This window comes from Vibrio sp. St2 (assembly GCF_947311885.1).
Lineage (GTDB): Bacteria > Pseudomonadota > Gammaproteobacteria > Enterobacterales > Vibrionaceae > Vibrio > Vibrio coralliilyticus.
On record NZ_CAMZNA010000009.1, the window covers coordinates 57,672 to 115,342 of the forward strand.

Annotated in this window: 55 protein-coding genes (2 of these 55 cut by a window edge); 30 read left to right on the plus strand and 25 right to left on the minus strand. The window is 43.3% G+C overall.

The annotated features are described in order from the left end of the window. A protein-coding gene (gene msrB, locus QMA41_RS20545; RefSeq protein WP_281630495.1) for a peptide-methionine (R)-S-oxide reductase MsrB crosses the window boundary here: on the minus strand, positions 1 to 1,120 show its 5' portion. Its footprint begins 17 nt before the window's first position; only the first 1,120 of its 1,137 coding nucleotides appear in the window; its start codon is at positions 1,118 to 1,120; the stop codon falls past the left edge of the window. Positions 1,121 to 1,266: 146 nt separating this feature from the next. Next, on the minus strand, positions 1,267 to 2,472 hold the full coding sequence (locus QMA41_RS20550; protein WP_281630496.1) for an aromatic amino acid transport family protein: 1,206 nt from the start codon (positions 2,470 to 2,472) through the stop codon (positions 1,267 to 1,269). Positions 2,473 to 2,826: 354 nt separating this feature from the next. On the opposite strand from QMA41_RS20550, the gene QMA41_RS20555 reads away from it, so the two are divergent. The 7 genes from QMA41_RS20555 (at position 2,827) to QMA41_RS20585 (ending at position 7,390) form a co-directional block, all read left to right on the plus strand. Further along, positions 2,827 to 2,949 carry a hypothetical protein gene (locus QMA41_RS20555; protein WP_006960927.1) on the plus strand — a complete coding sequence of 41 codons (123 nt, stop codon included), beginning with the start codon at positions 2,827 to 2,829 and terminating at the stop codon, positions 2,947 to 2,949. A 102-nt stretch (positions 2,950 to 3,051) separates the two neighbouring features. Beyond that, the gene (locus tag QMA41_RS20560; protein WP_039952091.1) at positions 3,052 to 3,627 is read left to right on the plus strand and encodes an ACP phosphodiesterase; all 576 of its coding nucleotides are present in this window, start codon (positions 3,052 to 3,054) and stop codon (positions 3,625 to 3,627) included. 36 nt (positions 3,628 to 3,663) lie between these two features. Then, positions 3,664 to 4,926, plus strand: a complete 1,263-nt coding sequence (locus tag QMA41_RS20565; protein ID WP_021458169.1) for a DEAD/DEAH box helicase — start codon at positions 3,664 to 3,666, stop codon at positions 4,924 to 4,926. An 87-nt stretch (positions 4,927 to 5,013) separates the two neighbouring features. Continuing rightward, positions 5,014 to 5,565 (plus strand): GNAT family N-acetyltransferase, encoded by a 552-nt coding sequence (locus QMA41_RS20570; RefSeq protein ID WP_281630497.1) that lies wholly within the window; start codon positions 5,014 to 5,016, stop codon positions 5,563 to 5,565. A 10-nt stretch (positions 5,566 to 5,575) separates the two neighbouring features. Next, complete coding sequence (locus QMA41_RS20575) at positions 5,576 to 5,971, plus strand: GFA family protein (protein ID WP_281630498.1); 396 nt, start codon at positions 5,576 to 5,578, stop codon at positions 5,969 to 5,971. Between the two features lie 19 nt (positions 5,972 to 5,990). Beyond that, positions 5,991 to 6,404, plus strand: coding sequence for a GFA family protein (locus QMA41_RS20580; RefSeq protein ID WP_281630499.1), 414 nt, complete (start codon positions 5,991 to 5,993; stop codon positions 6,402 to 6,404). A 212-nt stretch (positions 6,405 to 6,616) separates the two neighbouring features. Continuing rightward, positions 6,617 to 7,390 carry an ABC transporter substrate-binding protein gene (locus QMA41_RS20585; protein ID WP_006960933.1) on the plus strand — a complete coding sequence of 258 codons (774 nt, stop codon included), beginning with the start codon at positions 6,617 to 6,619 and terminating at the stop codon, positions 7,388 to 7,390. A gap of 604 nt (positions 7,391 to 7,994) precedes the next feature. Here QMA41_RS20585 and QMA41_RS20590 read toward each other — a convergent pair. Next, positions 7,995 to 9,122 carry a fatty acid desaturase gene (locus tag QMA41_RS20590; RefSeq protein ID WP_038163770.1) on the minus strand — a complete coding sequence of 376 codons (1,128 nt, stop codon included), beginning with the start codon at positions 9,120 to 9,122 and terminating at the stop codon, positions 7,995 to 7,997. A 266-nt stretch (positions 9,123 to 9,388) separates the two neighbouring features. Here QMA41_RS20590 and QMA41_RS20595 point away from each other — a divergent pair, with 266 nt between their 5' ends. The 5 genes from QMA41_RS20595 (at position 9,389) to QMA41_RS20615 (ending at position 15,018) form a co-directional block, all read left to right on the plus strand. Further along, positions 9,389 to 9,949: a GNAT family N-acetyltransferase gene (locus QMA41_RS20595; RefSeq protein ID WP_171748159.1), complete on the plus strand. Its 561-nt coding sequence runs from the start codon at positions 9,389 to 9,391 to the stop codon at positions 9,947 to 9,949. 102 nt (positions 9,950 to 10,051) lie between these two features. Continuing rightward, positions 10,052 to 11,170 carry an efflux RND transporter periplasmic adaptor subunit gene (locus tag QMA41_RS20600; RefSeq protein ID WP_281630500.1) on the plus strand — a complete coding sequence of 373 codons (1,119 nt, stop codon included), beginning with the start codon at positions 10,052 to 10,054 and terminating at the stop codon, positions 11,168 to 11,170. Positions 11,171 to 11,180: 10 nt separating this feature from the next. Continuing rightward, positions 11,181 to 14,333, plus strand: coding sequence for a multidrug efflux RND transporter permease subunit (locus QMA41_RS20605; protein WP_281630501.1), 3,153 nt, complete (start codon positions 11,181 to 11,183; stop codon positions 14,331 to 14,333). A 61-nt stretch (positions 14,334 to 14,394) separates the two neighbouring features. After that, positions 14,395 to 14,790, plus strand: a complete 396-nt coding sequence (locus QMA41_RS20610) for a VOC family protein (RefSeq protein ID WP_281630502.1) — start codon at positions 14,395 to 14,397, stop codon at positions 14,788 to 14,790. A 9-nt stretch (positions 14,791 to 14,799) separates the two neighbouring features. Then, the gene (locus QMA41_RS20615) at positions 14,800 to 15,018 is read left to right on the plus strand and encodes a hypothetical protein (protein ID WP_043010388.1); all 219 of its coding nucleotides are present in this window, start codon (positions 14,800 to 14,802) and stop codon (positions 15,016 to 15,018) included. Positions 15,019 to 15,052: 34 nt separating this feature from the next. On the opposite strand, the gene QMA41_RS20620 is transcribed toward QMA41_RS20615, so the two are convergent. Next, entirely contained in the window at positions 15,053 to 16,360 is a 1,308-nt protein-coding gene (locus tag QMA41_RS20620; RefSeq protein WP_281630503.1) for a D-serine ammonia-lyase, read from the minus strand. Between the two features lie 172 nt (positions 16,361 to 16,532). On the opposite strand from QMA41_RS20620, the gene dsdC reads away from it, so the two are divergent. Beyond that, positions 16,533 to 17,474, plus strand: coding sequence for a DNA-binding transcriptional regulator DsdC (gene dsdC, locus QMA41_RS20625; RefSeq protein WP_281630504.1), 942 nt, complete (start codon positions 16,533 to 16,535; stop codon positions 17,472 to 17,474). A gap of 43 nt (positions 17,475 to 17,517) precedes the next feature. Here dsdC and QMA41_RS20630 read toward each other — a convergent pair whose 3' ends face one another. Beyond that, entirely contained in the window at positions 17,518 to 19,281 is a 1,764-nt protein-coding gene (locus tag QMA41_RS20630; RefSeq protein WP_031342383.1) for a methyl-accepting chemotaxis protein, read from the minus strand. A gap of 139 nt (positions 19,282 to 19,420) precedes the next feature. Here QMA41_RS20630 and QMA41_RS20635 point away from each other — a divergent pair, with 139 nt between their 5' ends. Beyond that, on the plus strand, positions 19,421 to 20,026 hold the full coding sequence (locus tag QMA41_RS20635; RefSeq protein WP_006960944.1) for a beta-phosphoglucomutase family hydrolase: 606 nt from the start codon (positions 19,421 to 19,423) through the stop codon (positions 20,024 to 20,026). Between the two features lie 36 nt (positions 20,027 to 20,062). Here the strand turns inward: QMA41_RS20635 and QMA41_RS20640 are convergent, their stop codons facing one another. After that, positions 20,063 to 21,367, minus strand: a complete 1,305-nt coding sequence (locus tag QMA41_RS20640) for an inosine/guanosine kinase (protein ID WP_006960945.1) — start codon at positions 21,365 to 21,367, stop codon at positions 20,063 to 20,065. A 111-nt stretch (positions 21,368 to 21,478) separates the two neighbouring features. Further along, positions 21,479 to 21,949, minus strand: coding sequence for a CreA family protein (locus QMA41_RS20645; RefSeq protein WP_021455494.1), 471 nt, complete (start codon positions 21,947 to 21,949; stop codon positions 21,479 to 21,481). A 147-nt stretch (positions 21,950 to 22,096) separates the two neighbouring features. On the opposite strand from QMA41_RS20645, the gene QMA41_RS20650 reads away from it, so the two are divergent. Further along, positions 22,097 to 22,597 carry a flavodoxin gene (locus QMA41_RS20650; protein WP_171354075.1) on the plus strand — a complete coding sequence of 167 codons (501 nt, stop codon included), beginning with the start codon at positions 22,097 to 22,099 and terminating at the stop codon, positions 22,595 to 22,597. Positions 22,598 to 22,842: 245 nt separating this feature from the next. Beyond that, the gene (locus QMA41_RS20655) at positions 22,843 to 23,490 is read left to right on the plus strand and encodes an HAD-IA family hydrolase (RefSeq protein ID WP_040121599.1); all 648 of its coding nucleotides are present in this window, start codon (positions 22,843 to 22,845) and stop codon (positions 23,488 to 23,490) included. A gap of 3 nt (positions 23,491 to 23,493) precedes the next feature. Here the strand turns inward: QMA41_RS20655 and QMA41_RS20660 are convergent, their stop codons facing one another. From QMA41_RS20660 to QMA41_RS20675, 4 genes are all read right to left on the minus strand, one after another. Then, entirely contained in the window at positions 23,494 to 23,697 is a 204-nt protein-coding gene (locus QMA41_RS20660; RefSeq protein ID WP_045987229.1) for a hypothetical protein, read from the minus strand. 276 nt (positions 23,698 to 23,973) lie between these two features. Beyond that, positions 23,974 to 24,600, minus strand: coding sequence for a bifunctional 4-hydroxy-2-oxoglutarate aldolase/2-dehydro-3-deoxy-phosphogluconate aldolase (locus QMA41_RS20665; protein WP_006960950.1), 627 nt, complete (start codon positions 24,598 to 24,600; stop codon positions 23,974 to 23,976). Positions 24,601 to 24,612: 12 nt separating this feature from the next. After that, positions 24,613 to 25,563, minus strand: coding sequence for a sugar kinase (locus tag QMA41_RS20670; RefSeq protein WP_171354074.1), 951 nt, complete (start codon positions 25,561 to 25,563; stop codon positions 24,613 to 24,615). Positions 25,564 to 25,635: 72 nt separating this feature from the next. Continuing rightward, a complete protein-coding gene (locus tag QMA41_RS20675; RefSeq protein WP_095561951.1) occupies positions 25,636 to 27,075 on the minus strand; it encodes a PTS transporter subunit EIIC in 1,440 nt (479 codons plus the stop codon). Positions 27,076 to 27,339: 264 nt separating this feature from the next. On the opposite strand from QMA41_RS20675, the gene QMA41_RS20680 reads away from it, so the two are divergent. Then, a complete protein-coding gene (locus QMA41_RS20680) occupies positions 27,340 to 28,539 on the plus strand; it encodes an enolase C-terminal domain-like protein (protein ID WP_281630505.1) in 1,200 nt (399 codons plus the stop codon). Between the two features lie 12 nt (positions 28,540 to 28,551). Here the strand turns inward: QMA41_RS20680 and QMA41_RS20685 are convergent, their stop codons facing one another. The 3 genes from QMA41_RS20685 to torT all read right to left on the minus strand — a co-directional run bounded on the left by QMA41_RS20685 (position 28,552) and on the right by torT (position 30,821). After that, the gene (locus QMA41_RS20685; protein ID WP_006960954.1) at positions 28,552 to 29,265 is read right to left on the minus strand and encodes a GntR family transcriptional regulator; all 714 of its coding nucleotides are present in this window, start codon (positions 29,263 to 29,265) and stop codon (positions 28,552 to 28,554) included. Between the two features lie 112 nt (positions 29,266 to 29,377). Next, entirely contained in the window at positions 29,378 to 29,833 is a 456-nt protein-coding gene (locus QMA41_RS20690; RefSeq protein ID WP_006960955.1) for a methylglyoxal synthase, read from the minus strand. 22 nt (positions 29,834 to 29,855) lie between these two features. Beyond that, complete coding sequence (torT, locus tag QMA41_RS20695; RefSeq protein WP_281630536.1) at positions 29,856 to 30,821, minus strand: TMAO reductase system periplasmic protein TorT; 966 nt, start codon at positions 30,819 to 30,821, stop codon at positions 29,856 to 29,858. Positions 30,822 to 30,937: 116 nt separating this feature from the next. On the opposite strand from torT, the gene torS reads away from it, so the two are divergent. Beyond that, positions 30,938 to 33,814, plus strand: a complete 2,877-nt coding sequence (gene torS, locus QMA41_RS20700) for a TMAO reductase system sensor histidine kinase/response regulator TorS (protein ID WP_281630506.1) — start codon at positions 30,938 to 30,940, stop codon at positions 33,812 to 33,814. 8 nt (positions 33,815 to 33,822) lie between these two features. Further along, entirely contained in the window at positions 33,823 to 34,347 is a 525-nt protein-coding gene (locus tag QMA41_RS20705; protein ID WP_043010377.1) for a GNAT family N-acetyltransferase, read from the plus strand. 3 nt (positions 34,348 to 34,350) lie between these two features. Here the strand turns inward: QMA41_RS20705 and QMA41_RS20710 are convergent, their stop codons facing one another. Both QMA41_RS20710 and QMA41_RS20715 read right to left on the minus strand, forming a co-directional pair. Continuing rightward, positions 34,351 to 34,980: a lysoplasmalogenase gene (locus QMA41_RS20710; protein ID WP_281630507.1), complete on the minus strand. Its 630-nt coding sequence runs from the start codon at positions 34,978 to 34,980 to the stop codon at positions 34,351 to 34,353. Positions 34,981 to 35,047: 67 nt separating this feature from the next. Beyond that, positions 35,048 to 36,196, minus strand: a complete 1,149-nt coding sequence (locus QMA41_RS20715) for an iron-containing alcohol dehydrogenase (protein ID WP_281630508.1) — start codon at positions 36,194 to 36,196, stop codon at positions 35,048 to 35,050. Positions 36,197 to 36,382: 186 nt separating this feature from the next. Between QMA41_RS20715 and QMA41_RS20720 the strand changes: the two genes are divergently transcribed. Continuing rightward, positions 36,383 to 37,270 carry an AraC family transcriptional regulator gene (locus tag QMA41_RS20720; RefSeq protein WP_281630509.1) on the plus strand — a complete coding sequence of 296 codons (888 nt, stop codon included), beginning with the start codon at positions 36,383 to 36,385 and terminating at the stop codon, positions 37,268 to 37,270. Between the two features lie 174 nt (positions 37,271 to 37,444). On the opposite strand, the gene glgC is transcribed toward QMA41_RS20720, so the two are convergent. From glgC to fruB, 5 genes are all read right to left on the minus strand, one after another. Next, the gene (glgC, locus tag QMA41_RS20725) at positions 37,445 to 38,674 is read right to left on the minus strand and encodes a glucose-1-phosphate adenylyltransferase (protein WP_281630510.1); all 1,230 of its coding nucleotides are present in this window, start codon (positions 38,672 to 38,674) and stop codon (positions 37,445 to 37,447) included. A gap of 155 nt (positions 38,675 to 38,829) precedes the next feature. After that, a complete protein-coding gene (locus QMA41_RS20730; RefSeq protein WP_281630511.1) occupies positions 38,830 to 40,731 on the minus strand; it encodes a diguanylate cyclase in 1,902 nt (633 codons plus the stop codon). 225 nt (positions 40,732 to 40,956) lie between these two features. Further along, entirely contained in the window at positions 40,957 to 42,693 is a 1,737-nt protein-coding gene (fruA, locus tag QMA41_RS20735) for a PTS fructose transporter subunit IIBC (protein WP_281630512.1), read from the minus strand. A 17-nt stretch (positions 42,694 to 42,710) separates the two neighbouring features. Further along, the gene (pfkB, locus tag QMA41_RS20740; protein WP_065741836.1) at positions 42,711 to 43,661 is read right to left on the minus strand and encodes a 1-phosphofructokinase; all 951 of its coding nucleotides are present in this window, start codon (positions 43,659 to 43,661) and stop codon (positions 42,711 to 42,713) included. A gap of 9 nt (positions 43,662 to 43,670) precedes the next feature. Beyond that, the gene (fruB, locus tag QMA41_RS20745; protein ID WP_281630513.1) at positions 43,671 to 44,807 is read right to left on the minus strand and encodes a fused PTS fructose transporter subunit IIA/HPr protein; all 1,137 of its coding nucleotides are present in this window, start codon (positions 44,805 to 44,807) and stop codon (positions 43,671 to 43,673) included. 264 nt (positions 44,808 to 45,071) lie between these two features. Between fruB and cra the strand changes: the two genes are divergently transcribed. Then, positions 45,072 to 46,052, plus strand: coding sequence for a catabolite repressor/activator (cra, locus tag QMA41_RS20750; protein WP_040121611.1), 981 nt, complete (start codon positions 45,072 to 45,074; stop codon positions 46,050 to 46,052). A 44-nt stretch (positions 46,053 to 46,096) separates the two neighbouring features. Here cra and QMA41_RS20755 read toward each other — a convergent pair whose 3' ends face one another. Then, positions 46,097 to 46,615: a hypothetical protein gene (locus tag QMA41_RS20755; RefSeq protein WP_006960975.1), complete on the minus strand. Its 519-nt coding sequence runs from the start codon at positions 46,613 to 46,615 to the stop codon at positions 46,097 to 46,099. A 97-nt stretch (positions 46,616 to 46,712) separates the two neighbouring features. Further along, on the minus strand, positions 46,713 to 47,081 hold the full coding sequence (locus QMA41_RS20760; protein WP_006960977.1) for a NirD/YgiW/YdeI family stress tolerance protein: 369 nt from the start codon (positions 47,079 to 47,081) through the stop codon (positions 46,713 to 46,715). A gap of 170 nt (positions 47,082 to 47,251) precedes the next feature. Between QMA41_RS20760 and QMA41_RS20765 the strand changes: the two genes are divergently transcribed. Genes QMA41_RS20765 through modC form a run of 4 tightly spaced genes read left to right on the plus strand, consistent with a single transcriptional unit; the run spans position 47,252 to position 51,274 of the window. Further along, positions 47,252 to 48,715 carry a cobyric acid synthase gene (locus QMA41_RS20765; protein WP_281630514.1) on the plus strand — a complete coding sequence of 488 codons (1,464 nt, stop codon included), beginning with the start codon at positions 47,252 to 47,254 and terminating at the stop codon, positions 48,713 to 48,715. 5 nt (positions 48,716 to 48,720) lie between these two features. Continuing rightward, positions 48,721 to 49,467 carry a molybdate ABC transporter substrate-binding protein gene (modA, locus tag QMA41_RS20770; protein WP_281630515.1) on the plus strand — a complete coding sequence of 249 codons (747 nt, stop codon included), beginning with the start codon at positions 48,721 to 48,723 and terminating at the stop codon, positions 49,465 to 49,467. Positions 49,468 to 49,478: 11 nt separating this feature from the next. Continuing rightward, the gene (gene modB / locus QMA41_RS20775) at positions 49,479 to 50,171 is read left to right on the plus strand and encodes a molybdate ABC transporter permease subunit (RefSeq protein WP_021455476.1); all 693 of its coding nucleotides are present in this window, start codon (positions 49,479 to 49,481) and stop codon (positions 50,169 to 50,171) included. Continuing rightward, entirely contained in the window at positions 50,168 to 51,274 is a 1,107-nt protein-coding gene (gene modC / locus QMA41_RS20780; protein WP_281630516.1) for a molybdenum ABC transporter ATP-binding protein ModC, read from the plus strand. The genes modB and modC overlap by 4 nt, the downstream gene beginning before the upstream one ends. 39 nt (positions 51,275 to 51,313) lie before the next feature. On the opposite strand, the gene QMA41_RS20785 is transcribed toward modC, so the two are convergent. After that, positions 51,314 to 51,751, minus strand: coding sequence for a DUF3069 domain-containing protein (locus QMA41_RS20785; protein ID WP_281630517.1), 438 nt, complete (start codon positions 51,749 to 51,751; stop codon positions 51,314 to 51,316). Positions 51,752 to 51,926: 175 nt separating this feature from the next. Between QMA41_RS20785 and QMA41_RS20790 the strand changes: the two genes are divergently transcribed. Further along, positions 51,927 to 52,859: a diguanylate cyclase gene (locus tag QMA41_RS20790; protein ID WP_006960988.1), complete on the plus strand. Its 933-nt coding sequence runs from the start codon at positions 51,927 to 51,929 to the stop codon at positions 52,857 to 52,859. 66 nt (positions 52,860 to 52,925) lie between these two features. On the opposite strand, the gene QMA41_RS20795 is transcribed toward QMA41_RS20790, so the two are convergent. Next, positions 52,926 to 54,161 carry a GGDEF domain-containing protein gene (locus QMA41_RS20795; protein WP_038164617.1) on the minus strand — a complete coding sequence of 412 codons (1,236 nt, stop codon included), beginning with the start codon at positions 54,159 to 54,161 and terminating at the stop codon, positions 52,926 to 52,928. A 221-nt stretch (positions 54,162 to 54,382) separates the two neighbouring features. On the opposite strand from QMA41_RS20795, the gene QMA41_RS20800 reads away from it, so the two are divergent. From QMA41_RS20800 to pntB, 4 genes are all read left to right on the plus strand, one after another. Further along, positions 54,383 to 54,754 carry a late competence development ComFB family protein gene (locus QMA41_RS20800; RefSeq protein WP_281630518.1) on the plus strand — a complete coding sequence of 124 codons (372 nt, stop codon included), beginning with the start codon at positions 54,383 to 54,385 and terminating at the stop codon, positions 54,752 to 54,754. A gap of 11 nt (positions 54,755 to 54,765) precedes the next feature. Then, positions 54,766 to 55,047, plus strand: a complete 282-nt coding sequence (locus tag QMA41_RS20805; protein WP_006960992.1) for an HlyU family transcriptional regulator — start codon at positions 54,766 to 54,768, stop codon at positions 55,045 to 55,047. A gap of 295 nt (positions 55,048 to 55,342) precedes the next feature. Continuing rightward, positions 55,343 to 56,878 (plus strand): Re/Si-specific NAD(P)(+) transhydrogenase subunit alpha, encoded by a 1,536-nt coding sequence (gene pntA / locus QMA41_RS20810; protein WP_281630519.1) that lies wholly within the window; start codon positions 55,343 to 55,345, stop codon positions 56,876 to 56,878. A gap of 12 nt (positions 56,879 to 56,890) precedes the next feature. Next, on the plus strand, positions 56,891 to 57,671 hold the 5' portion of the coding sequence (gene pntB, locus QMA41_RS20815) for a Re/Si-specific NAD(P)(+) transhydrogenase subunit beta (protein WP_281630520.1). It continues 596 nt past the right edge of the window; the window shows 781 of its 1,377 coding nt (coding positions 1-781); it begins with the start codon at positions 56,891 to 56,893; its stop codon lies off the right edge, out of view.

Here is a 57,671-nt window from a genome sequence, read left to right on the forward strand (position 1 = left end):
AGATGTACTCACCGTAGCCTTGTTCTTCCAGTTCCTCGACCGGAATAAACTTCATGGCAGCTGAATTCATGCAATAGCGCAGGCCCGTTGGTGCGGGACCATCTTTAAAAACGTGGCCCAAGTGAGAGTCAGCAAATCGACTTCTAACTTCTGTTCTTGGGTAGACCAAATGGAAATCCGTTTTAGTAACGATGTACGCCTCATTAATAGGTTTGGTAAAACTAGGCCATCCTGTCCCCGACTTGTACTTATCAGTAGAAGAAAACAGAGGCTCACCCGACACGATGTCTACGTAAATGCCGTGTTGTTTGTTATCCCAATACTCGTTGCTGAAAGCTCGCTCGGTTCCTTCTTCCTGAGTAACGTAATACTGGAGATCCGTTAACTTAGCTTTAATCTGTTTTTCAGAAGGCTTGCTGTAAGGTTTTACGTTTGAAACGGCCTTGTGATCATCAATCAGCTGGCGCAGTGTCTTAGGTTTTTTTTCTCGATCATCACCAAAAATGTCATCCAGATACTGATCGCGGCCTGATGCGTAACGATAGTAGTTGTAACGGATCTTATTACGTTTGTAGTAATCCTGATGATAGTTCTCTGCTGGCCAGAACTTAGTAAACTGAATCAGCTCTGTTTTAAGCGGCTTTTTGAAAATACCAAGCGCTTCGATCTCAGCCATAAAGTTTTCTGCGATCTGCTTTTGCTCATCGTTATGGTAGAAAATTGCAGGGCGGTACTGAGGACCACGGTCAACAAAGGATCCTTTGTTGTCTGTTGGGTCTATATGACGGAAGAATTGGTCAAGGACTTGTTCGTAACTCACGGCTTCTGGGTCATATTTTACTTCGATCACTTCAATATGACCGGACTTACCAGATGAGACCTGCTTGTAGGTCGGGTTTTCTAGCTCGCCACCGGCATAACCAGAAACGACATCGATAACACCATGTAGTTTTTCCAAATCGGATTCTGTACACCAGAAGCAGCCACCCGCTAATGTAGCGACCTGGTAGTCGCCGTAAGCCGAGCTTCTTGTTACGTCGCTATTTGCTGTGCCAAAAAACGACGCTAGTACAGCTGTTAGGGCAATAGCGGAAAACACTATCTTCGACTTCACTTTCATATCAACCTCTTCGATTGCTTTGTCTTTGATTAATAAGAAAGGCAAGTCGTAGGAAAAATTGCATTAGATCTCATTTTTCTAGAGATTTTTGGTTTAGAAAGTAAAAAGGGCAGCTTTCAAGCTGCCCTTTAAGTGAAGAAGTGAAATTAGCCTAGTGACGGCAAAACGCCCATAGTGATGAGCAGCTGGGCCGCGATGATTACAAAGCCAACTGTACCGCTGATCATCAAGCCTGCTGTACCACCAAACACTTGATAGCCACCTTGAGTATCCTCAGAAACACGCGCTTTCTTCACCATCATAATAGGCAGGAATATGGCTAGAATCGCTAGTGCAATCGCTGCGTATCCAAGAGCCATAATAAAGCCTTGTGGGTAGAACAGTGCGAAACCCATTGGCGGGACAAAGGTAATAGCACCAACGACGATGCGGCTGGAAGCGGCTTTCTTCTTGTTGAAGCTATCGCCTAGGAATTCAAACAACCCCAAACTCACGCCTAAGAAAGAAGTCAGCAGTGCTAAGTCAGCAAAAACACCGATTGTCTGGCCAAGTCCTGACTGGTGAACTTTGGTCGACAATGTTGAAATCAGCCCACTTAGACCTTGGTTATCGACCAACGCATCTTGGCTTACCACACCAAGGGTTACAATTTGCCAGAAAACGTAAATCATCAAAGGAATAGAAGAGCCCACAATAATGGCTTTACGCAGCGAAGGTGTGTTGCCATCTAGGTAGTTCACGATAGCAGGGATACTGCCGTGGAATCCGAAAGACGTAAAGATGACCGGAATAGCTGCGACGACAAGGCCTTGTTCAACAGGCATGCTTAGCAGGTACGACTCAGTCACATTCGGTGCAAGGAACGTTAGAACCATCGCCATCGCGATAAGTTTGATAGTGAATAGTACACGATTCACTTTGTCGACCGTACCAGTGCCGATGGTCACCACAGCGGCTACAACTATCGTAAAGATGACTGTTGAGGTCATTCCCGAGATTTCGACACCAGTAAATTGCGAAATGCGCTCACCGAACTGTGCACCACCGCCGGCGATGTACGCAGCACAAAGTGAGTAGAACAAAAACAACATAGAAAAGCTGGCAACCCATTTGCCTTTTTTCCCTAGAAATTGCTTGGCGAGAGTATGCAAAGTTGCACTCGCGTCTGCGTGTTGGTGGAGTTCAACCATCAGTAGAGCGGTATACGCCATTAGTGCCCAAAGCGCGACCATGATGATGAGTGAAGTAGTGAAGCCAATTCCGGCAGAAGCAAGAGGTAGAGCGAGCATACCTGCACCGATAGTAGTGCCGGCAATGATCAAAGTACTACCCAGAACCTTTGATTTAGTCATGTATATATTTCTTTACGTTTTTGTTTGGTTTGGATTTTAAAACTGGAATAAATGTATATTCCAATAAACAAAATCTATTTTTTAAGCATTTTGTGGAATTAAAATGATAATTACAAGCTAAATGTACATATAAATAACCATTGATGTAAATATAAATATACGGTTAACCTGGTTTTAGATGAGATTCAGTAATGCAAACGTTTACTTGCGATAAAAATCATATCGCATTGATTATTTACTTTGTTCTTTCAAAAAACTGTCATATAAGTGGTTTAAAAAGGAGCAATAGACCTTATATTCATGTTGAGACTTGAAAACAGGTCTATAAAGTTGTTTGTAATTAAGGAGGTCAGAATGAGTGACCAAACATTGAACGAAGAATGCCTTGAATTGCTAGATGCTATGGAGATTGGTTTTGAACTGTCAGATTATGAACAGTCAATCGAAGAGCTAGCAGAAGAAATCTTCAATAAATAATCGTTCGTTGAAATCAACATTCATGTTGATACCAGAAAGAGCCAGTGCAAATGCGCTGGCTTTGTGCTTTTATGAAACTAATGTTTTGTACTAGTAAGCACTATGAATTACCTCGCCCACCTTCACATAGCACAACACTGCGAATCGAGCATGTTGGGAAATTTACTCGGGGACTTTGTAAAAGGTAACCCTGAACACCAATATTCAGCCGATATTGTCCAAGGAATAAAGCTGCATCGGTTTGTCGACAGTACGATCGACAGCCATGCACTTATGTTACAAGCCAGAGAATACTTTCCCGGAAAGAGTCGGCGTTTTTCAGGAATAGCATTGGATATGTTCTGGGATCACTGTCTGGCGTCTGAGTGGCGAAAGTACCATGCCACTAGCTTGCGAGATTTTTGTCTTGATGCCGAAAGTAAAGTCCTTGCTGAATACCCAGAAACACTTCCCGAGCGTTTTACGGCTGTCAGCGGGGCGATGTGGAAAGGTCGGTGGCTGGAATCTTATAAGGAAATTGAGAATATCGAGTACGCGCTGCAAAGAATGTCGACTCGTTCGCCAAGAATGGGGGAGCTATCGCGTTGTTTTTATACGTTAGAGCAGCGTTATCAACCATTGAAAGAAATATTCCATACCTTGTACCCAGAGATACTAAACGCTGCGAAAAGATTCTGATAGAATCGGCGACCCTGTTTCATTCGGAAAGTTACCATGTCTTCATTTCAACATCTGGGCCTGTCTCAAGCACTTGCATCTACTGTAGAAAAATTAGGTTTTGACACGCCAACGCCTATTCAGGAGCAAGCCATTCCTCACGTACTTGAAGGAAAAGATGTGCTGGCGGGAGCTCAGACAGGAACAGGGAAAACTGCTGCCTTTGGCTTGCCACTACTCAACAAGCTACTTGATCAGGAAGCGTCGAGAGATCCTCAATCAAATGATGTCTTAGCCTTGGTGGTTGTTCCTACACGTGAGTTGGCTCAGCAAGTGTTTGACAGCTTAACGGCTTATGCGAGTGCGACTGAGATTAAAATTGTGACTGCTTATGGCGGTACCAGTATGAATGTTCAGACACAAAATCTGAGGCAGGGTTGTGACGTATTGATCGCGACACCAGGACGTTTACTGGATCACCTCTACTGCAAAAACATCAATCTTAGAAAAACCAGCTATTTAGTACTGGATGAAGCCGATCGCATGTTAGATATGGGATTCATGCCAGATATCCAACGCATATTGAAAAAGCTCAACCCTGAGCGTCAGACTCTGTTTTTCTCGGCGACATTTGATAAGCGTATTAAGACTATTGCTCATAAATTGATGAATGAGCCAGTCGAGGTTCAGGTAACGCCATCCAATAGTACGGCTGAGACGGTTAAACAGATGGTTTATCCTGTCGACAAAAAGCGTAAAGCTGAACTTCTTGCCTATTTAATTGGTTCACGAAACTGGCAGCAGGTACTCGTGTTTACGAAGACCAAGCAGGGCAGCGATGCGCTTGCGAAGGAGCTTAAACTTGACGGAATCAAAGCTGCGTCGATCAATGGTGATAAAAGTCAAGGTGCACGTCAGAAAGCGTTAGACGATTTTAAATCGGGTACAATTAGAGCATTGATTGCAACCGATGTAGCGGCTAGAGGGTTGGATATTAATCAGCTAGAGCAAGTGGTTAACTTTGATATGCCTTACAAAGCCGAAGACTATGTTCATCGTATTGGTCGTACTGGCCGAGCTGGTCAGGAAGGTCTGGCGGTATCGCTGATGAGTAAAGACGAAGAATACTTGCTCGAAGCGATAGAACGTCTTCTTGACGCGCGTTTACCACAAGAGTGGCTACAGGGCTTTGAACCGAGTATTGAAGAGCCAACGGAAAATGAACGCGAGCGTGGTGGAAGACGAAAAAGCCGCTCTTCGGAAAAACGAAAGATGAAAGCGAAGCTCAAGATTCATGCGAACAGAGGCAAGAAGAAGTAGTTAGCCAAATTATTAAGAGCCGCAGAGATGCGGCTTTTTTTATGCGAGATTAACAAATCATCAATATAAACATAGGATTAACTGTATTTGAGCGATATATTGGTCGCGGGCATTATTCATAAAGGACTTGATATGCAGCTTGAGCTACTCAAAGAAGGTGATGTTGAGAAACTTCTTGAGTTCGAGCTTCAAAACAGAGAATGGTTTGAAGCCAATATCCCCCCTCGTGAGACAGATTTCTATTCACCTAAAGGCGTCAAAGAACACATTCAGGTGTTCTTGCTGGAGTTTGCAGCGAAAACTTTGGTTCCAATGTTGATTGTTGATGAGAGTGGAGCCATTCTTGGCCGCGTAAATGTCTCTAACATTAGCCGTCGCAGGAAGATTGCCCATATTGGTTATCGGGTCGGGAAATCCTTTACCAACCGTGGTGTCGCGAAGTTTGCCGTCTCAAACATTATTCGAGTTGTTGAGAAAATGGGCGTTGAAAAGTTGGTGGCTTACGCATCTACCGAGAACTTGGCGTCACAGAAGGTATTAATTGCTAACGGGTTTCGACCCATAAAGGTCGTAAACAATTACGCAGAAATGCACGGAAAGCCGATTGACTGTATTGAGTATCAGTTACGAATCAATTGAGGAGCAATGGATGATTAAGCAAGTAGGTACAACACAAATCGAAGAATACCATAAAGCAACTTGCCACTGCGGAAGCGTTGAATTGGAGTTGCACCTTCCAAAAGGGATCGATAAACCCAGGCGGTGCGACTGTTCGATTTGCCGTAGAAAAGGTGCTATTGTCGCTTCAGTAAAACTGGATGGAATTCGGATACTTAGAGGCCAAGAGTTGCTAAAGCTTTACCAATTTAATACAGGAACGGCTAAGCACTACTTTTGCTCTGAATGCGGTATCTACACGCATCACCAACGACGCTCAGACCCGACGGAGTATGGCTACAACGTCGGGTGTTTAGAGGGAGTAAATCCTTTTGATTTAGGTGACGTTGTCACTAATGATGGAGTAAATCATCCAGCGGATCGTTGAATCTAAGTAAGGAGTTATCATGGAGTTTCCAATCCAAGCGTCTTGCCAGTGTGGGCAGCTTTCCTATCAACTCAAAGCTGCACCTTTAAAAGTCATCGCATGCCACTGCCAAGAATGCCAGAAATTATCGACCAGCCCATATAGCGTAACGGCTATTGTTAAGGCTGAAGATATTGAATTTCAGGGAGAGTTGAATGAGTGGCAGCGTGTAGCGGAAAGTGGTAACAAAAATTTCGCCAAATTTTGTGGGGAATGCGGTAATCGCGTTTATCACTACAATCCAGATGACAAGGCTACCATTAAGCTTAAGCTCAAACCGGCTGGGGTAGAGCATAGCGCACTCTTTGAGCCCGAAATGCACGTTTGGTTGAGTGAGAAGCAAAGCTGGGTCGAAATACCAAAAGACATCCCATGCTTTGATAAGCAACCTTAAGAAAAGGAGCCTGTAGGCTCCTTTTTTGTTGCGAAACACTTGGCTTTTTATGTTTGATGATAAAGTTATTAAAAAGCAAAGGGTTGGTGTGTGTTTTTATACTGAAAGCCTGTTCTGCCTAGCCTCAACGACCTTGACTTAGCCATTTCATGCACTATTACTTACCGATAGCACCACGTAATGCTGATGGAACAGTATTTGGAGTTATCACTATGAAAAAAACCTTAACTTTGCTTTGTGCGGTTATGGCCTCGACTTCGGTCTTTGCAGCAAGCGATGTCACTGTTTACGGTGACGATTCATACCCTCCTTATTCCTACGTTGAAAGCGGTAGGGTAACGGGGATTTACACCGTTATCTTGGAACGTATTTTTTCTAAAATGCCAGACTACAGTGTGACCATCAAAGGAGTACCTTGGAAACGAGGCTTGTCCGAAGTAGAAGGCGGTAAAATTTTTGCCCTTTATCCACCGTATAAACGCCCTGATCAACGTCCTTACATGGAATACGACATGCCAATACTCGATGAAAAACTGGTTGTGGTTTGTCAGAAGTCAGTATTAAGTAGCCCAAAACCTAATTGGCCTGGTGACTACATGGGCTTAACGATAGGTAACAATGCTGGGTTTTCTGCAGGTGGAGATGAGTTCAGAGCGGCAGTCAAAGCCGGAAAGATCAAACTGAATGAAACGAAAGGCACACCTAAAAATCTGCTCAAATTGATCGCTGGGCGTGTTGACTGTTACATGAATGATGCTCTTTCCATTCAATGGGAGCTTAAAAAGCTTCAAAATGAAGGCAAGTACGATGGTCAAAGCGTTGTAGAGGGTGCCACCATCAGTTCAGAGCAGGGTTTCTTAGGCTTTGCGACCAATGGCGGAAAATTCCCATTTAAAGATGATTTTAAAGCGCAATATCATAAAATTTTGTCTGAAATGAAAGAGAGCGGAGAAGTTGATCAGATAGTGAACGACTTTATTAAATAAGTGACTATTGACATAATAAAAAAACGGAAGCAACAAGCTTCCGTTTTTCTTTTCCGATAAAATCTATTGTATGTATTTTGACCGCTTGAGAAACAAATAATCATTTAGGTATATTCAGAAAGAGAGATAATGCATTGATTTATTAAATGCGTGTCACCTTGTAATATTCAGTAAATCTCATTTCGCTAACAAAAATGACATAAGCTGTGCTTGTTGTATAAGTAAAGTTCAATAAATATCAATGATATATGCGACGAGGAGAGGTGAAAGCGCACAGTGATATTTCTTCTCAAAACGAGTGATTTATTACTACAATCTATCCCATTTTTAAGACACGCCGTTTATAATGCTCATCAACTATTTATAATTGATGAATAAAAGCGCTGGGCAAAAGCGTTATTTATAGTGTGTAAAATATGAGCGCTAAGCATTTGTTGGTAACGACAGTGGTTCTGTCTATTTGCAGTAGTATTTTATGGTGGTGTGTTTATCAGCTCGCTAGCCAAGCGTAGAACAGCTTTCGACAAATAAGGCTCCCGAGTGGAATACTGTTGATTTTCGGTGTTACAAATGAAAAAGCCACCTAATTAGGTGGCTTCGATGTTTATGCGTAGCGGGCGACGAGTAATTCCCAGCTCCGTCGTTGCGCTTTGAAGTCTTGCTTCATCTGCTGGTAACGGACTTTTAGAACGGAATGCTCATACTTCTTCGCTAAATCACTTTTCTTGCTCTCAAGGACTTCTTTCTTCAGTTCGTAATAGTCTGACATCTTACTCATCAGCACATCGAACTCCTTGTTTAATGTTTCATTAAGCAGTGATGCATTTGGAAGCTTACTGACATTCTGAGAGGCTTTCGCTAAGGCTTGCTTTGCCATCGCTTTTTCAATCTTCATCTTTGGAGTAACACGTAGTTTTTTCGTTAGCCCAAGCCACGAACAAGATTTGATCAACCACTTAGTTGGATCGTATTGCCACCAGTGAATACCGTTACGGTAATCGTTCTCAAAGATATGATGATAGTTGTGGTAACCCTCACCAAAAGTGAATACTGCTAGGACGGCATTGTCACGCGCTGTATTTTTATCGGTGTAAGGTTGCGAACCCCAGATATGAGCAAGCGAGTTGATAAAAAATGTCGAATGGTGACTCAATACTAAGCGAACCACACACACCATAAGTAGCATTCCCCAGATATCTTGGTAAATCACACCAAGCAGTAGTGGTACGCCAATGTTCATTAAAATGGCTAGTAGCAAGTAGTGCTTATGTTGCCACATAACAATTTTGTCTTTCTGCAGATCGCGGCAGTTGCCGTAATCTGAATAAGTCGCAGGGTTGTAGTGTCTTAGCATCCAACCAATGTGGGAAAACCAGAATCCACGCTTCGCAGAATAAGGGTCCTTATCATTGTTATCTACGTGCTTGTGATGAACACGGTGATCAGAGCTCCAGTGCAACGCACTATTTTGCAGAGCGAATGCACCGCCAAGAGCAAAAAGTAATCTTAAAGACCAATGAGCATCGTATGTTTTGTGAGACCACAGGCGGTGATAGCCCGCTGTGATTGAAAGGTTACAAAAAGAAAAGGTGATCAGCAGCCAAAGCCAATGCTCTGCCTCGTATCCGAATTCAAAGCCATACCAAGGAGCAACGACAACAGCCACGATAAAACTAGAGAGAAAAAGCGTAACATTTAGCCATATTAGCGGTGGCTTTTCCTTTACAGACATTTCAATTATCCATTCAGCTAACAGTTGTGCGCCAGAATATCAGCGTACATGTGTAAGTCAAATGAAAGTTAAGTGTCGTGTGAGCTCAATGAAGGATTAATTTGTTAGAACTTATAAACCGAATGCTCAATAAGAATCATTGCGAGGAAATCGAAGTAGCCGTGGCAAATAATGTTGGATTTTCTCTAGTATGATTGGCTTTTAGTTAAATGTTTTATAGTATGAAGAGATAAACAATCCTTACAGGAAGTAATAAGGAACTATAAATGGAATTAAAAGTAGCTGAATATAGCGACTACGAACGTATAGCCTCTCTACACACCCAAAGCTGGAAGAAATTCTATCAAGGCCTACTTGCCGCTGACTATCTTAAGCACGATGTTCAGGATGAACGACTAGCCATTTGGCAAACGCGATTGATCAACCCTCCTTTTAACCAGCACGTTCTTTTGCTCGAAGAAGGTGGTCTGTTGTGTGGCTTTATCTGCGCTTTTGGCAACCATGACTTCGAAAAAGGCACCATCATTGATGCTTTACACATTGACGAGGCTTATCGTGGAAGAGGGTTGGGCGTTAAACTGATTGCTGAGATGGCAAAATGGATTGCACAACACTTCCCTGACAATGGCGTATATTTGGAAGTAATTAAGGATAATCAACAAGCTGTGAAGTTCTACGATCACATCGGTGGTCAGCTTGTACAAGAGCGGATGTGGAAAGCACCTTGTGGCAGCCAGGTTCCTGAACTGGTGTACGCTTGGAAATCTGGCGCTGATCTGCTCGAACGTATTAGCATTCATACTCAGACAGAAGTCGTAACAGATTGATACACTTAAGTCCGTTCTCCTGATAATTCTCGGACAATATCCACAAGATCGTTAGGTAGTTTGGCGTCAGCCTCTTTCTCAATTTACCTAACGGTCTATTCAATGAAAAAAACGTTACTATTCACCGCGTTATCTGGCGCGATATTTCTTTCAGGATGTGGAGAGCAAAATCAGGGACAGAAGAAAATGCCAGCGTCACTCGTTGTCGCTGAACAAGCTATCGTTATTCCTCATCAACAAAGCAAATCTTATATTGGCCGTGTTGAAGCCGTTGAAGACACGAACATCACCGCTCAGGTCACAGGTTATCTCAAATCCCGACATTTTGAAGAAGGGCAGATGGTCGAAAAAGGCCAGCTCCTTTTCACTATTGAGCCTTCATCTTTTGAAGCTCAAGTTGCCAGTGCTAAAGCAGCGTTAGCGCAAGCGAAAGCCGAGCTTAAGAAAGCAGAGCTCGATTTCGAACGTGGCAAAAACTTACTTCCTAAAGGCAGCATTTCTCAATCTGAATTCGACAATCTCAACGCTGCATTACTTGGTGCTCAAGCACAGGTTGAAGCGGGTAACGCTCAACTTAACCTAGCGGAAGTTAACTTATCTTATACCCAAATTCGCGCGCCATTTGCGGGCAGAATCAGTGAAAGTAAGCTGAGCACGGGTGATCTCGTCTCTCCTCAATCCGGTGTTCTTACTACTTTAGTGAGCTTAGACCCTGTACACACCAGTTTCAGCGTCAGTGAGCGAGAGCGACTAGAAATGGGCATCGATAGAATTAAGGGCGATGGTTCAGCCGATTCCGTAGAAGTACAGGTGGTTTTGGAAAACGGTCAACCCTTTGAGCATCTGGGTCGCCTTGATTTTCTTGGTAACCGCATAGATTTGAATACAGGTACCATCGCGATGCGCGCTGAAGTGCCTAACCCAGAGTACCGTCTGCTTCCAGGCCAGCATATCCGTGTTGAGCTGAGAGAGAAACAGTCTACTGACGTTGTCGTCATTCCTCGTCGTGCCGTTCAAACCGACCTAGAAGGTAACTTTGTTATGGTTGTCGCCGAAGGCAATATCGCAGAGCGCCGCAATGTCGAATTAGGGCGTCAGATTGAAGAGGGCATCATTATAAGTCGTGGTGTGAACTCTGACGAACAAGTAATCACGCAGGGACTGCAACGAGTGCGAAATGGTGTTCCAGTACGTTTCAACGAAAAATCAGACGTTGAGTAAAGGAGCCTAAATGTTAAGTCGTTTCTTTATCCAGCGTCCTAAATTTGCGCTGGTCATTTCTATTATATTAACGCTTGCAGGGGCAATTTCGCTTGCCGTTTTACCTGTGGCAGAGTATCCAAGAATCAGTCCTCCTTCTGTCAGTGTTTCCGCTTTTTATACAGGTGCGAGTGCAGAAGCGGTCGAACAGGCCATTGCTGACCCAATAGAAACATCCGTCAACGGTGTCGAAGATATGATCTACATGTCTTCGAAAAGTGCCAATGATGGGTCTTACAACCTAAATGTGACATTTGATGTTGGTACTGATCCTGATATGGCTCAGGTCAACGTGCAAAACCGAGTGGCTCAGATTGAGTCTAAACTTCCGCAAGAAGTTCGAATGGTGGGTGTCACGGTGAAAAAACGTTCTCCGGACCTATTGATGGTTCTGAACTTCTATTCACCAAACGGGAAGTATAACGACCAGTTCCTCATCAACTACGTAAACCTGAATCTGAAAGACCAGCTTGCGCGTGTTAAGGGTATCAGTGAAGTAAACGTATTGGGTGGCGGTGAGTTCGCGATGCGCGTCTGGCTCGATCCGGAAAAGATGGCGAACCTAAACCTGACAACCAGCGATGTTCATTCCGCGCTCGCAGAGCAGAACGTTCAGGTAGCGGCGGGGCGTGTGGGCTCAGCACCATATAGTAGTGCTCAGGAGGTTCAGTTTAACCTTGTTACCAAAGGCAGGTTAGAAAGTGTCGATGAGTTTGAAAACGTTGTGCTTCGCGCCAATAGCGATGGCTCGACCATTTACCTTAAAGATGTTGCTCGTGTTGAACTGGGTAAGAAGTTTTACGACGGAACGGGTAAATTCAGAGGTCAAGATGCCTCTATCGTGACATTGTCACTTCAGTCTGGCGCCAATGCGTTGGAAAGTGGCAAAGAAGTGATGGAACTGCTTGAAGACCTCAGTGTGAATTTCCCTGAAGGTCTGGCTTATGAGACCAGCTATGACACAACGGTCTTTGTCGCTGAATCCATTAAGGGTGTTGTTAAAACACTGGTAGAAGCGATATTGCTGGTTATTGCGGTTACCTATCTTTTCCTAGGTAGTGCCCGTGCGACGCTGATTCCTGTTATCGCTATCCCGGTATCTTTGATCGGTACATTCGCTTTCATGCAGCTGACCGGTTTTACGATAAATACAGTAACGCTGTTTGGTTTGATACTGGCAATTGGTATCGTGGTGGATGACGCTATTCTCGTTATCGAAAACGTCGATACGACAATGGCCAAAGATCCTTCGATAAGTCCACGCAAAGCCACTCTGATTGCAATGAAAGAGGTGACGGGGCCTATCATTACCTCGACGCTGGTGTTACTTGCGGTGTTCTTGCCCGTTGCTATGTTACCGGGGATAACTGGCATCATGTATCGTCAGTTTGCATTGACGATCTGTATTTCAGTGGTTATCTCGTCTATCAACGCCTTAACGCTTTCACCTGCACTTTGTTCGTTAGTGCTGAAGCAAGGAGGTGGAAACACCGCTCGTTGGTTCAAGGCGTTTAACGGCGGGCTTGAGCGCGTCACGAATCGCTATGGCCAAGTCGCGGGATATTTGGTTAAGAAATCCCTGCTGCTAGTCGTATTCTTCGTGATCGCTGTGGCGGCAGTGAGCTTTTTCGCTAAAACAACGTCTACGGCATTTGTACCTCAGGAAGATAAAGGTATTTTACTGGTTAACGTTCAGCTACCTGACTCTGCGTCTTTATCACGTACAGAAGCAACGACAGCTGAGCTGGCTAAGATGATCGAACAAGAGCCGGGCATTGATGGCATCACAGTCGCAAATGGCTACTCGCTTTTGACCGGTGCGGCTTCATCGAATGGTGCGACTCTGTTTATCAAACTCCATGATTGGGAAACCCGAAACGGATTTGAAGGCGAGCATTCGGCATCGGCGATTGCCAACCGAATCAACGGTCGGTCAATGATGCAACTTCCTCAAGCTGTCGTATTCGCGATGGGGCCTCCAGCTGTTCCAGGCATGGGCGCTGCATCGGGTTTCGAATTTGTGTTGGAAGATACATTGGGTCGAAGCCGTAGCGATTTAGCCGTGGTGATGAATCAAGTCATCGAAGAAGCGAACAAGCAACCGGAAATTGCCCGTAGCTTTAGTACGTTCCGAGCGAACGTGCCTCACTACTATGTCGATATTGATCGTGAGAAAGCGCAGCAGCTAGGCATTCCACTATCTAGCATCTTCCAAACGCTACAGGGTAACTTAGGCTCCTTGTACGTTAACGACTTTACCATGTTTGGTAAGAACTTCCGTGTAACGATGCAGGCTGATGCTGAACATCGTACTGGTATGGAAGATCTCGAGCGTTTCCATGTTCGTTCATCGGCAGGAGAAATGATCCCACTTAGCACGCTAGTTAGTTACGAACAGATCTTCGAGCCAGACGTTGCGTGGCGATACAATATGTACCGCAGTGCGATTATTCAGGGGCAGCCTGCACCTGGCTATTCAAGTGGTGATGCGATTGAAGCAATGGAACGTGTCGCGGCAGAAATATTGCCTCAAGGTTATCAGTACGAATGGACTGGTATGGCATATCAGGAAGTACTTGCAGGCAACCAAGCGATTTTCGCCTTTGCTTTAGCATTAATATTTATCTATCTGTTCATGGTGGCGCAGTATGAAAGCTGGAGTATTCCGCTGGCGATCATTCTTGTGGTTCCGATAGCAACATTGGGCTCATTCTTAGCCTTGAACCTAACAGGAACGCCACTCAACTTGTACGCACAGATTGGTTTGGTGCTCTTAATAGCGCTCGCGGCCAAGAACGCGATCCTTATTGTCGAGTTTGCGAAAGTTGAGCGTGAGGATAAAGATGCAGCGATTGATGATGCCGCTGTAAAAGGGGGTAAGCTTCGTTTCCGCGCTGTTAACATGACGTCTTGGTCGTTTATCTTGGGCATTTTCCCGCTGATATTTGCTGCGGGAGCAGGGCACGTAAGCCAGAACTCATTGGGTATTTCACTGATCGGCGGCCTACTGTGTGTGCTGCTTGCAGGAACATTCCTGATTCCTGGCTTCTATGCATTGGTGCAGCGTCAACGAGAGAAAATTCATGGCGGTAGTACTAAATTGGTACCACTAGATGACGACTAATCCAACTTAATGCGATAATCCCCTCAGCCCTTTAAGCTAGGGGATTTTTTCTAGGACGGTTATGAAAAATCAGAAAATTGGTTACATGGCGTTGGTGGTGGATGAGTATGATGAAGCCATCGAGTTTTATACTAAAAGGCTAGGTTTTGAGTTAGTTGAAGACACAAATCTAGGCGCAGGTAAGCGGTGGGTCTTGGTTTCTCCACCTGGTGCCGACGGTAGCTGTTTGCTGCTGGCTAAAGCAAGCAATGAAGAGCAACTTTCTAGGGTTGGCAATCAAACGGGTGGGCGAGTTTTCCTATTTCTTCATACCGATGACTTCTGGCGCGACTACAAGGATATGCAGAAAAATGGCATAGAGTTTTGCGAGGAGCCACGAGTAGAAGAATACGGCACTGTCGTTGTGTTTAAAGATCTATATGGAAACAAATGGGATCTTCTTCAACTGAAGAAGTAGGGAGAGGTAATGCGAATTCTATTTGACGTTTTTGGAACCAAGATGTCCGTTGAACGTCGTGATGATGAGTGGATTCTGTATCGAGAATCTGAAACAGGAATGCGAGTAAAAATATACGACGTTTATATTCCTTCAGAGCTTGCTGAGAATGAGCTGCTCACGTTTCTTGATGACATGTACCATGAACATGCAACCGCTACCCAGACCAAAGTGATTCGGCTCAAGTAAAAAGCTCTGTCTAACAGAGCTTTTTATGGGTAGTTTATTTAGCCAGATATTTGTCCATTTCCTCACTCGGCACCATTCCGCCTCCCGTTGCCCAGACCAGATGAGTCGCGTTTTGAAGCTGTGTGTCGGAAAGGCCAAGCCGAGCTAAATATTCTTTATCTTCTGAAACGATAACCGGCCCTTTCATTCCGGCCAATGCAGAGGGTTCAAGCTTAATGTTTTCTGTCTGATGGAGCCTTTTAAGGTGAGTGAACAAGGTTTGATCTGAAACCGTGTAGTAGCCGTCTATCATGCGCTCCATCGCTCTACCGACAAAGCCAGAGGCTCTACCAACTGCCAAGCCGTCCGCTGCTGTGACGTTATCTAGCCCGATATCCTGAACTGAAATTTCATCATGCAAGCCGGTATGGACACCTAACATCATGCAAGGTGAGTGTGTGGGCTCGGCAAAAAGACAATGTACGTGATCCCCAAACGCTAGTTTCAGTCCAAAAGCAACACCTCCCGGACCTCCTCCTACGCCACAAGGTAGGTAAACAAACAGAGGGTGGTCTTCATCAACCTGGATGTTCATTTCTTCAAACTGTGCTTTGAGTCTCTCTCCTGCAACCGAGTAGCCGAGAAAAAGTGTTTTTGAGTTTTCATCGTCAATAAAAAAGCAGTTCGGGTCTTGTTCTGCTTCAAGGCGACCTTGCTCAACGGCAACACCATAGTCGCTATCATATTCTCGAACGGTGACACCGTGATCGCGGAGTTTTGCCTTTTTCCACTCCCTAGCGTCAGATGACATATGGACAGTGACGTTGAACCCAAGTTTTGCGCTCATAATGCCAATGGATAAACCAAGGTTACCTGTTGACCCAACAGCGATGCTGAATTGCGAAAAGAACGTTTTTAGTTCAGGAGTACCGAGTTTTTGATAGTTGTCGTCTATGTTTAGCAGCCCATGTTCAAACGCTAAATTTTCCGCGTGGGTCAGAACTTCATAAATCCCACCCCGTGCTTTAATAGAACCGGAAATAGGTAGGTGACTATCCATCTTAAGTAACAACTGGGCGGCAATTTTGGTTTTGTACTCAGCTTCTAACGCTGATTTCATTGTAGAAATCTCACGAATTGGCGATTCAATGATGCCATTACTGGCTTGGGTTTGAGGGAAGACGTGAGCCAAAAACGGCGCAAAACGTTGCAAACGTGAAGAGGCATCATCGGCATCCGCTTTGTCCAATCCTACGTAAGGAAGTGCAATTTCAGTGGTGGTAACGGATGGGTTGAACCAGCTCGTTTCTTTCAGTTGAACAAGGGTATCAATTAGTGGGTATTGCTCGATAAGGTCGCGCATAATCAGTCATTGGCTTAAGAGTCATGGTCTGATTAAACCCGTGTTCGGCGAGACTAGCAAATGATCATTACTCACTCGTGGATGAATTAAATTCACTCAAATTAAGAGGGAGTTATAGATTTAGTTCGTATAAGATAAATTTATTCACTTTAAGCGACGCCAGCATTAAGAAATGAAAATTGATACAAGCACTCGCATCAATACCCAATTGAACGGAATTCAGCTTTCTAAGCTTTATACATTCGAAGTCGCCGCGCGTTTGGGCTCTTTCGCTTTGGCTGCGCATGAGCTTTGTTTAACACCCAGTGCGGTCTCTCATCAAATAAACAAATTGGAGAATGAGCTAAAGCTTCAGTTGTTTGAACGTCAGCATCGTAAGGTCACGCTCACTTCTGATGGCGAGCAATTATTTGCATCTGTGACGTTAGCTTTGTCTCAACTTAATAACAGTATTGAACAGGTAAGAAGTGGTCATGTCTCGGGTGGTTTGACGGTTTATTCTAGGCCTTCCTTTGCTCATGATTGGCTGGCTCCAAGATTGCATGACTTCTGTAAACAGTATCCGTCAATCGACATCAAGCTGATCACGGGCAACGACACGCTTGATTTAAATCGGCATGGTATTGACCTCGCCATCTACTATAGCAATGTTACCCCTGACGCCAATTGGAGCTTAAAGCTAAATGAAGAACATGTGGTCCCAGTTTGCTCACCATATTATTTAACGCAGCATGCTTTAAGCAATGAGACTCGTGATCTCTCACATTGCACGCTCTTGCACGATAATCAGGCTTGGCACATTCATTCTCAGTTCGATGAATGGAAATATTGGCATGAACATTACGCTGAGTTTGATATACAAAATTGTCGGTCAATCGGATTTGATCAGTCGACTCTTGCAGTAAGTGCAGCAAAACATGGGGCAGGGATTGCGATGGGGAGATGGAGTTTGGTGAAGGAAGACATAGAACGAGGAGACCTTGTGATGCCTTTTCCTAACCGATTGATTAAATCAGGGCATTATTATTACCTTATTGGAGTGCAAAGAACGCTATCTGCCAAGCAGAAGTGTTTTGCGGATTGGATCTCCCGTCAGCTACAAATATGCAAATAAAAAAGCGCTTTGTTTAAAAGCGCTTTTTACCTGTTGTCTAATTCTATTTTGATGTTTGGAACTCTGCTACGGCTTGGTCCATCTCACTCGCTTGCAAAGAAACTTTGTCGACTTCATTCAGGCAGTTTTGAGCAGAGTGCATGTTCCCTTCGGAGATGCTATTAAGCTCTGTAATCGACTCACTTACTTGGTTCATAACGATGCCTTGCTCTTCAATCGCAGAAGCTATTCGTTCCGAGTTAGCCTGAATATTGGTCATGTCAGTAATGATCTGACCTAAGCTTTCATCCAATGTTTCTGAAGCTCCTAGTGTTTGTTGTCCTTGCTCATTACATTGATCTATATTGGTCACAACTGTTGCCATTTGGGTCTGGATAGCGGTGACGACTTTTGTAATTTCTTCAGTAGATTGATGTGTTCTACTTGCAAGCGCGCGAACCTCGTCGGCAACAACCGCAAAGCCTCGTCCTTGTTCACCAGCACGCGCCGCCTCGATAGCAGCATTAAGCGCTAATAAGTTGGTTTGCTCTGCAATACCTTGGATGATATTAACCGCATCACCAATTTTATCTACATGATCGTTTAAGGAGCTGATCGAACCCTGGCTATCAGACAGAATCGACGATAATTGGCCGATGTTTTTCACCGTTTCTTCTACAACTTCACGGCCATGCTGAGCGTTGACAGAAGCCTGTTGAACCCCTTCAACCGCCACTGCAGTGCTTTCTGAAATTTCATTAATGGTTGATACCATTTCTTGTACAGAAGTCGCCATTGTCGATGTGTGATCTGCTTGTACGTGGAACTGCTCAATAACACTCTGTAGCTCGTTATGCATACTTTGAGTACTTTGTGACAGTTCAGAAGACTTGGATTGCGTACCAGAAATAAGTGCTTCTAGTTTGTCCAGTAATCGGTTGAAGTAATTACCAATGGATACGAGTTCGTTTTTCCCTGAAAGTTGAGAGCGAAGGGCAACATTATTTGAGCGAGCGATTTCCTGAATTATGGAAAGTAGGGCTGCGACTTGTAGGTTAATCGAACGAGAAATTTGGAAGATAAAGCCGAGAATAAACACCACGACAGCAATACTGACGCCTTGTTTGATTAACGTTAGCTCTTTTCTGGTAATTTCACTTTGTTCATCGAGTGCTGCTGCGAATGTTTTAAACTGTGTTTCTACTGCATGGGACAACCCGCGAGCATCTCCGAGTAAACCTTCGTTATATTTGAGACCGATAGTTTTCTTCTGAGCAACAACTTGATTAGCTGCAGCGATTAACTGGCTCGCATTGCCCGGTAATAATTGGGCTTGGACTTCACCCTTAGCAACGTTTTTGTCGAATTCGAACAGGTTAACTAATTGTTCGCTGGATAGTGAAGGTTTGAGTTCTTTCAATTCTGTGTTGTATTTTCCAAGGAGCTTCTCTTCTGGTTTTAGTCCAAGTGCATCAAAAGCATTAACGAGGTTGGTAAACCCACTTTGATACTTCAAGATATCCTGCCTGACCTGGGAGCTTGAAGGCAGATCATTATCATCCAAAACAGGAGCTAGTTCAGACTCGAGATCAAGAAAGATATCCATATTCTTGTTGAACTTATCAAGGTACTTCATGTCCTTCCTAAGAAGGAAATCCTTTTCATTTCTCCTTAGATTAAGAAGGCGAATTTCCAGCTTCGCTACAAGTAGATTAGCGTTATTAAGTTGATTGGTGGTTTGGGCGAAATGAGAGGTTGTTAAGAGTAATGATACAACCCCTAAAATGGCGACTGCACCTAATGAATACAGTTTATTCTTGATATTCATGAGACTACCTGAGTTAATTGAGCGGTTAGTTTTATTTACTTCTTTTTGAAGAGTAGTTGCTATTTATAGATATATCAATTGATCTGGTCTGGCCAGAAAAATATGGATACTAACAATGTTAAAGGTGGGAAATATCAGAATGTTGAAACAATTGGAGCGATATCAAGGTTTAATCTTTGATATGGACGGAACCTTAATAGATACCATGCCGTCACACCTAAAAGCATGGGAGATAACGGCCACTGAATTTGGATTTCCTTTTACACAAGAATGGCTTCATAGCTTAGGTGGTATGCCAAGCTATAAAATAGCGGCGGAAGTCAATAAGAAGCATGGTTTAGCACTGGACCCTATGGCTGTTTCTGCTTTCAAGATGAAGGCGTTCAGTGAGCTGGAGAATTTTGGATTACCTATTGAGTCTACTAACGAAGTTCTCGAGCATTTTTATGGTAAAAAGAAAATCGCGGTAGGGACGGGGAGCCAACGCGAAAGCGCAATGCGGCTACTGTCAGAAAGCCAAATCCTCGATAAGCTGGATACTGTCGTGACGGCGACAGATGTTAAACACCACAAACCGAATCCAGATACGTTTTTGATTGCAGCTCAAGAGCTTAACTTGTTGCCAAGTGAATGTGTGGTTTTTGAAGATACAGAGTTAGGTAAACAAGCCGCACACGCAGCGAAAATGGACTGCGTCATGGTAGAAAGCAGTGGGTTGGTTTTCTATCCGTGCCCACAAGAATAAGGAAAGAGCCGCATAAATGCGGCTCTTCTTCGTTTGTTATCTGTCCCAATACGTTTCTTCGAGGCTGTCTTCACGTTCAGGCAGTGCACGTGTTAAACGAGGTGAATGCTGGGTCAACACTTCGTAGCTTACGCGGTTCGCGTACTTACAGATCTGAGACAAAGAAGAATATGTCAGATAAGGCTGATCATGCTTCGATGAGTTTGGCACGTTTACTTGGTGGTGGCTATTAGCCGCCATATCATGTAAAAGTGCCGACAGTGCCGCGTCTCCAGCGCCGTTGGTATTCTTGATTTCTAGTGGTCCACCTAGGTATGGGCCAATATGAGAATATACTTTTACAGGTTTCGCACAGTCGCTTTTACGCATCGCTCGGCTAAATTCGTATTTATTGAACTCTGGAATGTTACCTGGTAGTAGAGGGAGCTCAGTGGTACGCTTGACGGAATCTTCTGTATAGCCCGCCATATATAAACCTACTGGGCCAGACGTACACAATACAAGATCAACCCATTCCAGTGCTTTATCTGCTGCAAGCAGAGGATCTTTTTCACCGGTGAGGGCTTCACCTTCTTCTTCGTTCATTGCAACGATAGAAATGTTTTCTTTAATGTAGTTTTGCCACCATTCCGCATTGCCTTCAATGACCCACTTTGTACCAAGAGTCAGTACAACAGGTACGTTTTTAGATTTAGCAATTTCGATCGCTCGCGCAACGGCTTGCGGCATTGGATCTTCTGGGTTACCACGCATCAGGTATGAAGACACAACTAAAGCGGATGCTTTATCAAATACGTCTTCAGGAATACTATCCGGACGCAGTTTGTTCATGTGACCTTCATTAATAGCAAACGTGCGCTCGCCATTTTCTGATATTAGTGTGTAACAGCGACCGATAGAGCCTTCTACCATTTGGAGATGGTTTAGGTTCATACGAGAAGAAGTACGGCATAGATAGCGGTATGCAAAAGAGCCTACTTCAATATTCTTAGACATTACGCCCAGCAACACAGATTTGCTGTCAGCTAATACTGAGTAGTTGTGAAGTGTGTTACCAATCGTATCACCAGGGTATTGGTGAGTAATGAGTTCACGCTTTACCAGTTCTTCATACAATGCGTCCGCTTTGCTCTCTTCTAAGACCAGAGAATGTCCTTTACTCAAGTCGTACTTAGCTAAGAAGTCATCGTCTACGCGAGCTTCGATATCAACAATTGTTTGGCCAACGCCGACAATGATAGGTCGGTAAAGCTTTGGAGTTTGCTTCATTTGGTTGACAAGTGGATCACGAGCGTGAGTAGGGAAGTAGTGCTTAGATTTGCGCTGTCCAGGAAACTTCATTTTTAGAATGGGGTTGGAAATTTTCGCGCATCATATCACATCAATGTAAGATTGCTTTCATTTTTATTACATAAAAAAGAGCCAAACTGGTACGTTTGGCTCTTTTTTCAACTACTTTTCAGCGGTATGGATGCCATAGGCTTTAGTACCCCATAGTGGCACCGTCGAAAGGCTGTGTTTGAAGCTACCCGATGTCTCTTTAGTAGAATAAGACAGGTACATCAGAGTTTGGTTTTCCGAGTCGAAAATCCGACGAACTTTCATACTTTTAAAGAAAATACTTTTAGACTTTTTAAATACAACTTCGCCATTTTTTGACTTATCAATTGCCGCGATCATTTCCGGTGTGATTTCACCCGTTTGACGACAAGAAATAGAGCTATCACTTGGGTCTGCCAAGCTGAAGTCAGCCTCAATGGAAGCGATATGGCATGTAACCCCTGTAACAACAGGATCTTTGAGATGATTGAGCTTGATGTCTTTCATGGTGAATAAACCCAGGCTGACATCGCCAACTTCGTTATTGTCACAGGCGGTCAACCCGAGCGCTAAAAGAGATACGGTCGCAACTTTCCTTAACATGGTGTTATTTGTCCCAATGATGAAAATCCGTTAGTCAATTGAGCTAGTTTGACACAGAAATCGCCAGATATCCTTAAAATACTTGAGACATCAGATCGTTATCGCTAAGCTTCACGGTAATCCCGTTAGAAAGCAGCGTTTACTGATATGAGCAATAGTGCGATTTCGATTGTTGAAACTAAAAACCAATGGCTAAGCCAGCATATTGATGTTGAGTTTCCAACTAAAGAAAGCTTAGCGGGTCGACAGCTATATTTAGCGAAAAGCCAAGATAGTCAGTTTGAAAAATTGGTAGGCCTTCCTGAGCCTAGTACAATATTTTCAGAGCAAGACATCTTTAAAGTCGATTTTCATCGCCTCACCGTCATGTTCTCTCTGCTTCAGTCTAAAAGGTGGAAAGAACAGAATGAGCAAGAGTTAATCGTTGAGTTTTTAAGTCAGATAATCTTCTCTGAACCTTGTGATCTTTATGTCGGTTTTCAAAATGGAGAACCGTCCGCCGCTGCAATCATTACTAAAAATGGCAAAGAACTTTTAGTTTCTGACGTTGTCAACTTATCTGGTAACAACGATGAGTTTGTCGCCTCCTTATTAACGCATTCAACGTTAGAAGCAACAAATTGCGAAGCGATATACATTGAGTCTTAACTTCACTTTCCTGTAGCCTCTAGTGTTTTCTAAAAATCTATGATAGCTAATCAGTGTTGCGCCATCTCTCCTGAAGCTATTTATGTCATTAGTATTAAATTCATGTAATTAGGGCATAAATTAGTGACAAGCTCGGTGTTTTTACCATGAATTAAGTTACATTTATTTGAAGTGTTAACCCCATCATTTCAATCTCTATAGCGTGGAATAGTATTTTACTTAGTACGTTAAGAAAGGAAGGCGGAATGGGTAAACCTCAAACTCAGTGTGTGATATTCGATTGCGACGGTACTCTAGTCGATAGCGAACGGTTATGCTGTCAGGCTTTATGCGATGTCTTTAATCGTTATGATGTCCATCTGTCGTTAGATATGGCGATAGAGCACTTTGAGGGAGGTAAGCTTGCCGATATTCTTACCGATATGCGAGACCGGCTTGGTCTTTCAGTTTCTCTTGATGAACTTGAGCCAGTTTACCGCGAGGTGCTCGAGCAACTGTTTGAAGCTCACTTGAAGCCAATGGACGGCGTGTTTGATGTCATTAAATACCTTGAAGCAAGGGGCATCGAGTATTGCGTTGCGTCTAATGGCCCAAAAAACAAAATAGAAAAAACATTACGAATCACCGGATTACTGCCTTACTTCAAAGGCAAAATTTTCTCAGCATTTGATACCAATAGTTGGAAACCTGAACCTGATTTAGTGCAGTACAGCGCAATGAATATGGGATTTACACTTAACGAATGCATCTATGTAGACGATACACCAAAAGGTCTCGAAGCGGGAGTTCGCGCTGGTGTTAAGACCGTCCACTTAGTTGGCCTTAACGATAAAATACACTCGGAAAAAGTTGTGAGGATTAAAGGTCTGAGAGATCTAGAAGCTCTAATCTAACCGTTAAATTGCATATTGATTAACACTGATGTGTTTGGTCAATTTTGGAGTCACAATGGGCTGTGTGACTACTACCTGCTTAATATCTTCGAAAAATGTACCACATTGAGCACATAACATACTGTCTGTTTCTGACAGAAGGTATTCCTCACTGCCACATAGGGGGCAACACAGTACTTGTTCGTCTTGGTCTTGGTTTGATTCCATGAATGCTCCCGCAGCAAAAAGGACCAAAATTCTGAGCCCTATTAAGTCTTTTTAGTTATTGTTAATCAGCTTAATAGCTAGATTATCTGTATGCAATGCTATTCTAGTTGAACAATCTCTTGAATAAGCTCGGTTTAAGAGATTTTCATTAACTATGAGAGTGAATTCATAAAATTGACCGCATTGGTCAGCGAATATGGGTAGAACAGGGGTGAAGCTATCGGTATTTGGAAATGACACGCTCCTAATTGGAGCGTGCAAATGAGTATCGATTCTCTATTTAACTAGTTGAACTGCCTCACGTGTAAGTCTGGCGAGCTCATCCCAGTTTTTCTCTTCAACAAGCTTTTTGTCGACCATCCATGTACCACCACAAGCTAAGACCCTTGGAATCGAAAGATAGTCTTGGATATTGTTAGTATTAATACCACCTGTAGGCATAAGGCTTACATCAGAATACGGAGCAAGCAAAGCTTTCACCATGTTCACGCCACCTGAAGCTTCCGCTGGGAAAAACTTCAGTGTCGTAAGGCCCATTTCTAGAGCCGCTTCAATGGTACTTGGGTTATTTACACCCGGTATAATATCGATTCCAATTTCCTGGCAGGCCTTTACGGTATTAGGATTAAATCCTGGTGAGACAATAAAAGTTGCACCTGCTTCCTTAGCGGCAATAGCCTGTTCTCTATTTAATACGGTGCCTGCGCCGATCAGCATCTCGGGTTGAGATTCTCTTAGTAAACGTATTGCTTCAATAGCGGCGTCTGATCGAAACGTAATTTCAGCTGCTGGTAACCCGTTGTCTGCCAGTACTTTTCCTAGAGGGACAATATCTTTTGCATCTTCAATAGCGATTACTGGAATGACTTTGAGTTTTTTTAATTGTTCGTTGATAAGTGACATTGTTTTACCTTATTAAATGAGTGCGAGCTGGGTGTGCTTAGGGTCAATAATAGCTCCCCGATGCTGGATAACAATGCTCGCCAATTTGTTACCCATTTTACATGCTTGTTCTAATTTTGAACCATTTAAATAAGCCGCTAAGAACGCGCCATTGAATGAGTCGCCTGCTGACGTTGTATCAACAACATTCTTAACTGGTGTAGTGGTGATACTCTGGGTTTTCTTACCGTTTTGAGACAAAATACAGCCTTCGCTCCCAAGTTTTACGACTACGTTTTTAATGCCTTGATCTTTTAATCGCATCATTGTTTCTTCAGAGTTTTTGTCGCACCACAGAGCTTGTTCATCTTCATAAGTAACAATCGCCGTATCGGTAATAGAATACATCGCGTTATAAGCTGACATTACTGATTGGTTTTCGTCATTTGGCCAAAGTGCAGGGCGGAAATTACTGTCAAAACATAATTCAACGCCCTTTACTTTTAACTCCTTGAGTAAGCTAAGTAATTTATTCCTGTCTTGCTCCGGTAGTATTGCGAGTGTTATACCACTGATATATACCATGTCGACATCAACAAGCTGCGACGCGATAGATTCAAAGTTAGGGTGCTGAATCAGCCAACGTGCCGCAGAGTCATTACGCCAATACATAAATGTACGTTCGCCTTGTTCGTCTAGTTGGATCAAGTAAAGGCCGGGTGTTTTGTTTTCACAGGTCAACACATACTCAGTATTAATCCCTTCTTTTTTCCATGCGTCTACCATACCTTGACTGATGGAGTCGGTACCTACAGCGGTAACGTAAGATACTTTCGCCGATTCGTCTGATGCAAAAGCTCTCTGAGCGCGATTTAGATAGATAGCTGTGTTAAGCGTATCTCCACCATAGGCTTGTTGCATGTTTCCAAATGGTGATCCGTTAAGCTCAATCATACATTCCCCGATAATGGCGATATGTTTCATGTAGGAGTCCTCATATTGAGATAAAGAAAGCCGCAAGTGGGGGACAAGCGGCTTGTTTTCAGGAGATAAAGCTTATTTAGCTTCTATTTTCACGAATGCCATCGTTAACGCAAAAGACAGAATAAACACGCCGCATACACCAAGAATGGCTTGGATGAAGTTCTGTGTTCCGCCAGACAAGTATGCCGGAAGACTGAAAACAGACGACAAGATATAGCTAGTTAGGTGGGTATCAAGAGTTACTGATATTGCACCAAAGATACCAGCAGCTAAGCTTGCCATAAACAGGGCCTTAGTATAATTCGTCAATACACCAAACAGGGCTGGCTCAGTGATACCAAGGATAGCGGTTACACCGGAACTAGCTGTAATTGAAGAGTTTTCTTTAGAAACGAACTTACGCTGCTTGTACCACACTGCAAACGTAGCACCTGCAATAGCAAGGTTACCAAGACACATGATCGGCATAAGCAGGTCTTTACCATAAAGTGCGAAGTTGTTTAAGCTGATTGGCGTCATGCTATGGTGGATACCAAATACTATGGTAATTGGACGCGTAATCCCAAAAACAAAGCCAGTTAAAGTCGGTGAAATTTCTAGTAATGAACTCACGATCCACCCAGCTCCATTGCTCAACCAAATACCTAGAGGGCCAACAAAAGAGAGTGTGAGTGTTGATGTGATAGCAAACGCTAATAGAGGGGTGATAACAGGCTTAGCTGCTGACGGAACAATACTGTCAACAAGTGGTGTAACTTTTGAAAGCAACCATACTGCCAAGATCACAGGAACTATCGCTCCGCCATAGTTTAGCAATTCAATAGGCACAGCCCCTAAAACCGTTAATTCAGCTGGTATGTTCGCTTCTTTTAACGCAGCGGCTTTTTCTATTAGCTTCGGTGATAGCATTGCAGCTGCAACCGCTACCGCGATGTATTCGTTAACACGAAACATTTTCGCGGCCGAGAAAGAGACCAAAATAGGTAAAAAGAAGAAGACGGCTACAGAAATAGAGCGAAAGAAGAAAACGGTGTCGGAGTTTTCTGAGATCACCTCAGTCGCTATAAGGCCTGAAAGCAAACCCATAAGCATACCAGCCCCCGCAATTGCAGGAACAATCGGACCAAAGATGCCTGCGACTATACGCATTGCGCCTTGGAAAAGTTTGCCATCTTCTTTAGTAGAATCAGCGCTATTAGAGTCCGAACTAGATTGGCTTGTGGGAAGGGCTTTAAACCATTTCTCAACGTCTACGCCAATAATAACCTGAACTTGGCCTTGCTTAATTACTACGCCTTTGACGCCTTGCAGCGACTTCAGTGTGTTTTCCTTCACTAGAGACTCGTCTTTTAGCTTAAAACGCAGGCGAGTCATACAGTGTGTAGAATCAGTTATGTTGGTTGTTCCACCAAGGGATTCAATCAGATACTGTACTTTCTCTTTGATACTACTCGTTTTATTAGGGCCAATATTGCTTGGGTCTAATGCACCTACAGATTCATCTATCTTCATATACGACTACCGCTATTAATTAATCTACTTGATTGGGACTCATACTATAGATATTAGTCTGTCTTCCAAATGGCTGAAACTGAGAGTTTTGTCACAATTAAAGTCAAGTTGAATCAAATTCTAATTATTTTTTCCAATTGGTCTGTTTTTCATTGAAAACTATAACAATTAACGAACCAATTATTTTTTTAATAATATTAGGGCTTGAAAACGAAAAATTTAAATTGTTATATAAGGAAAATTCTGAGTAAGAGTCGTTTAATCGTGAACACAACAATTATCACTGATGTAGAATGCATCATTACAAAACCAGATAGACATAATTTAATTACCGTTATAGTTCACACTAATAATGGTACAGTAGGTTATGGGTGTGCAACATTCCAGCAACGTCCTTTAGCTGTTAAGACTATGGTTGATGAATATTTAAAACCATTACTTATAGGTAAAGATGCTAACAATATTGAAGACTTGTGGCAGATGATGATGGTAAATGCATACTGGCGGAATGGCCCTGTGATTAATAATGCGGTATCAGGAGTTGATATGGCTTTATGGGACATTAAAGCCAAGCAAGCAAAAATGCCACTTCACCAATTGTTCGGTGGAAAATCACGTGATGCGATTGCGGTGTACACACATGCAACCAGTGACTCTATGGAAGGTTTATACGAGTCGATCGATAACTATTTGAAACAGGGTTATCGACACATACGTTGCCAGCTAGGCTTTTATGGCGGTGTTCCTGAGGCATTACATACCACACAAAACCCTACTGTTGGTTCATACTATGATCAAGACCAATACGCAGAGAACACTATCACCATGTTTAAATTACTTCGTGAAAAATATGGAAACCAATTCCATATTCTTCATGATGTTCACGAACGATTATTTCCCAACCAAGCGGTTCAGTTTGCTAAAGACGTAGAAAAATACAAACCCTATTTTATAGAAGATATCCTTCCACCTAATCAAACCGAATGGCTGGATAATATCCGTAGCCAAACATCAGTTTCTCTTGGCCTAGGTGAGTTATTTAACAATCCTGAAGAGTGGAAATCTCTAATTATTAATCGTCGGATAGACTTTATTCGCTGCCACGTATCTCAAATTGGTGGTATTACTCCAGCGTTGAAACTTGGCCACCTATGTCAGACATTTGGAGTAAGGATTGCGTGGCACTGCCCGCCGGACATGACACCTATAGGTGCTGCAGTCAATACGCATCTAAACGTTCATCTACACAATGCTGCTATTCAGGAACATGTCGAATATAAAGACAATACGCGCAAAGTTTTCCCTGGTGCGAGTGAACCTAAAAATGGCTATCTTTATGCGTCTGAGTTGAACGGTATAGGTGTTGAAATCGATACAGAAGTTGCTGCCGATTTCCCAGTGACTTACAGGCCCCATGACTGGACGCAGAGCCGTCTACCAGATGGTACTATCCACACGCCTTAAAAAATAGCCGCTTTAGCGGCTATTTTTTTCTCTAAATTCAATGTCTTCAGTATTGAAAGGGGTATGGTAAGTACATTGGTAATCGATATCAATAACATTGCTGACAATAAACACCTCACCGGACTTTAAAAAACCGCGATTGGTAATGTTCATTGCAGCAGTGGATCGTTTACAGCCAAATAGTTTGGCGTCCTCAGCAGAGATGTTTATCGCGCGATAAGTGGTGAGATACTTCTCAATCTTTAGCCCAAGCTCTATGGCATGCTTTTGTAGAGAATGTTCAACAATCTCATCACTCATTTTGGGAAACATTTTCACAGGTATTTTTGTTTCTTCTATCTGAGTGACTTTACCATCAATTAACCTAAGCCTTTTCAAATTCCATATATAATCATTGTCATCAAGTAAAAATGCTTGTTTTTCTTGGCTGTCGGTTAATCTTTTGTTTATCTTTATTTTCTTATAAGAGATTTCATTGAAACGTTTTTCAGTAATAGAGTTATATATTAGCGGGCTACTATCCAAGTTTTTGTATATGTAAATTCCTGAACCAGACTTTATATATATAATACCAATTGATTGAAGCTTTTCTAAAGCCTTTCTAATGGTAAATCTAGATACGTTATAGGATTCAGATAATTCTCTTTCAGTAGGCAATTTCTCGGATATTAATTTTTGAGAGATTTTACTAATAATATCTTGAACGACAAATTCATATTTCTTCATCGATTACATTTCCGGAATATGAAGCCAACGAATACTGTAAATTTTAACACAACTGTGCAAGGTTTTATTTGAGTGGGAGGACTTAGTCACATAAAGCCCTCCTAAGAAAACTTTATGTTCGATCTGCAAGATAAGCTTCGTAATCTGGGATTTCTATGTCGACTTCGGATTCGATTAAGTCAGACTCGATTAGGAAGTTTGCCGTTGCGCGGTTAGTGGCGACAGGGATGTTCCATACACTGGCGATACGGAGTAGGGCTTTCACATCAGGATCATGCGGTACGGCATTGAGTGGATCCCAGAAGAAGATAAGCATATCGATTTTTCCTTCCGAAATTAGAGCGCCAAGTTGTTGGTCACCGCCCATCGGTCCAGAAATCATGCTTTTTATCGCTAGGCCTGTTTCTTTACTCAGCATGGAGCCTGTTGTGCCGGTAGCGTACAGAAAGTGGCGCTGAAGCTTCTCTTTGTGCTCAGTAACCCAGCGAAGTAGCTCTGGTTTACAGTTGTCATGCGCAACAAGAGCAACATGTTTGTGTGCAGGCATAGTGCGAGTTGTTTTCTGCATTCTAGATTGTTCCCTAATATTTCTAATTATTTACGTAAAATGTTGGTCGATACTCTGATGGAGACAAAGAATCCGATATCACCTGAGGTTTTAAGTTTTCAGGTGTCAGTGCCTCAATGATCGGAGCTTCATTTTTCTCGTAAGGTTGACCTTTCAGATAGCTTACCGCTTGTTTTACAGATAATCGACCTTGTTTAACCATTTTGTCAGTAGGCGCAAATTCTACGCGATTTCTCAGCAGGCCGCGGTAAACGCCGTGACTGAGGTAAGTTGAAATTAGTCCTATCTGATCTGTTTTTCCTGCTGTCCTTAATTCGCTGATCGCTGCTTCAATCGCTACAGCACTGCCAACTATATAATCTAGGTCTTCGCGCTCGATTGATTGCTGAACAAGGTTCCGCTGAAGCTCTTTGTCATTATCGGCCCAGTAGGTTTCCACAATCTGAATATCACTGTCTTCAATAGCACTGAGAAAGCCACGGATAACAGGCTTAGTTCCACCACTAGAATCCGGACCTGGGAGTAAAACAATATTTTTAGTCCCAGAACCTCGGGGGTGTTTATCCTTCAAATACTGCCCCGTGTAATAACCCATCCAATACCAATCGACGCCAACTTCGCCTTTGAGCTGTTCTCTTGAATGGCTACCCAAAATCAGTTCATTAACACTCGCAAAAACAGGAATATCAACTGCGAATTGGCGCAAACTGTTCATGTATAGATCAGGGGCGACTGTGCCCAAGATAATGGCGTCCGCTTTCCATCGCTGGCAGTTCTGAAGTTGTTCTTTTTGTTTAGTCTGATTTGGGTATCCGCCGGCTTCAAACACTTTTAAATCAACCCCAAGCTTTTCAGCCTCGTCTACCATTCCATAGTTAACAGAAAGCCAATAAGAGTCTTTAAGGTGGGGGTAAAGCGCGCACAGTCTTAGAGGTGCTTCAGCGGCAGACAAAGAAGTCGGTAAGAAGGAGTATACCGCAATGGCCATTACAAACAGTCGTTTTAGGGAGAAAGCTGGAAGCATGATGTATATCGTTGGTATTCGTTACATAAACACTGCAAAATATAGCGTATTCCCACAGTGCAAAGAAGTGTATTTACTTAATGTTACTTGCTAAAGCCAGTATTGGTCGGAAGTTGTTGTTTGCTTTTCTCGCAATGGCGCTGTTAGTACTCATTTCCGCGTTGATTGGTGTGTTCGGCTTCTCCTCGGTCGCCAAGACCGAAAGGAATGTTGTGAATTCCGCAATCCCTTCAATGATTGAAGCTAGACAAGTATCTGAACTGAGTTCACGAATCATAGCTTCTGTGCAAACTCTCTCAAATTCTAAATCCGAACTTCAGCGCCAAAAGGCGGGTAAAGAGTTGTTTTCTCAGCTGGAAAGTTTACTTCAACATATCAAACAGCTCGGTTCAGACTCTTTTGATTCCAAATTATTAAGCACACTGGAAGCTGACGTTCAAACCGTAATCGATACTTTGGTCGAGCTGGGTATCGTTGTAGAGAAGAAACTGGTTCTTGAAAAAAAATTAAGCACGCGGACAGGGGAACTCCGAGAGCAGGCTTCTGAATTGGAACAATTGACGCGTACGCAGGTTTCCAATACCAGTACTATTGCCATTGCGAATGTCACCCATATTTACGATTTGATAGAAAATGCCCAAACGTCCCAAGCATACCAAGCTTTAGACACGCTCGTTGAAGTGGATTTAGATCTAGCAGAAAGGCTGCACGAATTACACTTACTTGCATTTAAAATGCTTAACCACATTGAAGAAGCGCGCACAATTTCGGATATCGATCGTATCCATACGGTTAGAGAAGAGTTTGTCAGTAACCTTGAGATCATGAAACGCCGAGTGCGAGCGGTAGAAGATCCAACACGTTCGATACAAATGGCTGAACTATTAACGCAATTGGAAAAAGGTGAGGTCGTCTTTGACGTTTTGCATCAACGCTACCAAAACGAACGAGCATCACAACAGCTAATGCAGGACACACTGATACAATTTTCAGCTTTGAATACGACCGTAAACAAATTGGTCGATGATTCAAACCAAGCTACGACACGAGCAGTGGACAAGCTCAAAACGACATTAAATTATGCTCAACTCAGTCTGACGATCATTACGGTATTGGGTATGTTGATCGTCATTTTGATCGTTTGGAAAGTGGTTTATGTATCTGTACTTAAACGCTTAGCAGAATATTCGTCGGCTTTGTCGTCTATTGCGCAGGGGCAATTGAACGTCGATATCATAGTGAAAGGCAATGATGAATTAGCCCATATGGGCCAAGCTATCATTACAGCAAGAAATACGGCTCAATCATTAAAAGTAGTCGCAGAAAGTGAAGCAAAAGCGAAGCGAGAGTTGCAAGAGCATAAAGAACATCTTGAAGAGCTTGTTACAGAGCGTACTCACCAATTGCAAGATACTAACAAACGCCTAAATCACGAAGTACTCAACCATGCTAAAGCGCGCCGACAAGCTGAGCAAGCGAGCCGAGCAAAAACGGCGTTCTTAGCCACGATGAGTCATGAAATTCGCACACCAATGAACGGGGTGCTTGGTACAGCTAGATTGCTTAAAGAAACTGGGTTGAACTCGAAACAAGGCCATTTTGTGGATGTGATCAATCGTAGTGGTACCACATTACTTGCGATCCTGAATGATGTGCTTGATTACTCGAAGATTGAAGCGGGCCACCTAGAAATACGGCCAGTGGACTTCAATCTTTTTGACATGGTGGAAGACGTTCAGCAGTTGCTTGATGGCAGAGCTAAAGAAAAAGACATCGAAATCAGTACCTTGATCGAAAGCGATGTAAGCCAGTTTTTGCATGGTGACGTAACTCGTATTAGCCAAGTGTTAACCAATCTAGTCGGCAATGCTGTTAAATTTACAGAGCAAGGCCACGTTGATATTTACGTAACCTATGATCCTGACCAAGACGGTCAGGTGTTGTTCGAAGTTTCTGATACTGGCATAGGTATCAGTCAGGAAGAGAAAGAGACTTTGTTCGACGCGTTTACTCAGGCTTCTGGTGGTTTGAGTAGCAAAGGTGGCACGGGCCTTGGTCTCGCTATTAGCAAACGTATTGTCGAAGCCATGGGAGGATCCATACAGCTCGAATCTGAAGTAGGACAGGGGAGCCGATTCAGTTTTAGTGTTCCTCTGTCCCAAGGCAGCAAGGTTCAATCTAAAGATCTTAATGTTGGTTCAACGCTAAAAGCGAAAGTACTGCTGGTGGAAGATAACCCAGTTAATTGCCTAGTAGCGGAAGGCTTTTTAGAAAGTCTAGGTCACGAAGTAACGACGGCGAATGATGGCTATTCCGCTGAGGAGATTTATTCTCAGCATGATTTTGATATCGCTTTGCTTGATATCAACCTCCCTGACTGCAATGGCGTAGAGCTGTTAGATAAATTGAAACGAATTAAAAGTGACAATGTCACTCCAATGATTGCAATTTCAGCTCACGTTTACGATGAAGAAGTGCAAAGCTACCTTGCTGCAGGATTCGATGGCTACCTGCCTAAACCTTTAGATAAAGATGTACTTTGTCATATGATTAACTCCAGTCTGCAAGGTCACTCGCTGTTACTTGAGCAATCGGATCTTGAGCCAAGTTACCAGCCAGTGAGCTCACACATCATCGATATAAGCGTTGTCAGTAAAGATTCTCTCATTCTTGGGAACGAAAAAATGAAAGAAATCATCACCCTGTTTGATAAGAGTGCAGACGAAACATTGAATCTTATGCAAACAGCCGCTGAGCAAGATGACCCGAATCAAATAAAACAACTCGCACACAAGTTGAAAGGTTCAGCAGGAAGCTTGGGTCTGCTAGCATTGTTTGACGCTTGTTTGGGTATAGAGAAATCTCAGCAGCCAGTTAGTGATTATTTGGCAGATAAAGATCAGCTTTTATCGCTGATAGAAAGCTCAAAACAAGCGTTAAATCAATTGGTTGACTAGGTAGAACTATGATAGAAATTGCATCTCCTCGACTTTCGATGCGTCAGATTACAGAAACAGATTGGCCACTTTTCTTACGCTTACACCAAGAAGAAGAAGTGATTCGTTACGCGTTTGACCAACCTGAACTGGATGACATTCGCCAACGATTTGAATCGAGATTACCTGTGTGGGAGTGGGGAAGCGGACATTGGCTATGCCTTGTCATTAGAGATAGCCAAAACAATCAGCCCATAGGCGTAACAGGTTTGTGCATTGAAGATGAATCTGATGATTCTGTCGAAATAGGCTATTTACTGCTTCCAGAGTTTCATGGAAAAGGTATAGGGACAGAGTCTTTACTGGCATTAATCGCTCACGTAAAGAGCTCTCTACCTGCGGTAAAGAATATTAACGCTATCGTGACTGATGGTAACGTAGCTTCGTGCAAAGTGCTTGAAAAGGCAGGATTTGAGTTAGTAGAAAGGGAAGAAAACGCGTATCGGATTGGTGGCAAACTCTATGATGATTTGATTTATCGTTTCCACTTATAATTCTTAAGCTCTGTAGGCAACCACAGATAATGTCAGCAACAATTGTGCGGTGTAGTAGGTAATCATAATCACATGACGCGAGAAAGCTGAACTAGATCGGAATCGGTCTACGGCTAACACAATGTCTGAGGTTATAAAAATCAACGCGCCCATGACAGCAAACGCCGCTGACTGTGCATGATCCACTCGCCAATACTCAATCGCAGCCCAAGCCATTCCGAGAATACCTAATGAATAGAAGGCTACAGGAAGCTTCATATTTCCGAGAGTGGGGAGCAGTAGTAAGAAAACAATAATACCAATCGATAAAAGTAGTAGTGGTAGCCACCAATTTATCAATCCATCGAGTTGAGTATAAAAAGCGAAAGAGTAGATAAAATGTACCAGTAGGAAAACCGTTAACCCTTGGACAAATCTATCTTTCGGGTGCATGAGTAGCAGGTCGCCAACAACAGAAACAAGTAATCCTACTGCCATCCATAAAGCGTATTGACCAACCACCTCAAACAGTGAGATTGACACAATAGCCATGAGTAAAATTGGTAAAGTTTTGGTGGCATAAAACAGCCACCGAGGGCCACGCTCAATACTCCAGACATGTACAGCACACAGCGCTAGGATCAGCAGCCACATTTCTCTTTTCACCCATATAAAAAAAGCAGCAATATTGCTGCTTTTTAGCGTACTAACAGGGTGTTAACTAAGCAATAGCCTGAGTCAATATTTCGCGGCTTTCCTTTAGAGTGATCGCTTGATTTTCACCTAATGCTTTCATGCCATGATGTTCTAACTGACTCACTACCGAGTCGATCGCGCTTTGTTTATCACTACCATGCTCAGTTAACTGTGTTGAGACTGTCATTGTCTGATAGAAACTTTCTATTGCATCAATGGTACGCTCAGCTAGGTCATTACCCAGTTCTAGACCAAATACATTCACGCCCATTTGTTCCAGTTTGGCACGTTTGTGAACCAATTGGTTGCGAAGAAGAGAAGGCTGTACGATGGCCAGAGAGCGAGCGTGGTCAACACCCCAAAGTGCTGTCAGCTCGTGGCCGATCATGTGAGTCGCCCAGTCTTGCGGTACCCCGCTGCCGATGAGACCATTCAGAGCCTGGTTTGCTGACCACATGAGATTTGCACGCCATGCGTCATCGTCACGATTGTCAAAGTCTTCGCCGAGCTTCTTAAGAGTGCGAAGTAGAGTCTCTGCATAGCCATCTTGAACCATTGCGCCATGTTTTGTAGTCAGGTATTGCTCACATACGTGTACCCAAGCATCAACAATACCGTTGATTAGTTGCTTTTCAGGCAGAGTCTTCATCACATCCGGGTCCATAACCGCAAATTTTGGCTGTACAAATGGGCTAAGGAACGCGAGCTTATCCTGCGTTTCAGCTTTTGTAATCACAGCACCCATATTGGATTCGGAGCCAGTTGCTGGAAGTGTTAATACTGCGCCAAGTGGTGTTGCTTCAGAAACTTGATGCTTGCCCGTTAGGATATCCCAGCCGTCACCATCATACTTGGCAGCCGCCGCAACGTATTTAGAGCCATCAATAACAGAACCGCCACCAACAGCAAGGATGAACTTAATGCCTTGCTCTTTAACAATCGCGACCGCTTTATCAAGTGTTTCTTTTGTTGGGTTTGGTTCAACGCCTGAAAACTCAACCCATTGATGACCGTTCAGTGCCTCAGAAACCTGATCATAAACGCCGTTACGTTTAATAGAACCTCCGCCATAAATGACGAGAACTTTATCTTGCGGTTGAATCGATGATTGAATGGCACTGATTTGACCTTGACCAAACAGAATCTTGGTAGGGTTAGCGTAAGTAAATTGCATTGTCATTCCTCTTGCTTCAGTTGACGCCTGATAGGGCAGACTGATTTTATGTTCCGAGCTTGGAAACACTTCATTGTTTGAATGCATAATAGTACTGAAAAGTCGTTTTAAAAATATCGAATCCTCTGTTTATGTTGCCTATTCCTACTTTTTGTATATTCTTATTGAAAATTGACAGGAGGTGATATGACACTCGCCCAATTAATGCAGCAGTATGTTGATACCCATAATCTGAATGACCTCGAAGGGGTAAGAAAGACCGGCCTTGACGGAGTTTGGTTTTATCGCAGTAGCACTGGAAACACTCGCCAGCCTTTTATTTATCAGTCTGGTGTGATTGTGTTGGGGCAAGGAAACAAGATTATTCATATTGGCAGTGAGCCGGTAAAGTATGGGCCAAATGACTACTTAGTCGTTGGTGTGCCTATGCCTTTAGAGTGTGAGGCGTTCCCAACAAATGGCGAGCCACTTCTTGGGTTAACTGTCGATATTGACCCTCAGATGTTACATCGTCACGTTAATAAGCTTGAATCACTTGGATACGCTCCACACAAAGAGCAACCACATTACACCTGTGGTTTGCGTTCTGTCAGTATGGAAGATTCTATGCTGGATACCTGCAAACGAATCATGCGCGCGCTGTGTAATCCAATTGAGCTATCACTGTTAGGTGAATCTCTTAAAGAAGAGTTGGCCTATCGTGCCTTGACTAGTAGTGAAGGGCATGTGTTGTTTGATTTAGCCCACCATGAAGGTCAATATGCTCGCGTCGCCAAAGCTTTGGATAAAGTCCATAGAAGCTATAGCGAAACACTCTCTGTACAACACCTCGCTGAAGAGGCCAACATGAGTATGTCTGCCTTCCACAGCGCTTTTCGTCAGATCACACTTGAATCACCTATTCAGTACATTAAAAAGGTGCGTTTAAACAAAGCGAAAGAACTCATCCAGCTAGAAGGTAAGAAAGTGAATGATGCAGCAAGACTAGTTGGTTACAACAGTGTTTCTCAATTCTCGCGTGAGTACAAAAGACACTTTAATGAAACACCGACAGGATTAAAGCTGGTTGGTTGAAAACACAAAAGAGGAAAGGGACAGTTAAATAATTACTGTTTTTTTATCAAACCAGTAACAGCATAATTCATCGTGTAAACAAAACAACATACAAGTTTTTGATTTACATACCCCTATAGGAGATCTAGTCAGTCTCTTACATTAGCCCTCTTAAACTCGATGAGATTAAGAGGGCTATTTTTTAACGTAAGAAAATTGATAGTTCTCAGGAACAACGACAACACCTTTTTCCGAAACATGGAACCGTTTGGCGTCTTCAATTTTGTTAATTCCAATTTGAGTGTATGGTGGAACCTTAACGTGTTTATCAATAATACAGTTGACTAACTGGCTTCCTTCTCCAACTTCAACATCATCAAAAAGAATACTGTCGACCACAGTAGCGCTGTCGTTAATTCGAACATTGGGTGATACCACGGAGTGCTGAACAGACCCACCCGAATTAATTACGCCATTCGCAATGATTGAATTAATAAAAATCCCTTCATTTCCAGTTGCAGAAGAAACAGTGCGGGCAGGAGGGCATTGCGCTTCATAAGTTCTTACTGCCCAATCAGGCTGATAAAGGTTCATGGGCGGAACCGGCTCAAGCAAATCCATATTGGCTTCATAAAACGAATCTAGTGTTCCAACGTCTCGCCAGTAGCAATCTTTCGCTACTCGACCTTTATCATTGCAAAAATCGTAAGCGTATACCGACTTTGTCTTGATAAGTTTAGGAATAATGTCTTTACCAAAGTCATGACTTGAGTCTGGACATTCAGCATCGTCATCAAGTGCGGCTCTTAATACATCCATATCAAAGATGTAGATTCCCATGGATGCCAAGCTGCGATCAGGTTTGCCAGGAATCGATGGTGGGTCGAGAGGCTTTTCAACAAATGAAGTAATTAGGCCGTTGTCATCAGTATCCATGACACCAAATTGAGTGGCTTCATCACGGCTTACATCCATGCAAGCGATGGTGAGCTTGGCACTATTTTGCTTATGTTCTTCGAGCATTGAAGCGTAATCCATTCGATAGATGTGATCGCCAGACAAAACAACAACATACTTTGCATCACTGCGGGAAAGTAGCCATAAATTGTGGTAGATGGCATCGGCAGTACCTTCATACCATTTACCGCCTCCTCTCATTTGCGGCGGAACTACAGAAATGAACTCGCCAAGCTCCGGATTGAATATCGACCAACCATCACGTAAATGCTTTTGAAGTGAGTGGGATTTGTATTGGGTAAGAACGAGAATTTTTCTAAGGCCGGAGTGTAGGCAATTGGTGAGTGTAAAATCTATGATTCGATACTTGCCTCCAAATGGAACGGCTGGCTTTGCTCTATCGTCAGTCAAAGGGCTCAATCTCGAACCCATCCCACCTGCTAGGACTACCGCTAGTGTATCTTGCATGCCTTTCTCCCTGAAATAGTGCGTTTATGTGCTTTCAGAAAGACTACTTCAAGTTTCAAGCCAATATTCAACTTGTTGAGTTTTCGCGCTCTGCCAACGATTCGTATTAAAAAAATGCACCACCCATTGCACCAACAAAATGCATTGCACCAAAGTTAGGCAACAGTACCCATCTCTTCAGAGTCAAGAATGGATACACAATTTCGACCCAATGACTTAGATTCATACAATGCCACGTCAGCACGCTTGTAGGTATTTTCGACAGATCCATCCATATCAGTTACTCCAACACTGACCGTAATTTGCTCGTCGTGTTGAAGCGATACCGATGTGCGCAGGCGGTTTGTGACGATTTCCGCTTCTTGAATGCGAGTGTGGGGCATAATGATCGCAAACTCTTCGCCACCGATTCGTGCAATGAAGTCTGTTTCTCGAAGATGATCACTTAAGACTGTTCCGACAGATTTAATAATTTTATCGCCTTCATCGTGACCCAATTTATCATTTACACGCTTGAAGTGGTCGATGTCGACAATAGCAAAACAAGTAGGTTCAGCATGGCTATAGCGCTTACTTTTTGCACATTGCGCCGCCATTTCTTGATCAAACTTACGTCTATTCCATAAACCAGTCATAGAGTCTTTCTCACTCATCTCTCTCAGGCGATTTTCGAGTTCTTTACGGTGAGAGATGTCGACAAAAGAGGCAACATAAAACTGAATTACCCCATTGTTGTCGGTCACTGTCTGAATACGCAGTATCTCGGTAATATGAGAACCATCGCGACGCTTGTTAACGACTTCGCCTTCCCACAAGCCTTCTTTTTCTAAAATCTTCCACATATTAATGTAGAACTCTTGTTCATGTTTATTAGCAGCAAAGAAAGAAGGCTGCTTTCCTTTGACCTCTTCAAAGGTATAACCACTGACTCGAGTAAACTCTTCATTCGTCTTAATAATTCGGTTCTGACGATCGGTGATCAGCATAGCCGACATACCATTCATTGCAGCACGGGCAATTTGGCTTTCCATACTATTTTTGGTGTGATTGTAATTCCACGTAACAAAACTGAACGCGATGAGCAAAATGATCATGTACACAGAAGCGGCTTGAATTGAGAGTTCAGTCTTACGCTCAAGGTAAAGCTGAGCAGCGTCGTACTGAGAGACTTCAGCGACGAGGATAAAGTGCAGTGGTCTATCAAGGGTATTGAGTTCTGCTTTAACGTAAGATAACCATTTTCCTTGTTCAAATAGGGTCCCATGCTCATTGAATTGAAGTTGGCGCCACAATTTAGGGTAGAGTTTACTTAATTTAAACTCTGAGTTTTCTTTCGCAATGTGGCCCATTATGTTTGTCATGTTTTTAGCCATGACGTAATAGCCATCAGAATTGAAGACATCCGGTAAATCGTCATTCACTTTGTTATACGCTAAGCGTTGATACAAATAGTCAAAGTCAAGATTTGCAATAAAGTAGCCACGACGCTCTGAATGAATGTCGATGGGGACGATTACCCTTAAACTGGGTGTAAGCGGCTGGGCAATTTGATTATTTTCTCGCTCTAAATCAATACCAAAAGTTCCGACCGTATTTGCAGGTAGGTTTTGAGCGAACTTGAAATAATCTCGATGGAATTTGTTTTGCAGGAACTCTTCAGGAACAACCACACTCGCTCGTTGACCATGATTAATGCGTACCAGCTCTTGGCCATGGATATCCAAATAGCGAAGCTGAGCGAAGTAGCCTTGAGTACGGGCTACTAACAGCCAAAAGTCCTGTAATGCCCCGCGATTCATATCGTTTGGTTCCAATACTGCGCGATGGAAGATGCCATTATTCGAAAGGAATTTTACGGATTTAAGAATTTTAGAAGAGTGCGATTTTAATTCAGAGCGCGCATATTCTAGTTTTGTTTGTGTCAGGCGATCAACTTGTTGACGAGCATCTTCTTCGACCTTAGAAAGCTCGTTCGCAAAATAAAGTGTTGGCACGAAGGCTAGGGTGATGAATACAAGCATGAACTGCAGGAGAATGCGGGAATTTATCTTGAACATTTCGCCCCAATGACGCCACAAATTTACTTAATAATACTGTGAATAATTATATGAGCTTTTATTGATTTTACTGTGAGCAGTGTGGAATATCCCACGATATTGATTCAGATGCTGGGCAATATGATGCATTGATTAATGGTAAGTGTTTAAAAATTCGGGAATAAAAAAGCCCTACTCAATGAGTAGGGCTTGTGCCAAGTCGATGGGGGGAGACTGGCTTAAAGTTTAAGCGGCAGCTGTTTCTGCTTTACCTTGATTTGAACGATTCTTCAAAAATGCATAACCAAAGCCAGTGAGTGCAGTACCTGCCGCAATAGCAACTAGATACATCAGAACAGGAGTTATAGCGTTAGGAATAAGCAATACAAACAAACCACCATGAGGAGCCATCAGTTTTGCGCCAAACAACATTGAAAGGGCACCTGTTAATGCGCCACCTGCCATACAGGCTGGGATAACACGCATCGGATCTTTCGCTGCAAAAGGAATAGCGCCTTCAGAGATAAAGCAAAGCCCTAATACGAAGGAAGCTTTACCTGCTTCACGTTCACTCGGTTCAAACTTATCGCGCGCTAAGAATGTGGCCAGCCCCATACCTAAGGCAGGTACCATACCAGCCGCCATGATCGCTGCCATAGGAGCGTAAGTTTGAGATGCCAGCAAGCCAACACCAAACGTGTACGCGGCTTTGTTTATCGGACCACCAAGGTCAAAACACATCATTGCACCTAAGATAACGCCAAGTAGTACCGCGTTAGCAGAACCCATGTTATTCAAGAACTCTGTCATCGCAGCCATGATGCCAGAAACCGGACCACCAACGATGTAGATCATTACTAGGCCAGTGAACAAACTTGCAACAAAAGGAATGATCAGAATCGGCTTCAGTGCTTCCATCGATTGAGGAAGTTGGACTTTGTCGGCGATGAGTTTCGCTGAGTAACCAGCAATAAAACCTGCTGCGATCCCACCAAGGAAGCCGGCACCCGTTGAACTGGCAAGCATGCCACCAATTAAGCCTGGTGCAAGACCTGGGCGATCGGCAATTGAGAATGCAATAAAACCAGCAAGCACTGGAATCATCAGAGCAAAGGCAGAACCTCCACCAATGGTCATGAGCGCCGCGGCAAGCGTACCTTCTTCTTTAAATGCTTCAATACCAAATACGAATGAAAGCGCGATGATCAAACCGCCAGCAACAACGACAGGCAACATATGCGAAACACCGGTCATCAGATGCTTATAGACACCTTTTTTCTCTTCAACAGTCGCAGACTCGCCAGAACCTGTATGCTGGTAAGTAGTGGCTTCAGAGAAGGCTTTATTTAGCTCTTGCTCAGTCTTTTTAAGTGCTGGCCCCGTCTTAGTGCGGTACATAGGTTTGCCATTGAAGCGTTCAAGTGGCACTTCAATATCCGCAGCGATGATAACCAGATCAGCGTCAGAAATGTCAGCCTCAGTCAGTTGGTTTTTTGCACCTACTGAGCCGCGAGTTTCGACTTTGATTTGGTGGCCCTGACGTTTAGCTTCATCTTCTAGTGCTTCGGCAGCCATGAAGGTGTGAGCCACGCCTGTAGGGCAGGCAGTAATAGCGACAATCTTCTTAGCGGAAACGTTTGTAGACGATGCTACAGACTGAACACTTTCAACATTTAACTCGGTTGCATTGCTAACCGCGTGTTGAAGAAAATCCGCCGGGTTTTCGGTGACTTCATTGATAGAGGCTTGATACACCTTTTTACCAACAAAACGCGACGTGTCGACAGGAGTATTGGTTGCAATGACCACTACATCTGCTTTAGCAATATCTTCCGCGGATAGTGTGTAACCAGCTAATACGCTGGAATGGCATTCTATTTTGGCGCTGAACTTGAGTTGATTAGCGGCTTTTTCTAAAAGCCCGGCAGCGATGATGCTGTTTGCAACCCCGCTAGGGCAAGCTGTAATAATCGCAATATTCATAATCTCGACCTTTGTCCTTAAGCTTTCTGATCAGAGAGCAGGTTGATTTTGATTTGTTCTTGTAGGGTATGTACTTGTTTAATATCTGGGACGCCAACGCCGACTTGGCTAACAGCCAAGGCTGACAGTGCGGTAGCGAAAGACAAGAGTTCAGTTTTCGTCATCGATTTCATGTGGCCCCAGCACAAACCTGCAACCAGCGTATCGCCCGCACCCACGGTACTGACTACGTCCATTCTAGGCGGCTGAGCTTGAATCCATTGATTCTGGTTTAACCACATTACGCCTTCAGCGCCCATGGAAACGACCACGTTTTCTATTCCACGCTGGCTTAGGTTTTCAGCAACTTCCTGACACTCATAGGCAGAAGTTAATGTTTTTCCAGCATAGTCAGACAGTTCTTCATCATTAGGCTTAATCAACCAAGGGGCGGATTCGATACCAGCTTTTAGTGCCTCTCGGCTTGAATCAAACAAGACTTTTTTGCCTTTTTGCTCAAGGAAGGAAACCCATGAAGCGCAACGCTGAGGAGTAACACCTTTTGGCAAACTCCCAGCCAGCACAAAGTAGTTGTGGTTCTCAGCAAGTTCTTCTAGTTTGTCTTCAAATTGACTCAGTGCCGCTTCGTCGATGCTGATACCTGGAAAATTGATGTCACTTACGCTGCCATTCTCTTCGACAAGTTTGACGTTGATACGTGTAGCACCACTGACCCGAATGAACTGGTCATCAGCGCCCATCTCTTCAAACAGCTGAGAGAACATTTCCTGATTGTCTTTGCCAAGAAAGCCAGTCACTGTAACTTCTGCACCTAAATCGGATAGCACTCTAGCAACGTTTACACCTTTGCCTGCGGCGTGGAGTGAACTCTGATTAACTAAGCTAACGGAACCCTGCTTAAGAGTTGATAAACTGCCTGTAAGGTCAAGGGCCGGATTCAGCGTGATGGTAACGACTTTGTTCGTCATAATGATTCCTTAGCTCTCACCCAGACCAGCTTCGATGGCTGCACCAATAGACGCAAGAGCTTGCTGTGCATCCGCGCCATCCGCAGTAAACTGAAGTTGATGACCCTTTTTGACACCTAAAGCGATCACCTTCATCAAGCTCTTAGCGTTAACCGTAGAGCCATCACCATCAAGGTTGGCAACTTTGATGGTCGATTCGAATTTTTTGGCTTCAGCGACAAGCATTGCACCAGGTCTTGCATGCAAGCCATGGGCATTTCGAATAACAAAGACAGCGCTGTTATCGCTCCCTTCACTGGAAGGGAGCTCGGTTTCATTGGACTTAAATAAGTTGAGCAATTGATCTGTCGTCGCGTCGGTGAGTACGTTTTGTTTACCTTCGAAAACAATTTGGCTAAGAGTATCCAACTGGGATTTATGACTATCGTTACACGCAGCAAACGCGATCAGTGCTTTGACTTCTTTGCCTTCATACTCACAATGGTTGGCTGTTGAAACAAAAGCCATTCCAGTGCGCGTAACGGCTTTATCTGAACTTGCAAGCCAAACTCCACGGCCAAGATGGGTTGGGGCAGTAGTGACTAGGCTGGCCACAAATTCGCTACTTGCACAACCAGTATTTTTGAGCAATCCACCCGCAACTGCAGACATCTGAACCATATCGCTGGCAGGGAAGTTGAGTTGAATGAGAGACGGATCAAAATCGATCTCCAATTGCGTTTCTCCATTCAGAAGCGAAATAATTTCATCTTCAGTTTTTGCGTGTTTAAGCTTGGCTTCAATGCCATCTGCAGATAGCACTTTTGTGAGTTGCTTCAATATCCCCAAGTGCTCATCAGACTTGGCGGCGATGCCTATAGCCACATAAGCAGTATTGCCGTCACCCCACTCAACGCCTTCAGGAAAGTGTGCGATAGATACACCCGTTGTTTTAACCAATTCGCGGGTATCGGTAGTGCCGTGAGGAATAGCAATACCGTTACCTAAGAAAGTAGAATTCTGATTTTCTCGGTTCAGCATGCCTTCGACGTAGCCATTCTCAACTAAACCTTTACGCGTCAGGGCTTCAGCAAGAAATGCGATTGCACTTTTCTTATCAGAGAAAGATTGCTGCAGCGAAATATCTTTTGTTGTTAGCTTGAGCATAAGCGCCTCAATTTGTTTATTTGTCCAATTCAGTAGCAGTTAATGCATGGCTGAATCGTTTCAGCAAATTATTAAAAAAATTCAGCAAACCAAAAACAATAGATTTTCATTTGCTGTGTTATTCAAAATTCGAATCGTTATCAAATTTTCAATTTTGCTGAATCCTTTCAGCTTTTATGCTGAATCGTTTCAGTTTATAATGCAAATATTGTCAGGATCATCATTAAGGATTTTTGATCCAATGCACAGAATATGTAGGTTCATATGACACTAGATGAAATAGCCAAACTGGCTGGAGTATCCAAAACGACCGCCAGTTATGTCATCAACGGCAAGGCTCAAAAGTACAGAATCAGTGAGAAAACACAGAAGAAGGTAATGGCAGTTGTGGATGAACACAATTACCGTCCTGACCTTGCTGCAAGTACCTTGAGAGCAGGGCAGAGTCGTTCGTTTGGATTAATTATTCCTGACTTAGAAAACACCAGTTATGCTAGGTTAGCCAAACTGCTAGAACAGAACTCCCGCGCAGCCGGATACCAAATATTGATTGCATGCTCGGATGATGAGCCCTCAACAGAAAAAAGCGTTGTTCAAGCTTTAGTAAGCCGCAAAGTTGATGCGCTTTTTGTTGCGAGTGCCATTCCTGAAGCCAGTGACTTTTATCGAGATTTACAAGAGAAAGGCACACCCGTTATCGCAATTGACCGTCCGTTGGATGATGAACACTTTTCTTGTGTCATCAGTGAAGATTTTGGCGCGGCATTTGAACTTACGTCCTCAATAATTAGTGACGGCGTAACTAAAGTAGGTCTAATCGGTGCTTTGCCTGAACTAAACATTTCCCGGGAGCGTGAGCTTGGCTTTCGTTCAGTTGCTCAGAAAGGTGACTTAGAAACGGTAGTGGGTTATGGCGAACACTTCAATAGAGAAGATGGCCGCAAAGTGTTGGAAGGCTGGATCGCTGAAGGAAATCTTCCTCAAGCAATCATTACGACATCATACACCTTGTTAGAAGGTGTACTTGACGTTTTATTGGATAAGCCTGAAGTAATGGATCAAGTCAAGTTATCCACCTTTGGTGACAATCGCCTGCTGGACTTCTTACCAGTCAAAATCAACTCATTACCTCAACAATTTGAGCTAATAGCCGATAGCGCTCTTGCACTGGCATTAAATGCAACAGCTAAGCGTTATCAACCAGGTGTTGAGCTTGTGCCTAGAAAGATTATTGTGAGGCAATAAAAAAGCCCGGCGAGTAGCCGGGCTTTTGGAATTAAAAGTCGTGGTTAGTATTGGAAGCGTACTGACATGGTAATCTGAGGCCCATATAGGCCATTGTTACGTGTTTCAGCAGATAGTGACAGTTGCTCCGTTGAGTGGAAGCGTACGCCTGCATGGAACACAGAGCTGTCATCATTGCGGCCAATTCTACCTGTTGCCTCAATCTGATCGGCAAGCCACATGCGGAAACCAATGTTTACTTCTGCCACAGTATCTGTTTCACCGCCTGCTTCTTCAGTAAATTTCGTCTGATGTACAAGTAATTGACCATAAACGTCAGCAAACTGACTAATTGGTCCATTAAAGCCGATACCACCTGCCAAATCGTAGTCGTTGTCGAACTGCGTGTCTGCTCTCAGAATAAAGTGAGAGTTATCAGTGAAGAGTGTGCTGAATTCAACGCCGCTCATTTCAGGGTTCACCGCTGTACGCACTTCAAAGAAATTATAATTAAAGTTGTTCGCATTTGCCGCGCCAGCGAAACCAGCACAAATTAGCGCACTGGTTAGGATGATCTTTTTCAAGGGTAGTACTCCGACTAGCATCAAGTTTTTGACTATAAAAAAGGCTTGCAATAAGCAAGCCAAATATTAACGCAGTGGGAGTTAAATTACTTTGTCTTTAAAGTAGTTGAATACGATCAACTTCAATTTCTGGAGTATTTCCGCCTTCAAACTCACCGAAGATACGCAGGTTTGTTGTTGCATCTATGGCTTGGTTCAGGTGGATGTCATCGTCAATTTCGATTTGAATTTCGCTCTTACCATCAGAAAACACAAAGGTGTCTCCTTTAATTTGGCGTACGATGTTGCCATCTATAACAACATTCTTCTCAGTAAACATGTTGCTCTCAGCAATTAGGGAATCGACTGTTGTCAGGTCAACGGGGCCATTAAACTGGATGCCTGACGCCGATTGGCCTTCTTTTGCGAATACTAGAGTAGGTGAAAGTACTAGAGCAGCAGCGGTAGCCAAAATAACTTTTTTCATGATGTTTCCTTTTTAGACAGGTTTCGTTGTTGATGGTGCTATTAAGCCATAGCTATTTTGAATAACCTCTGAGGAGAGTATTCATATTCGATTCATTTATTGAGTCAACAAACCTAAAGAGGCTATGATTAGACAATACTCAGTAAAAAGACTCGAAAAATTAATAGATTATGCAACCAGCATTACAAGCATTGATGGTTCAGGGCACGACATCCGATGCCGGAAAAAGTGTATTAGTGGCAGCTTTATGCCGTGTATTGGCCAGAAAAGGAGTCAGAGTTGCACCTTTCAAGCCCCAAAATATGGCGCTCAACAGTGCGGTCACATCAGATGGCGGTGAAATTGGTCGTGCTCAAGCAGTACAAGCCAGTGCCGCGAATGTTGAAACTTCAGTACATATGAATCCAGTCCTACTTAAACCCAATTCGGATACTGGAGCTCAGGTAATCCTGCAAGGCAAAGCTCTCACTAACATGGAAGCGGTGGGATATCAAAACTACAAGCAAATTACTTTACCTACCGTGCTTGAGTCTTTTTCAATACTCCAAGAGCAATTTGAATCCGTCATGATTGAGGGAGCTGGTAGTCCAGCGGAAATTAACTTACGTGAAAATGACATTGCCAATATGGGGTTTGCTGAAGAGGCAGATGTTCCTGTCATCATCATTGCTGATATTGACCGAGGGGGTGTTTTTGCGCATTTAGTTGGCACCCTAGAGTTACTTTCGCCATCAGAACAAAACCGGGTGGTCGGTTTCGTTATTAATCGATTCCGCGGTGACATATCGTTGCTTCAATCAGGGTTAGATTGGCTTGAAGAAAAAACAGGTAAGCCAGTACTTGGCGTTTTACCTTATCTTCATGGCTTTGACCTCGAAGCAGAAGACGCAATCAATAACGAACAAAATACCAGTGAATCAGCCAAGCTAAACGTCGTCGTCCCCGTGCTCACCCGCATCAGCAATCACACCGATTTTGATGTGCTAAGGCAAAATCCGGACATTCACTTTCGCTATGTAGGTAAAGGTGAAAAGCTTGATAAAGCAGATTTGATTATCCTACCGGGCACTAAATCCGTAAGAGCCGATCTCGAATATTTACGTAGCCAAGGTTGGGATAAAGATATCGCACGACATTTAAGATTAGGTGGAAAGGTGATGGGAATTTGTGGCGGATACCAAATGTTAGGACGTCATATTAGCGATCCTTTGGGCGTAGAAAGCGTTGCTGGTGAATCACAAGGTCTCGACTATTTACCTGTTTCCACCGAGTTAACCAAAGAAAAAGCACTGACAAACGTATCCGGAGTGTTGCAGTTGAACAATCAAACTGCACCAGTGAAAGGGTATGAGATTCATGTTGGCAGAACCTTAGGGGATGGCACTTCTCCAGTTTCCTTAGAATCCGGCTCATCAGATGGTGCAATCAGTGACTGTAATCAAATCTTTGGGACTTATTTACATGGTATTTTGGATAACCCACAAGCGTTAGCACTGATTTGTCAGTGGGCGGGGGCGGAAAGCATTGCTCCTATCGACCATCAACAGAATCAAGAAAATGCAATCAACCGAATAGCCGATGCTGTCGAACAACACATGAAGCTAGACTTAATCTGGCCGGAACTTTATACCTGATATTGATGAAATTTTTTACCCAGCGATTCTTTTGCACCTTTTTGACTTTCATTTTCTCTGCGACAGTTCATGCCTCAGTGAACGTTTATGCTGCGTCGTCCATGACTAATGTGATTAAAGCGTTAGCTGAGAAATACCAAGCGGAAACGGGCGTAAAAGTTACGCCCGTTTTCGCAGGTTCTTCTTCTCTTGCACGGCAAATATTGAGCGGGGCACCTGCTGATCTCTATATATCAGCCAATACTAAATGGAGTGATTATCTAGTTCAGCAAGGAATAATTGAAGGTGACGCCGTCACAAATATTGCTCATAATCAGTTGGTTGTGATCTCACCTATCGGCCGTCCTGAGCCGTTAGAACTAGAAAACCCAGAACAATGGTCCAAACGCTTGTCAGGTCAGAGACTTGCGATTGGGCAAACCAATGCAGTGCCTGCGGGAATGTATGCCAAAGAAGCGCTTGAATCGCTCGGGCTATGGAGTGACTTAAAAGGGCAACTTGCCCCCGTCAACAATGTTAGAGTCGCCCTTACTTTAGTTGAACGTCGCGAAACGCCACTTGGGATTGTTTATAAGACGGACGCGTTAGTGAGTGATAAAGTAAAAGTCATTGGTACGTTTCCAGCTTCGAGCCACACTGCTATTACTTACCCGATGGCAAAACTGAACGACAAACAAACCACCAAGGACTTTGCTGCCTTTCTCCAAAGTGATCAAGCTCAGGCAGTATTTAAACAAAACGGATTTAACTAGGATTACCTTCATTGCTTTCTGATTACGAATATCAAGCGCTAATGCTCAGCCTGAAAGTTGCGTTTTATACTATTTGCTGGCTGATTCCTATCGGGATTGGATTTGGTTGGCTGTTGGCTAAAAAGCAGTTTATCGGCAAAAGCTGGCTCGACAGCTTAATTCATCTTCCTTTAGTGCTTCCTCCTGTTGTTATAGGTTATTTACTCCTCATTTCAATGGGACGCCAAGGTTTTATTGGCCAATGGTTGTATGAATATTTCGGGTTGGTCTTCTCTTTTAGCTGGAAAGGGGCTGTACTTGCGTGCGTGATCGTTGCTCTACCTTTGATGGTTCGCTCAATTCGCCTCAGCTTAGAGAATGTGGATCCTAAACTTGAGCAAGCAGCCGCGACCCTTGGTGCCTCTCCGCTTAAAATATTCTTTACTATCACATTACCGCTGACAATTCCCGGAATCATCACAGGGACGATGCTTTCATTCGCACGTAGCCTCGGGGAGTTCGGAGCAACAATCAGCTTTGTGTCGAATATTCCGGGTGAAACGCAGACAATCCCCTTGGCGATGTTTACTTTTATTGAAACTCCCGGAGCAGAGCTCGAAACGATGCGTTTATGCATTATCTCCATTGTCATTGCCTTAGCCTCATTACTTGGCTCAGAAGTCCTGACTCGTCATTGTGCTAAAAGACTGGGGACACAGCGATGAGTGATATTCGAATTCAGTTTAAACAAACATTAGGCGAGCAGAAGTTTGACATCGATGTTTCAGTGCCAGAAAAAGGCATTACCGCAATTTTTGGTCGTTCCGGAGCAGGTAAAACTTCACTTATAGACGTGATTGCAGGCTTGAGAACACCTGATCAAGGTGAGATTACTGTCTCAGGAAAAACTCTTTATAGCTCGCAATCAAAAATAAACGTTTCTGCCCATAAACGCCGGGTAGGTTACGTTTTTCAGGAATCGAGGTTATTCCCACACTATCGGGTCAAAGGCAATCTTTTGTATGGTGTGCGTGAATTGGATCAACAGCATTTTGACAATGTAATCAAATTATTGGCGTTAGAACCTCTTCTTAAACGATACCCGATACAGCTATCCGGAGGAGAGAAACAACGCGTAGCAATCGGCCGAGCACTACTTTCTAAACCAGAAATACTTTTGATGGATGAGCCACTAGCATCGCTTGATATTCCGCGTAAGCGCGAAGTATTGCCATTTTTAGAGCAGATTGCCAGTGAGATTGAAATTCCTATCATTTATGTTTCGCATAGCCTCAATGAGGTCGTACGCTTGGCAAACCACATTGTTGTTATCGATGATGGTAAAATGGTAACTTCAGGTAACCTAGAAGATGTTTGGTCATCTAGAGCTATGAGGCCATGGCAATCCTTCTCGGACCAAAGTTCATTGTTTGAAGGCACTGTTGTTCACCACAACACAAACTATGCTCTGTCTAAAGTGAAACTGGCGGATAATGTGTGTATTTGGGTGCAGCGTTTAGAAATTGCGCCAGAAGCAAAAGTGAGACTACAGGTGAGAGCGAGTGATGTGTCGATCGCCTTGGATAAGCCTAAAAAGAGTTCAATTCGGAATATTCTCAAAGCGAAGATTGCTCAAATTCAAAGCCATTCTCAAGGCACAAATCGACAGAGCGTATCGGTTAAATTAGAACTCAGTGAAAACTGCTATTTATGGGCGACGATCACCGCTTGGGCTAAGGACGAGCTAGAACTCCAAGAAGGGATGGAAGTCTTTGCCCAGATCAAAGGGGTAAGTGTGACACAAAGAGATGTGGTATTGAGCCATTAAAAAGCGCCGCGTAATGCGGCGTTTTTCTTGTTAATTGACTTATTTTACAAATACGTCAGTAAAGTCACGCTTTAGCATAGGGTCACGACGTGCTTTCTTAATCTGCTTAACCATATCTTTCACACAGTTGTGAAGAACTTGATCTAGTAGCTGTGCGCGGTATTCTTCTTTCTGCTCATCAGTCATATCTTCAGGTAGTTTAAGCGTAGGAAACTCTTCCATTACATTAATACCTGCAAACGCCTGACTTACAGAGATAAGAGCGTGGAACTGCTCAAAGTTATCTAGAACATTTTGAGCACTCTTTGGCAGCTCATTCCAAGCTTCTCGAACGGCTTCCTCTGACACTTCATGAATAGAAGTTACCATGAAGTGCATTGCTTCAGGAACGCCATCAAATTCAATCACTTGACGAAGTTCTGCTGAAACAGTCGAAAGGTCGACTTTAGGTTGTTCTGTTTGATTAGCGTCAGACATTAGTTTTATCTCATAAATTGTACGTGTTTAACGGCGCTATCCTAAAAAATCCTCATTAAATGTCAACCATAGTGGAGGAATTGTCTCCCTTAGAGTATTCTTTTCTATAACCAGCTGATTTTTAGGCCAGTTTACATACAAAAAGGTAGAACAAGTGGAACTATCTGGATCTTCGATGAAAATTCTTCTAGTCGATGACGTGCAAATGGAGCGCATGCAGTTGGCTATTCGTCTAAAGCAGCTAGGACATACCGTCGAAATGGCAGCTTCCGGTGAACAAGCTCTAGAAATGTATCCCTCATTTGAGCCTGAACTTATCTTACTCGATATTTCCATGCCTGAAATGGATGGCTTTGAAGTATCTCAACGAATCCGTGCTAACTACAAAGAATGGATTCCAATCATTTTCCTTAGTAGCCACGATGAACCTGCCATGATAGCTCATGCAATTGAAGCAGGTGGTGACGATTACCTTACTAAACCGGTAGATAAGCTTGTTCTTTCCTCTAAGCTCATTGCTATGCAACGAATTGCCTTTATGCGTCGTGAGCTCAACCAAAAAACAGCCGAGTTGGCAAAAGCTAACAAAGAGTTAGAAAAACTCGCGAGTGAAGATGGACTTACAAAAGTCAAAAATCGCCGCTACATTGATGAAAAACTAAAAGAGATGATAGCGGTTCACGGTCGTCATGGTTTGCCTTTAAGTTTAATACTACTCGATGTCGACCACTTTAAGCTATACAACGACAACTATGGTCACATAGAAGGGGATAAATGCCTTGTTGAAATTGCCCAGTCCCTCACATCACTGTTTTCTCGAAGTGGAGAAATAGTAGGTCGTTATGGTGGCGAAGAGTTTGTCGTAGTGCTGGGGCACACCGATGCTGAACATGCAAAGAAGCACGCAATGCGAGTTCAATCAACACTAGAAGCTCTCGCTATCAAACATGAGTATAGCTCCACAGCAGAATATGTGACAGTGTCACAGGGCGTGTGTGGTTTTAACCCTACTGGAAAAGAGACACCCGACGAAATGTACTCGAAAGCTGACGAGGGGCTCTATCGCTCTAAAAGTGAAGGCCGGAATCGCTTTACGTACATAGATTGACCATCTGTTATAGACTATAAAAAAGGTTCAGCTTATAGGCTGAACCTTTTTTATTTTTACCAGAAGTCAGGCCGATTCAATACGGTTACGCCCAGCACGCTTTGCTTTATATAAAGCGGCGTCAGCGCACTTCATGACCTCAGAAACACTATCAGCATTCTCATGGTCAGCCACACCAATACTAATCGTTACATTTACATGATCGTGTGAGTTAGATTTACGACGTTTTTTAGCGCCAGATTTATCGTCCTTTGGTCGAGACTTCTCATTGCGAACCACCATTTCATATTCTTCAATCGAAGAACGCAAGAGCTCAAGGTGATCTAGGGCCTCATCGACGTCTTTGTTCTTAAACAACACCGTAAACTCTTCGCCGCCGTAACGGTAGACTTTAGCTCGGCCACCGACTCTCTGCATTTTACTGGCGACAAGCTTCAGAACATCGTCACCAGTTTCATGTCCGTAAGTGTCATTAAATGATTTGAAGTGATCAATGTCGAGCATTGCTATTGTGTAACGTTTTCCTAAATGACGCAGATCTGACTCTAACGCGAGTCGCCCTGGTATATCTGTCAGCCGATCTTTAAATGCGAGCTCATAACTTGCCGAAAGCATATAAATCAGTAACAAGAACCCAGAGAGGGTAAACATGGTGCTGGAAACATACTGAACGTGGAAAAACGTAAACGTCACGGAAGAGAGTGTGATCGCAGAGTACACGACTACATCAATAATACGATTAACCCGAAGAACAACAATCGCACTCAACAAGATTGCACCAACCGAATACAAAACGAGAATTAACGGCAGTCGCGAAACGCTGGGCTCAGAGTAAAGAAATGTCTCGTCGAAATTTTGGAATCCGCCTTCATAAAAGTAGGCAAGAATAAGGTAACACCAAATAGCGATAAGTGACAATGTCACAATATAGACAATGAACGCCCGGCTTAAAACACCTCTTTCCTTGTATGGATAGACTAATGCACAAGCAATAGGGACTACAAATGCAAGCAGAGAAAGCTCAAGAAGGGTTGAGCCAGTAGAGAGCGAGCTTTGCAGATATTCTTGTATGTACCAATAAACAACAAGCATGGTCAGCGCAACCATAGCAATACGACATTGTTTAAACGCGTGACCTAAGCCAATGACACACAAGAATAAAAAATAAGGGAGATTAGAAGTAATACCTAAGTTTGCTTGCGTTAGATTGATGACATTGTTCATACCAAAGCCGATCATTGCTAACAGCAGCACCGGAAACGTCAAACGAAACCAATTTGTTGTCACCAAAGAAAACGACATCTATCTAGCCTAGCCTTATTAATTAACTTCTTAATATACAAGTCTTAGAATACTTTGATTTGATGATTTTCCAAGCTTTTTACTAAACTAATGAATGAAAAGTGAGTGTTAGTATGAACAATGGTCAAAAAGTGATGAGAAAGCATCCTTAAATCGATTTTGTGTTTTATAGTTAACTGATACTCATAAGAAAAGTCTGAATCTTAAAGGAGTTAAGATTTATGCAAATTAGTGTTGATGTTCACAACTACATGGAGACCCTTGTAGGTCAGGTGTTAGCTGACAGTCAGTACACTGATAGGTTTGATCATGAACAGCTCGCAGATTTAGCCTGCTTAGCACTAAGTCAGCTCAGACCTGTTTATATCCGCCACGATATCGACTTTCTGTCTGCGTTATCCGAAGATCGCTTGGTTGTCCTTAAAAGATATTCAGAGACAGCTGTCGAAGCGGCACTGACAATGATAGTTGACGATAGAAGAAGAAATCGTAAAGATGAAGTTCCTATCATGTTCAGCAAACCACGATTCGATGACGATACAGAACTCGAATGGTTTGAAAAACCTCTGGTTATGAATAAACAAAATACCTAAAGGAGTACTAGGTGGGACTATTTTCTCGTTTGTTTGGTGGCGGTAGTAAAGAGCAAGCTAAAATCGAAGTTGAACCGGTGGAATATAAGGGTTTTCTTATCTATCAAGAGGCCCAGCCGGAAGGTGGGCAATATCGCATTGCTGGCCGGATAACAAAAGAATTAGAAGGGCAAACTCAAGAACATAGGTTTATCCGTTCAGATGTACTGGCATCCGAGTCCGATGCTAATGAATTCATGCTAAAAAAAGCACAAATGTTCATCGATCAGATGGGTGATAATATTTTTAGTTAGTCTTTTCCTAGTTGACGAGCGTCATAAATTTAAGAGCCATTAGTCGTTATGCTGATGGCTCTTTTATTTTGTGTATTGCATCTATTTGTTTGATTTGATGACAATTAATGGTAACTGGTACGACCTCTCATTTTAAAATGAAAGCGTTGTTTCATTACCTCGTAATACTCGAAGTGCTTCATTACCAACGGTTATATGTAATGATATTTTGTATTTTTGTTACAAAGTGCTTGAAGTTAATGAAACCGTTAGATAAAAACAATTAATCATTGTTGCCAGTAGTCAAGGAATAGCTATGCAAATTGGTGTGCCAAAAGAAATACTCGCGGGTGAAACGCGAGTGGCTGCCTCGCCCAAGTCGGTAGAGCAGCTGTTAAAGTTAGGATTCGATGTAAATGTCGAATCTAGTGCAGGGGAACTTGCAAGTTTTGATGATTCTTCTTTTCAATCATCAGGTGCAAGCATTGTTACCAAGGAAGAGGTGTGGCAGTCAGACCTCATTCTTAAAGTCAACGCACCAAGTGACGATGAAATCGCTCTAATTAAAGAAGGAGCAACACTAGTTAGCTTCATCTGGCCAGCTCAAAACTCAGAGTTAATGGAAAAGCTATCCAGTAAGAACATCAATGTTATGGCGATGGACTCTGTTCCACGCATCTCACGTGCGCAAGCTCTCGATGCTCTTTCTTCAATGGCAAATATCGCAGGTTATCGCGCTGTTGTAGAAGCGGCTCACGAGTTTGGTCGCTTCTTTACGGGTCAGATAACAGCTGCGGGTAAGGTTCCACCAGCGAAAGTTTTGGTTGCGGGCGCAGGTGTTGCAGGCCTTGCAGCCATCGGGGCTGCTGGTAGCTTAGGCGCGATAGTTCGAGCATTTGACGTTCGACCTGAGGTTAAAGAGCAAGTCCAATCTATGGGTGCCGAGTTCCTTGAAGTCGATTTCAAAGAAGACTCTGGCGCTGGTGATGGCTACGCGAAAGAAATGTCTGATGAGTTCAACAAGAAAGCGGAAGAGCTTTACGCAGAACAGGCCAAAGACGTTGATATCATCATTACGACTGCACTCATCCCTGGTCGTCCAGCTCCTAAGCTGATCACCAAAGAGATGGTGGATAGCATGAAAGCGGGTAGTGTAGTTGTCGATCTTGCTGCTGCCAATGGCGGTAACTGCGAATACACTCAAGCAGACAAAGTCATTACAACTGCGAATGGCGTTAAGATCGTCGGTTACACCGATATGGTTGGTCGCCTTCCAACTCAATCTTCACAGCTTTACGCAACCAACTTAGTCAACTTGTTGAAACTGCTATGTAAAGAAAAAGATGGCAACATTGACATCGATTTCGAAGATGTCGTATTACGTGGCGTGACCGTTATTAAAGAAGGTGAAGTCACTTGGCCTGCACCACCAATTAAAGTATCGGCTCAGCCTGAGCAAAAACCAGCAGAACCAGTAAAAGCAGAAGAAAAAGTCGAAGAACCCGTTTCTCCGGTTAAGAAACTGGCTGCTCTAGCGGTTGGTGTTGGTGCATTTGCATGGATAGCATCCGTTGCTCCAGCAGCATTTCTTTCTCACTTTACCGTCTTCGTTCTAGCATGTGTTGTAGGCTACTACGTAGTCTGGAACGTCACCCATGCGCTGCACACTCCTCTTATGTCTGTAACTAATGCAATCTCAGGCATTATCGTGGTAGGTGCGCTGCTACAGATTGGGCAGGGCAATGGTGTGGTTTCCTTCCTGGCGTTTATCGCTGTTTTAATTGCAAGCATAAATATATTTGGTGGCTTTACTGTTACCAAACGCATGCTTGAAATGTTCCGTAAAGATTAAGGAGTAACGAGAATGTCTGCAGGATTAGTACAAGCAGCTTATATTGTTGCTGCATTATTCTTTATTTTAAGCTTGGCTGGTTTATCTAAGCAGGAATCTGCCAAGTCTGGTAATTATTACGGCATCGCCGGTATGACGATCGCTTTGATCGCAACGATCTTTGGCCCTGAATCTCAAGGTTTTGTTTGGATCGTTATCGCAATGGCGATTGGTGGCACTATTGGTATCCACTACGCGAAGAAAGTGGAAATGACCGAAATGCCTGAATTGGTCGCTATTCTTCACAGTTTTGTGGGTATGGCAGCCGTGCTTGTTGGTTACAACAGCTATCTAGATGCACCAGAAGCGGCAACCCACGCTGAGCATGTAATTCACCTCGTTGAAGTCTTCCTCGGCGTATTCATCGGTGCCGTTACCTTTACAGGTTCTGTTGTAGCATTTGGTAAGCTACGCGGTATCGTTTCTTCGTCACCCTTGAATCTTCCTCACAAACACAAGCTAAATCTAGCAGCCGTTGTTGTTTCAACATTGCTAATGCTACATTTCGTCAATGCTGACGGCAGCATGTTTGCGCTTATTGTGATGACATTGATTGCATTTGCATTTGGCTACCACCTAGTGGCATCAATTGGTGGTGCGGATATGCCAGTCGTCGTATCAATGCTTAACTCTTACTCAGGTTGGGCAGCCGCAGCAGCTGGTTTCATGCTCGCAAACGATCTACTCATCGTTACAGGTGCTTTGGTTGGTTCTTCCGGTGCGATCCTTTCGTACATCATGTGTAAAGCGATGA

What these genes read in the sequence shown, in the direction of transcription:
- QMA41_RS20550 (WP_281630496.1), bottom strand. Translation starts at nt 2,472, where the DNA reads ATGACTAAATCAAAGGTTCTGGGTAGTACTTTGATCATTGCCGGCACT.
- QMA41_RS20555 (WP_006960927.1), top strand. Translation starts at nt 2,827, where the DNA reads ATGAGTGACCAAACATTGAACGAAGAATGCCTTGAATTGCTAGATGCT.
- QMA41_RS20560 (WP_039952091.1), top strand. Translation starts at nt 3,052, where the DNA reads ATGAATTACCTCGCCCACCTTCACATAGCACAACACTGCGAATCGAGC.
- QMA41_RS20565 (WP_021458169.1), top strand. Translation starts at nt 3,664, where the DNA reads ATGTCTTCATTTCAACATCTGGGCCTGTCTCAAGCACTTGCATCTACT.
- QMA41_RS20575 (WP_281630498.1), top strand. Translation starts at nt 5,576, where the DNA reads ATGATTAAGCAAGTAGGTACAACACAAATCGAAGAATACCATAAAGCA.
- QMA41_RS20580 (WP_281630499.1), top strand. Translation starts at nt 5,991, where the DNA reads ATGGAGTTTCCAATCCAAGCGTCTTGCCAGTGTGGGCAGCTTTCCTAT.
- QMA41_RS20585 (WP_006960933.1), top strand. Translation starts at nt 6,617, where the DNA reads ATGAAAAAAACCTTAACTTTGCTTTGTGCGGTTATGGCCTCGACTTCG.
- QMA41_RS20590 (WP_038163770.1), bottom strand. Translation starts at nt 9,122, where the DNA reads ATGTCTGTAAAGGAAAAGCCACCGCTAATATGGCTAAATGTTACGCTT.
- QMA41_RS20595 (WP_171748159.1), top strand. Translation starts at nt 9,389, where the DNA reads ATGGAATTAAAAGTAGCTGAATATAGCGACTACGAACGTATAGCCTCT.
- QMA41_RS20600 (WP_281630500.1), top strand. Translation starts at nt 10,052, where the DNA reads ATGAAAAAAACGTTACTATTCACCGCGTTATCTGGCGCGATATTTCTT.
- QMA41_RS20605 (WP_281630501.1), top strand. Translation starts at nt 11,181, where the DNA reads ATGTTAAGTCGTTTCTTTATCCAGCGTCCTAAATTTGCGCTGGTCATT.
- QMA41_RS20610 (WP_281630502.1), top strand. Translation starts at nt 14,395, where the DNA reads ATGAAAAATCAGAAAATTGGTTACATGGCGTTGGTGGTGGATGAGTAT.
- QMA41_RS20615 (WP_043010388.1), top strand. Translation starts at nt 14,800, where the DNA reads ATGCGAATTCTATTTGACGTTTTTGGAACCAAGATGTCCGTTGAACGT.
- QMA41_RS20620 (WP_281630503.1), bottom strand. Translation starts at nt 16,360, where the DNA reads ATGCGCGACCTTATCGAGCAATACCCACTAATTGATACCCTTGTTCAA.
- dsdC (WP_281630504.1), top strand. Translation starts at nt 16,533, where the DNA reads ATGAAAATTGATACAAGCACTCGCATCAATACCCAATTGAACGGAATT.
- QMA41_RS20630 (WP_031342383.1), bottom strand. Translation starts at nt 19,281, where the DNA reads ATGAATATCAAGAATAAACTGTATTCATTAGGTGCAGTCGCCATTTTA.
- QMA41_RS20635 (WP_006960944.1), top strand. Translation starts at nt 19,421, where the DNA reads ATGTTGAAACAATTGGAGCGATATCAAGGTTTAATCTTTGATATGGAC.
- QMA41_RS20640 (WP_006960945.1), bottom strand. Translation starts at nt 21,367, where the DNA reads ATGAAGTTTCCTGGACAGCGCAAATCTAAGCACTACTTCCCTACTCAC.
- QMA41_RS20645 (WP_021455494.1), bottom strand. Translation starts at nt 21,949, where the DNA reads ATGTTAAGGAAAGTTGCGACCGTATCTCTTTTAGCGCTCGGGTTGACC.
- QMA41_RS20650 (WP_171354075.1), top strand. Translation starts at nt 22,097, where the DNA reads ATGAGCAATAGTGCGATTTCGATTGTTGAAACTAAAAACCAATGGCTA.
- QMA41_RS20655 (WP_040121599.1), top strand. Translation starts at nt 22,843, where the DNA reads ATGGGTAAACCTCAAACTCAGTGTGTGATATTCGATTGCGACGGTACT.
- QMA41_RS20660 (WP_045987229.1), bottom strand. Translation starts at nt 23,697, where the DNA reads ATGGAATCAAACCAAGACCAAGACGAACAAGTACTGTGTTGCCCCCTA.
- QMA41_RS20665 (WP_006960950.1), bottom strand. Translation starts at nt 24,600, where the DNA reads ATGTCACTTATCAACGAACAATTAAAAAAACTCAAAGTCATTCCAGTA.
- QMA41_RS20670 (WP_171354074.1), bottom strand. Translation starts at nt 25,563, where the DNA reads ATGAAACATATCGCCATTATCGGGGAATGTATGATTGAGCTTAACGGA.
- QMA41_RS20675 (WP_095561951.1), bottom strand. Translation starts at nt 27,075, where the DNA reads ATGAAGATAGATGAATCTGTAGGTGCATTAGACCCAAGCAATATTGGC.
- QMA41_RS20685 (WP_006960954.1), bottom strand. Translation starts at nt 29,265, where the DNA reads ATGAAGAAATATGAATTTGTCGTTCAAGATATTATTAGTAAAATCTCT.
- QMA41_RS20690 (WP_006960955.1), bottom strand. Translation starts at nt 29,833, where the DNA reads ATGCAGAAAACAACTCGCACTATGCCTGCACACAAACATGTTGCTCTT.
- torT (WP_281630536.1), bottom strand. Translation starts at nt 30,821, where the DNA reads ATGGCCATTGCGGTATACTCCTTCTTACCGACTTCTTTGTCTGCCGCT.
- torS (WP_281630506.1), top strand. Translation starts at nt 30,938, where the DNA reads ATGTTACTTGCTAAAGCCAGTATTGGTCGGAAGTTGTTGTTTGCTTTT.
- QMA41_RS20705 (WP_043010377.1), top strand. Translation starts at nt 33,823, where the DNA reads ATGATAGAAATTGCATCTCCTCGACTTTCGATGCGTCAGATTACAGAA.
- QMA41_RS20710 (WP_281630507.1), bottom strand. Translation starts at nt 34,980, where the DNA reads ATGTGGCTGCTGATCCTAGCGCTGTGTGCTGTACATGTCTGGAGTATT.
- QMA41_RS20715 (WP_281630508.1), bottom strand. Translation starts at nt 36,196, where the DNA reads ATGCAATTTACTTACGCTAACCCTACCAAGATTCTGTTTGGTCAAGGT.
- QMA41_RS20720 (WP_281630509.1), top strand. Translation starts at nt 36,383, where the DNA reads ATGACACTCGCCCAATTAATGCAGCAGTATGTTGATACCCATAATCTG.
- glgC (WP_281630510.1), bottom strand. Translation starts at nt 38,674, where the DNA reads ATGCAAGATACACTAGCGGTAGTCCTAGCAGGTGGGATGGGTTCGAGA.
- QMA41_RS20730 (WP_281630511.1), bottom strand. Translation starts at nt 40,731, where the DNA reads ATGTTCAAGATAAATTCCCGCATTCTCCTGCAGTTCATGCTTGTATTC.
- fruA (WP_281630512.1), bottom strand. Translation starts at nt 42,693, where the DNA reads ATGAATATTGCGATTATTACAGCTTGCCCTAGCGGGGTTGCAAACAGC.
- pfkB (WP_065741836.1), bottom strand. Translation starts at nt 43,661, where the DNA reads ATGACGAACAAAGTCGTTACCATCACGCTGAATCCGGCCCTTGACCTT.
- fruB (WP_281630513.1), bottom strand. Translation starts at nt 44,807, where the DNA reads ATGCTCAAGCTAACAACAAAAGATATTTCGCTGCAGCAATCTTTCTCT.
- cra (WP_040121611.1), top strand. Translation starts at nt 45,072, where the DNA reads ATGACACTAGATGAAATAGCCAAACTGGCTGGAGTATCCAAAACGACC.
- QMA41_RS20760 (WP_006960977.1), bottom strand. Translation starts at nt 47,081, where the DNA reads ATGAAAAAAGTTATTTTGGCTACCGCTGCTGCTCTAGTACTTTCACCT.
- QMA41_RS20765 (WP_281630514.1), top strand. Translation starts at nt 47,252, where the DNA reads ATGCAACCAGCATTACAAGCATTGATGGTTCAGGGCACGACATCCGAT.
- modA (WP_281630515.1), top strand. Translation starts at nt 48,721, where the DNA reads ATGAAATTTTTTACCCAGCGATTCTTTTGCACCTTTTTGACTTTCATT.
- modC (WP_281630516.1), top strand. Translation starts at nt 50,168, where the DNA reads ATGAGTGATATTCGAATTCAGTTTAAACAAACATTAGGCGAGCAGAAG.
- QMA41_RS20785 (WP_281630517.1), bottom strand. Translation starts at nt 51,751, where the DNA reads ATGTCTGACGCTAATCAAACAGAACAACCTAAAGTCGACCTTTCGACT.
- QMA41_RS20790 (WP_006960988.1), top strand. Translation starts at nt 51,927, where the DNA reads ATGAAAATTCTTCTAGTCGATGACGTGCAAATGGAGCGCATGCAGTTG.
- QMA41_RS20795 (WP_038164617.1), bottom strand. Translation starts at nt 54,161, where the DNA reads ATGTCGTTTTCTTTGGTGACAACAAATTGGTTTCGTTTGACGTTTCCG.
- QMA41_RS20800 (WP_281630518.1), top strand. Translation starts at nt 54,383, where the DNA reads ATGCAAATTAGTGTTGATGTTCACAACTACATGGAGACCCTTGTAGGT.
- pntA (WP_281630519.1), top strand. Translation starts at nt 55,343, where the DNA reads ATGCAAATTGGTGTGCCAAAAGAAATACTCGCGGGTGAAACGCGAGTG.